At 65.8% G+C, this 51,708-nt stretch carries 65 protein-coding genes, 5 tRNA genes and 1 riboswitch (1 of these 71 only partly in view); of the genes, 28 read left to right on the top strand and 42 right to left on the bottom strand.

The window, feature by feature from the left end; translation table 11 throughout:
- The 3 genes from Q0P60_RS13525 to Q0P60_RS13515 all read right to left on the bottom strand — a co-directional run.
- A protein-coding gene (locus Q0P60_RS13525; protein WP_294994220.1) for a glycoside hydrolase family 104 protein crosses the window boundary here: on the bottom strand, window positions 1–141 show its 5' end (the start). 348 nt of this gene lie to the left of the window's left edge; 141 of the gene's 489 nt are visible here — the first part of the coding sequence; it begins with the start codon at window positions 139–141; the stop codon falls past the left edge of the window.
- Window positions 142–234: 93 nt separating this feature from the next.
- Entirely contained in the window at window positions 235–903 is a 669-nt protein-coding gene (locus Q0P60_RS13520; protein ID WP_294994217.1) for a hypothetical protein, read from the bottom strand.
- Between the two features lie 188 nt (window positions 904–1,091).
- On the bottom strand, window positions 1,092–1,796 hold the full coding sequence (locus tag Q0P60_RS13515; RefSeq protein WP_294994214.1) for a hypothetical protein: 705 nt from the start codon (window positions 1,794–1,796) through the stop codon (window positions 1,092–1,094).
- A 178-nt stretch (window positions 1,797–1,974) separates the two neighbouring features.
- Between Q0P60_RS13515 and Q0P60_RS13510 the strand changes: the two genes are divergently transcribed.
- On the top strand, window positions 1,975–2,262 hold the full coding sequence (locus Q0P60_RS13510; RefSeq protein ID WP_294994211.1) for a hypothetical protein: 288 nt from the start codon (window positions 1,975–1,977) through the stop codon (window positions 2,260–2,262).
- Window positions 2,263–2,738: 476 nt separating this feature from the next.
- Here the strand turns inward: Q0P60_RS13510 and Q0P60_RS13505 are convergent, their stop codons facing one another.
- The 4 genes from Q0P60_RS13505 to Q0P60_RS13490 form a co-directional block, all read right to left on the bottom strand.
- Window positions 2,739–3,284 (bottom strand): hypothetical protein, encoded by a 546-nt coding sequence (locus Q0P60_RS13505; RefSeq protein WP_294994208.1) that lies wholly within the window; start codon window positions 3,282–3,284, stop codon window positions 2,739–2,741.
- Window positions 3,285–3,495: 211 nt separating this feature from the next.
- The gene (locus tag Q0P60_RS13500) at window positions 3,496–4,929 is read right to left on the bottom strand and encodes a replicative DNA helicase (protein WP_294994205.1); all 1,434 of its coding nucleotides are present in this window, start codon (window positions 4,927–4,929) and stop codon (window positions 3,496–3,498) included.
- The gene (locus tag Q0P60_RS13495; RefSeq protein WP_294994202.1) at window positions 4,929–5,672 is read right to left on the bottom strand and encodes a helix-turn-helix domain-containing protein; all 744 of its coding nucleotides are present in this window, start codon (window positions 5,670–5,672) and stop codon (window positions 4,929–4,931) included. Before Q0P60_RS13495 ends, Q0P60_RS13500 begins: the two co-directional genes overlap by 1 nt.
- A complete protein-coding gene (locus Q0P60_RS13490) occupies window positions 5,669–5,944 on the bottom strand; it encodes a hypothetical protein (protein ID WP_294994198.1) in 276 nt (91 codons plus the stop codon). The genes Q0P60_RS13495 and Q0P60_RS13490 overlap by 4 nt, the downstream gene beginning before the upstream one ends.
- Before the next feature lie 658 nt (window positions 5,945–6,602).
- Between Q0P60_RS13490 and Q0P60_RS13485 the strand changes: the two genes are divergently transcribed.
- Window positions 6,603–7,289: a S24 family peptidase gene (locus Q0P60_RS13485; RefSeq protein WP_294994195.1), complete on the top strand. Its 687-nt coding sequence runs from the start codon at window positions 6,603–6,605 to the stop codon at window positions 7,287–7,289.
- Window positions 7,290–7,310: 21 nt separating this feature from the next.
- Entirely contained in the window at window positions 7,311–8,072 is a 762-nt protein-coding gene (locus Q0P60_RS13480; RefSeq protein ID WP_294994192.1) for a DUF3800 domain-containing protein, read from the top strand.
- A gap of 364 nt (window positions 8,073–8,436) precedes the next feature.
- Here the strand turns inward: Q0P60_RS13480 and Q0P60_RS13475 are convergent, their stop codons facing one another.
- Together Q0P60_RS13475 and Q0P60_RS13470 are read right to left on the bottom strand one after the other, a co-directional pair.
- Window positions 8,437–8,742, bottom strand: coding sequence for a hypothetical protein (locus tag Q0P60_RS13475; RefSeq protein WP_294994188.1), 306 nt, complete (start codon window positions 8,740–8,742; stop codon window positions 8,437–8,439).
- A 170-nt stretch (window positions 8,743–8,912) separates the two neighbouring features.
- Window positions 8,913–9,329, bottom strand: coding sequence for an Arc family DNA-binding protein (locus Q0P60_RS13470; RefSeq protein WP_294994185.1), 417 nt, complete (start codon window positions 9,327–9,329; stop codon window positions 8,913–8,915).
- Window positions 9,330–9,636: 307 nt separating this feature from the next.
- On the opposite strand from Q0P60_RS13470, the gene Q0P60_RS13465 reads away from it, so the two are divergent.
- The 7 genes from Q0P60_RS13465 (at window position 9,637) to Q0P60_RS13435 (ending at window position 13,003) form a co-directional block, all read left to right on the top strand.
- Complete coding sequence (locus Q0P60_RS13465) at window positions 9,637–10,374, top strand: phage regulatory protein/antirepressor Ant (RefSeq protein WP_294994182.1); 738 nt, start codon at window positions 9,637–9,639, stop codon at window positions 10,372–10,374.
- A 285-nt stretch (window positions 10,375–10,659) separates the two neighbouring features.
- Window positions 10,660–10,872, top strand: coding sequence for a hypothetical protein (locus Q0P60_RS13460; protein ID WP_294994179.1), 213 nt, complete (start codon window positions 10,660–10,662; stop codon window positions 10,870–10,872).
- Window positions 10,873–10,895: 23 nt separating this feature from the next.
- Window positions 10,896–11,279 carry a hypothetical protein gene (locus Q0P60_RS13455; protein ID WP_294994176.1) on the top strand — a complete coding sequence of 128 codons (384 nt, stop codon included), beginning with the start codon at window positions 10,896–10,898 and terminating at the stop codon, window positions 11,277–11,279.
- Entirely contained in the window at window positions 11,272–11,523 is a 252-nt protein-coding gene (locus tag Q0P60_RS13450) for a hypothetical protein (protein ID WP_294994173.1), read from the top strand. Before Q0P60_RS13455 ends, Q0P60_RS13450 begins: the two co-directional genes overlap by 8 nt.
- Window positions 11,520–11,780, top strand: a complete 261-nt coding sequence (locus Q0P60_RS13445; RefSeq protein ID WP_294994170.1) for a hypothetical protein — start codon at window positions 11,520–11,522, stop codon at window positions 11,778–11,780. Before Q0P60_RS13450 ends, Q0P60_RS13445 begins: the two co-directional genes overlap by 4 nt.
- On the top strand, window positions 11,777–12,109 hold the full coding sequence (locus Q0P60_RS13440; RefSeq protein ID WP_294994167.1) for a hypothetical protein: 333 nt from the start codon (window positions 11,777–11,779) through the stop codon (window positions 12,107–12,109). The genes Q0P60_RS13445 and Q0P60_RS13440 overlap by 4 nt, the downstream gene beginning before the upstream one ends.
- Before the next feature lie 426 nt (window positions 12,110–12,535).
- The gene (locus tag Q0P60_RS13435) at window positions 12,536–13,003 is read left to right on the top strand and encodes a hypothetical protein (protein ID WP_294994164.1); all 468 of its coding nucleotides are present in this window, start codon (window positions 12,536–12,538) and stop codon (window positions 13,001–13,003) included.
- Between the two features lie 46 nt (window positions 13,004–13,049).
- Here Q0P60_RS13435 and hemN read toward each other — a convergent pair whose 3' ends face one another.
- Together hemN and Q0P60_RS13425 are read right to left on the bottom strand one after the other, a co-directional pair.
- A complete protein-coding gene (gene hemN / locus Q0P60_RS13430; protein WP_294994161.1) occupies window positions 13,050–14,459 on the bottom strand; it encodes an oxygen-independent coproporphyrinogen III oxidase in 1,410 nt (469 codons plus the stop codon).
- 44 nt (window positions 14,460–14,503) lie between these two features.
- A complete protein-coding gene (locus Q0P60_RS13425; RefSeq protein ID WP_294994158.1) occupies window positions 14,504–14,944 on the bottom strand; it encodes a group III truncated hemoglobin in 441 nt (146 codons plus the stop codon).
- Window positions 14,945–15,123: 179 nt separating this feature from the next.
- Here Q0P60_RS13425 and Q0P60_RS13420 point away from each other — a divergent pair, with 179 nt between their 5' ends.
- Window positions 15,124–15,411 (top strand): hypothetical protein, encoded by a 288-nt coding sequence (locus tag Q0P60_RS13420; RefSeq protein ID WP_294994155.1) that lies wholly within the window; start codon window positions 15,124–15,126, stop codon window positions 15,409–15,411.
- Window positions 15,408–16,457: a 4Fe-4S dicluster domain-containing protein gene (locus Q0P60_RS13415; RefSeq protein ID WP_294994152.1), complete on the top strand. Its 1,050-nt coding sequence runs from the start codon at window positions 15,408–15,410 to the stop codon at window positions 16,455–16,457. The genes Q0P60_RS13420 and Q0P60_RS13415 overlap by 4 nt, the downstream gene beginning before the upstream one ends.
- Window position 16,458: 1 nt before the next feature.
- Here the strand turns inward: Q0P60_RS13415 and Q0P60_RS13410 are convergent, their stop codons facing one another.
- A complete protein-coding gene (locus tag Q0P60_RS13410) occupies window positions 16,459–16,695 on the bottom strand; it encodes a hypothetical protein (RefSeq protein WP_294994150.1) in 237 nt (78 codons plus the stop codon).
- A 353-nt stretch (window positions 16,696–17,048) separates the two neighbouring features.
- Window positions 17,049–17,258: a hypothetical protein gene (locus tag Q0P60_RS13405; protein ID WP_294994146.1), complete on the bottom strand. Its 210-nt coding sequence runs from the start codon at window positions 17,256–17,258 to the stop codon at window positions 17,049–17,051.
- Between the two features lie 111 nt (window positions 17,259–17,369).
- On the opposite strand from Q0P60_RS13405, the gene Q0P60_RS13400 reads away from it, so the two are divergent.
- Window positions 17,370–17,771, top strand: a complete 402-nt coding sequence (locus Q0P60_RS13400) for a transcriptional regulator (RefSeq protein WP_345780333.1) — start codon at window positions 17,370–17,372, stop codon at window positions 17,769–17,771.
- Window positions 17,772–17,793: 22 nt separating this feature from the next.
- A riboswitch (Fluoride riboswitch) is annotated at window positions 17,794–17,857 on the top strand.
- 81 nt (window positions 17,858–17,938) lie between these two features.
- Entirely contained in the window at window positions 17,939–18,331 is a 393-nt protein-coding gene (crcB, locus tag Q0P60_RS13395) for a fluoride efflux transporter CrcB (protein ID WP_294994140.1), read from the top strand.
- Between the two features lie 3 nt (window positions 18,332–18,334).
- Here the strand turns inward: crcB and Q0P60_RS13390 are convergent, their stop codons facing one another.
- Together Q0P60_RS13390 and Q0P60_RS13385 are read right to left on the bottom strand one after the other, a co-directional pair.
- Window positions 18,335–19,168 (bottom strand): AraC family transcriptional regulator, encoded by an 834-nt coding sequence (locus Q0P60_RS13390; protein WP_294994137.1) that lies wholly within the window; start codon window positions 19,166–19,168, stop codon window positions 18,335–18,337.
- Between the two features lie 89 nt (window positions 19,169–19,257).
- On the bottom strand, window positions 19,258–19,770 hold the full coding sequence (locus Q0P60_RS13385; protein ID WP_294994134.1) for an ATP-binding protein: 513 nt from the start codon (window positions 19,768–19,770) through the stop codon (window positions 19,258–19,260).
- Between the two features lie 261 nt (window positions 19,771–20,031).
- Here Q0P60_RS13385 and Q0P60_RS13380 point away from each other — a divergent pair, with 261 nt between their 5' ends.
- The 3 genes from Q0P60_RS13380 to Q0P60_RS13370 all read left to right on the top strand — a co-directional run bounded on the left by Q0P60_RS13380 (window position 20,032) and on the right by Q0P60_RS13370 (window position 22,289).
- On the top strand, window positions 20,032–21,108 hold the full coding sequence (locus Q0P60_RS13380) for a hypothetical protein (RefSeq protein ID WP_294994131.1): 1,077 nt from the start codon (window positions 20,032–20,034) through the stop codon (window positions 21,106–21,108).
- Between the two features lie 90 nt (window positions 21,109–21,198).
- The gene (locus Q0P60_RS13375; RefSeq protein WP_294994128.1) at window positions 21,199–21,399 is read left to right on the top strand and encodes a hypothetical protein; all 201 of its coding nucleotides are present in this window, start codon (window positions 21,199–21,201) and stop codon (window positions 21,397–21,399) included.
- Between the two features lie 125 nt (window positions 21,400–21,524).
- Entirely contained in the window at window positions 21,525–22,289 is a 765-nt protein-coding gene (locus Q0P60_RS13370; RefSeq protein WP_294994125.1) for a thioesterase family protein, read from the top strand.
- Window positions 22,290–22,304: 15 nt separating this feature from the next.
- On the opposite strand, the gene Q0P60_RS13365 is transcribed toward Q0P60_RS13370, so the two are convergent.
- Together Q0P60_RS13365 and Q0P60_RS13360 are read right to left on the bottom strand one after the other, a co-directional pair.
- On the bottom strand, window positions 22,305–22,574 hold the full coding sequence (locus Q0P60_RS13365; protein ID WP_294994122.1) for a hypothetical protein: 270 nt from the start codon (window positions 22,572–22,574) through the stop codon (window positions 22,305–22,307).
- Window positions 22,575–22,699: 125 nt separating this feature from the next.
- Window positions 22,700–23,404 carry a winged helix-turn-helix domain-containing protein gene (locus tag Q0P60_RS13360; protein ID WP_294994119.1) on the bottom strand — a complete coding sequence of 235 codons (705 nt, stop codon included), beginning with the start codon at window positions 23,402–23,404 and terminating at the stop codon, window positions 22,700–22,702.
- A gap of 105 nt (window positions 23,405–23,509) precedes the next feature.
- Between Q0P60_RS13360 and Q0P60_RS13355 the strand changes: the two genes are divergently transcribed.
- Window positions 23,510–24,151 carry a flavin reductase gene (locus Q0P60_RS13355; protein ID WP_294994116.1) on the top strand — a complete coding sequence of 214 codons (642 nt, stop codon included), beginning with the start codon at window positions 23,510–23,512 and terminating at the stop codon, window positions 24,149–24,151.
- 25 nt (window positions 24,152–24,176) lie between these two features.
- Here the strand turns inward: Q0P60_RS13355 and Q0P60_RS13350 are convergent, their stop codons facing one another.
- The 3 genes from Q0P60_RS13350 to Q0P60_RS13340 all read right to left on the bottom strand — a co-directional run bounded on the left by Q0P60_RS13350 (window position 24,177) and on the right by Q0P60_RS13340 (window position 25,917).
- On the bottom strand, window positions 24,177–24,722 hold the full coding sequence (locus Q0P60_RS13350; RefSeq protein ID WP_294994113.1) for a DUF4124 domain-containing protein: 546 nt from the start codon (window positions 24,720–24,722) through the stop codon (window positions 24,177–24,179).
- A 79-nt stretch (window positions 24,723–24,801) separates the two neighbouring features.
- Window positions 24,802–25,299, bottom strand: a complete 498-nt coding sequence (locus Q0P60_RS13345; protein ID WP_294994110.1) for a GNAT family N-acetyltransferase — start codon at window positions 25,297–25,299, stop codon at window positions 24,802–24,804.
- A 51-nt stretch (window positions 25,300–25,350) separates the two neighbouring features.
- Window positions 25,351–25,917 (bottom strand): DUF998 domain-containing protein, encoded by a 567-nt coding sequence (locus Q0P60_RS13340; RefSeq protein ID WP_294994107.1) that lies wholly within the window; start codon window positions 25,915–25,917, stop codon window positions 25,351–25,353.
- A 291-nt stretch (window positions 25,918–26,208) separates the two neighbouring features.
- On the opposite strand from Q0P60_RS13340, the gene Q0P60_RS13335 reads away from it, so the two are divergent.
- Window positions 26,209–27,015: a hypothetical protein gene (locus tag Q0P60_RS13335; RefSeq protein WP_294994104.1), complete on the top strand. Its 807-nt coding sequence runs from the start codon at window positions 26,209–26,211 to the stop codon at window positions 27,013–27,015.
- The gene (locus Q0P60_RS13330) at window positions 26,972–27,757 is read left to right on the top strand and encodes an N-acetylmuramoyl-L-alanine amidase (RefSeq protein WP_294994101.1); all 786 of its coding nucleotides are present in this window, start codon (window positions 26,972–26,974) and stop codon (window positions 27,755–27,757) included. The genes Q0P60_RS13335 and Q0P60_RS13330 overlap by 44 nt, the downstream gene beginning before the upstream one ends.
- A 164-nt stretch (window positions 27,758–27,921) precedes the next feature.
- Here Q0P60_RS13330 and Q0P60_RS13325 read toward each other — a convergent pair.
- From Q0P60_RS13325 to Q0P60_RS13315, 3 genes are all read right to left on the bottom strand, one after another.
- Window positions 27,922–27,995 (bottom strand) — tRNA-Cys (locus Q0P60_RS13325).
- Window positions 27,996–28,063: 68 nt separating this feature from the next.
- Window positions 28,064–28,139: transfer RNA gene (locus Q0P60_RS13320), tRNA-Gly, on the bottom strand.
- Between the two features lie 154 nt (window positions 28,140–28,293).
- Window positions 28,294–28,369, bottom strand: a tRNA-Gly gene (locus Q0P60_RS13315).
- 128 nt (window positions 28,370–28,497) lie between these two features.
- Here Q0P60_RS13315 and Q0P60_RS13310 point away from each other — a divergent pair.
- Together Q0P60_RS13310 and Q0P60_RS13305 are read left to right on the top strand one after the other, a co-directional pair.
- Window positions 28,498–28,899, top strand: coding sequence for a hypothetical protein (locus tag Q0P60_RS13310; RefSeq protein WP_294994098.1), 402 nt, complete (start codon window positions 28,498–28,500; stop codon window positions 28,897–28,899).
- The gene (locus Q0P60_RS13305) at window positions 28,892–29,341 is read left to right on the top strand and encodes a hypothetical protein (protein WP_294994095.1); all 450 of its coding nucleotides are present in this window, start codon (window positions 28,892–28,894) and stop codon (window positions 29,339–29,341) included. Before Q0P60_RS13310 ends, Q0P60_RS13305 begins: the two co-directional genes overlap by 8 nt.
- Window positions 29,342–29,343: 2 nt before the next feature.
- Here Q0P60_RS13305 and Q0P60_RS13300 read toward each other — a convergent pair whose 3' ends face one another.
- The 18 genes from Q0P60_RS13300 to Q0P60_RS13215 all read right to left on the bottom strand — a co-directional run bounded on the left by Q0P60_RS13300 (window position 29,344) and on the right by Q0P60_RS13215 (window position 48,255).
- Window positions 29,344–30,261, bottom strand: a complete 918-nt coding sequence (locus Q0P60_RS13300; protein WP_294994091.1) for an HlyD family efflux transporter periplasmic adaptor subunit — start codon at window positions 30,259–30,261, stop codon at window positions 29,344–29,346.
- The gene (locus Q0P60_RS13295; RefSeq protein WP_197580086.1) at window positions 30,258–30,986 is read right to left on the bottom strand and encodes an ABC transporter ATP-binding protein; all 729 of its coding nucleotides are present in this window, start codon (window positions 30,984–30,986) and stop codon (window positions 30,258–30,260) included. Before Q0P60_RS13295 ends, Q0P60_RS13300 begins: the two co-directional genes overlap by 4 nt.
- Window positions 30,987–30,996: 10 nt before the next feature.
- Complete coding sequence (locus Q0P60_RS13290; protein ID WP_294994085.1) at window positions 30,997–32,136, bottom strand: ABC transporter permease; 1,140 nt, start codon at window positions 32,134–32,136, stop codon at window positions 30,997–30,999.
- Entirely contained in the window at window positions 32,133–33,596 is a 1,464-nt protein-coding gene (locus Q0P60_RS13285) for a TolC family protein (RefSeq protein WP_294994082.1), read from the bottom strand. Before Q0P60_RS13285 ends, Q0P60_RS13290 begins: the two co-directional genes overlap by 4 nt.
- 371 nt (window positions 33,597–33,967) lie before the next feature.
- A tRNA-Gly gene (locus Q0P60_RS13280) sits at window positions 33,968–34,043 on the bottom strand.
- 191 nt (window positions 34,044–34,234) lie between these two features.
- Window positions 34,235–34,310, bottom strand: a tRNA-Gly gene (locus tag Q0P60_RS13275).
- A 381-nt stretch (window positions 34,311–34,691) separates the two neighbouring features.
- Window positions 34,692–35,321, bottom strand: coding sequence for a CDP-diacylglycerol--glycerol-3-phosphate 3-phosphatidyltransferase (pgsA, locus tag Q0P60_RS13270; RefSeq protein ID WP_294994079.1), 630 nt, complete (start codon window positions 35,319–35,321; stop codon window positions 34,692–34,694).
- An 18-nt stretch (window positions 35,322–35,339) separates the two neighbouring features.
- Window positions 35,340–37,184, bottom strand: coding sequence for an excinuclease ABC subunit UvrC (uvrC, locus tag Q0P60_RS13265; RefSeq protein ID WP_294994076.1), 1,845 nt, complete (start codon window positions 37,182–37,184; stop codon window positions 35,340–35,342).
- Complete coding sequence (locus Q0P60_RS13260) at window positions 37,181–38,593, bottom strand: hypothetical protein (RefSeq protein WP_294994072.1); 1,413 nt, start codon at window positions 38,591–38,593, stop codon at window positions 37,181–37,183. Before Q0P60_RS13260 ends, uvrC begins: the two co-directional genes overlap by 4 nt.
- Window positions 38,590–39,078 carry a low molecular weight protein-tyrosine-phosphatase gene (locus tag Q0P60_RS13255; protein WP_294994068.1) on the bottom strand — a complete coding sequence of 163 codons (489 nt, stop codon included), beginning with the start codon at window positions 39,076–39,078 and terminating at the stop codon, window positions 38,590–38,592. Before Q0P60_RS13255 ends, Q0P60_RS13260 begins: the two co-directional genes overlap by 4 nt.
- On the bottom strand, window positions 39,075–39,848 hold the full coding sequence (gene kdsB, locus Q0P60_RS13250) for a 3-deoxy-manno-octulosonate cytidylyltransferase (RefSeq protein ID WP_294994065.1): 774 nt from the start codon (window positions 39,846–39,848) through the stop codon (window positions 39,075–39,077). Before kdsB ends, Q0P60_RS13255 begins: the two co-directional genes overlap by 4 nt.
- A 75-nt stretch (window positions 39,849–39,923) precedes the next feature.
- Window positions 39,924–40,943: a tetraacyldisaccharide 4'-kinase gene (lpxK, locus tag Q0P60_RS13245; protein ID WP_294994062.1), complete on the bottom strand. Its 1,020-nt coding sequence runs from the start codon at window positions 40,941–40,943 to the stop codon at window positions 39,924–39,926.
- Window positions 40,943–42,691, bottom strand: a complete 1,749-nt coding sequence (gene msbA / locus Q0P60_RS13240; protein ID WP_294994059.1) for a lipid A export permease/ATP-binding protein MsbA — start codon at window positions 42,689–42,691, stop codon at window positions 40,943–40,945. Before msbA ends, lpxK begins: the two co-directional genes overlap by 1 nt.
- Window positions 42,688–43,110: a biopolymer transporter ExbD gene (locus Q0P60_RS13235; RefSeq protein ID WP_004152323.1), complete on the bottom strand. Its 423-nt coding sequence runs from the start codon at window positions 43,108–43,110 to the stop codon at window positions 42,688–42,690. The genes msbA and Q0P60_RS13235 overlap by 4 nt, the downstream gene beginning before the upstream one ends.
- 3 nt (window positions 43,111–43,113) lie before the next feature.
- Window positions 43,114–43,776, bottom strand: coding sequence for a MotA/TolQ/ExbB proton channel family protein (locus Q0P60_RS13230; RefSeq protein WP_294994055.1), 663 nt, complete (start codon window positions 43,774–43,776; stop codon window positions 43,114–43,116).
- Window positions 43,777–43,779: 3 nt separating this feature from the next.
- Window positions 43,780–46,179 carry a DNA internalization-related competence protein ComEC/Rec2 gene (locus Q0P60_RS13225; protein WP_294994052.1) on the bottom strand — a complete coding sequence of 800 codons (2,400 nt, stop codon included), beginning with the start codon at window positions 46,177–46,179 and terminating at the stop codon, window positions 43,780–43,782.
- 59 nt (window positions 46,180–46,238) lie between these two features.
- A complete protein-coding gene (locus tag Q0P60_RS13220) occupies window positions 46,239–47,582 on the bottom strand; it encodes a HAMP domain-containing sensor histidine kinase (RefSeq protein WP_294994049.1) in 1,344 nt (447 codons plus the stop codon).
- Between the two features lies 1 nt (window position 47,583).
- Window positions 47,584–48,255, bottom strand: coding sequence for a response regulator transcription factor (locus Q0P60_RS13215; protein ID WP_294994046.1), 672 nt, complete (start codon window positions 48,253–48,255; stop codon window positions 47,584–47,586).
- 145 nt (window positions 48,256–48,400) lie between these two features.
- On the opposite strand from Q0P60_RS13215, the gene Q0P60_RS13210 reads away from it, so the two are divergent.
- Window positions 48,401–49,168 (top strand): MipA/OmpV family protein, encoded by a 768-nt coding sequence (locus tag Q0P60_RS13210; RefSeq protein ID WP_294994043.1) that lies wholly within the window; start codon window positions 48,401–48,403, stop codon window positions 49,166–49,168.
- 32 nt (window positions 49,169–49,200) lie between these two features.
- On the top strand, window positions 49,201–49,485 hold the full coding sequence (locus Q0P60_RS13205) for a hypothetical protein (RefSeq protein WP_294994040.1): 285 nt from the start codon (window positions 49,201–49,203) through the stop codon (window positions 49,483–49,485).
- Between the two features lie 50 nt (window positions 49,486–49,535).
- Here the strand turns inward: Q0P60_RS13205 and Q0P60_RS13200 are convergent, their stop codons facing one another.
- Window positions 49,536–49,676: a hypothetical protein gene (locus Q0P60_RS13200; protein WP_294994037.1), complete on the bottom strand. Its 141-nt coding sequence runs from the start codon at window positions 49,674–49,676 to the stop codon at window positions 49,536–49,538.
- Between the two features lie 161 nt (window positions 49,677–49,837).
- Here Q0P60_RS13200 and Q0P60_RS13195 point away from each other — a divergent pair, with 161 nt between their 5' ends.
- The 4 genes from Q0P60_RS13195 to Q0P60_RS13180 all read left to right on the top strand — a co-directional run bounded on the left by Q0P60_RS13195 (window position 49,838) and on the right by Q0P60_RS13180 (window position 51,558).
- The gene (locus Q0P60_RS13195) at window positions 49,838–50,407 is read left to right on the top strand and encodes a TlpA disulfide reductase family protein (protein WP_294994034.1); all 570 of its coding nucleotides are present in this window, start codon (window positions 49,838–49,840) and stop codon (window positions 50,405–50,407) included.
- A 113-nt stretch (window positions 50,408–50,520) separates the two neighbouring features.
- The gene (locus tag Q0P60_RS13190; RefSeq protein WP_294994032.1) at window positions 50,521–50,712 is read left to right on the top strand and encodes a hypothetical protein; all 192 of its coding nucleotides are present in this window, start codon (window positions 50,521–50,523) and stop codon (window positions 50,710–50,712) included.
- 63 nt (window positions 50,713–50,775) lie between these two features.
- Window positions 50,776–50,970 carry a hypothetical protein gene (locus Q0P60_RS13185; RefSeq protein WP_294994029.1) on the top strand — a complete coding sequence of 65 codons (195 nt, stop codon included), beginning with the start codon at window positions 50,776–50,778 and terminating at the stop codon, window positions 50,968–50,970.
- A 255-nt stretch (window positions 50,971–51,225) separates the two neighbouring features.
- Window positions 51,226–51,558, top strand: coding sequence for a hypothetical protein (locus tag Q0P60_RS13180; protein ID WP_294994026.1), 333 nt, complete (start codon window positions 51,226–51,228; stop codon window positions 51,556–51,558).
- Window positions 51,559–51,708 lie beyond the last annotated feature (150 nt).

The raw sequence follows: 51,708 nt of genomic DNA, 5'->3' as shown, positions 1-51,708 counted from the left end.
CAACTCCCCGCCAACGATCACGTCATAGCCGCGGTCTTTGGTGGGTCGCTTACCGTTGTCCGTGCCTTCAGACAAGGCCAGCATGTCGAGGAAGGCCACGACGTTCACGCCGCCAGCCAGTTGGGGAGTGATCTGCGCCATGACGTCTCCATAAAAGAGAAAGCCCCCGGCATACGCCGGAGGCCTTTAGGTGGATGCTTGATCGGTCAAAGCTTGGCCGATCTGACCCTGACTTTAGAAGCAGTGCCTCAGGATAGTTCTGCCATCATCTGTAATTGCCCAAGCGAATTCAAACGGCCTGTTGTATAGCGCCTCGCCCATGTCCTTCATACTCATTACAGAACCCGCTGGATTAATTGGGTTCTTGATGGAGTACTGCAGGAAGCCATTGGCCTGAAGGGCAAATCGCCGATTCATAGTTAGACTGTCGAGCTCTTTGGACTCGGCAAGAGCACGGAGATCACCGGCATACACGCCATTGATCATGGTAGCCATACGGAGGTAGTCATCACTCCTGATCTCACCCCGACCCATGGCGACAAAGAGCTTGCCAAGCAAGCGCGGCTTTTCATCCATGTCCGCTTTGTCAAGCATATCCAGAAGAAGTGCTCCAACTTTTTCTTGCTTGCCATCGTTCCCGGCTAGCTCGTCCACTGCTCTCGCTCGGTCACTCCACGAAAGGGTGGCTACCTCATTCAGGAATTTCACTATCTTCTGCGAAAGAAGTCGATCACGAACAGAAAAACCAAATTTGCCCACCGCAAAAATCGTGGACAAGAAGGGTAGGTCCTTCAGTAGTCCTTCATCGAGCGAACTATCAACGAGAGCTTCAATTACATCTTCAGCAACTGGGACTAGCTCTTGCGCCCCCACAGTCACAACCAGGTCTTTTCCCAGATTCACAGGACTTCCTTGCTAGGCTAGGTCACGGCGATTCTATGCTACAGAGCAGCGTCGCCGGCAAGATCACTACCTAAGTCAGCGACAATGAGGTTATGCATTGTGACGTGCACACTGCTGGCAGGAGCTCAGCCAGAGGTGGATGACGTGACCAATTGGCCGATACTGGCGCCCATCTTACGTGACGAATATCACGATTCCGGCTTGAAGTCAGGTGGAAGGAGTTCAGCAGAGTACATCCCGTTGCTCGGGGTCAAGCGGATCGAGCGCAAGTGCCGCCGCTTAACCTGGTCTCTTAGGGTCAAATGGATGTAGCTGGCAGTGGTATACGATGGCAGCGGACCATCGAAGTAAAAGGTAACCGATTGCATCGATCCCAGCTCACCGCGAGCAATAACATTCTCGACACCTTGTTCTCTGTACTCCAACAGCTCAAGGTCTGCCCCAACGTTCTTCAATGGCAACTGCACGTAGTACTTATGCTTCTGCCCACCCACTTCGGTGTGATCAATAGCGAGCAGTTGGAGATCGGGCTCAGCATCTGCTGCAGCTTTCAAATCCCGCGCCATGTTAGCCTCTAACACTTCCTTCTCAAGTTCAAGCTGACGGATCGCCGTTTGTGACATCTGCTCCTGATGCTGCACAGAGTTACGCAACTCGGTAGCCTGATTCTGTAGAGCCTGAGTGTTCTGTCGAAGCTCGATTCCCTGCTGGAAGTACCCGCAGACTAGCCAGAACAGTGCCAGCGGACCGAAAGCACCCGCGACGAAGTCTCCCAGCGAATTCGGTTCCATAGCCAAGAATTCCGACCATCTGGCCCAAACGTAGGTTGCGGTGAGCGCCAACCATACGGCAGTCGCAATCACGCCGACCATAGTAATAGCTTTACTTTTCACGATGATCCGTCCAGTCCATTAGGCAGATGGCAAAACGGCCCACTTCGAAAGGGGCCGTTTAAAGTGGAGAATCCCCCACTCTGCCAAGAACTATACCGAAACGTTGGCAACGTTCAAGCGTTATTTGCATTGTTCTGGCAGTACGATAGCCGCTCATCCAAAAGGAGGAGGACCGCGCTTGAACACGGACGATCAGAACTACATTGCCCGCCTCATCGGCAGGGACGTTGCCCAGGAGCGGGCGCTACTGACCCTTATCGGAACTCACCAGAGAGGGGATCTGGCCGCCCTCACGGAACGCCTGCGGCAGAACAACGAGATCGGCAAGGCTCAGCTCAGCACACGCCTACAGGAAGCGAAGCTCCCTGCCGACCTTCTGCGCATGGCCGAGCATGGGTTCAGCCTGACCGCCACGGCGATCATCAACGGCGTCGGAGCCCACAAATACCACCCCGCTCCGCGCTGACACGTCTGCAACCGTCCTCCTTATGGGTGACGGTTCCCGGAGGGGTGCTGCATCTGCACCCCATCAGTTCACTCCAATCAGAGCGATTACGTCGTCCCGGCTGCGCCCGGCTCGCGTAGATTTCAACACCATCAGCGATTCCGGCCCCAGCTTCTCCCATTGCGGGGATTCCTTCGCCACGTCTCGAAAGGCTGCGTCCAAGGCATCACGAAACGTGTCGCCTTCCGAGCCGTAGTCAAACTGGTAGCCTTCGCCAAGTACATGGCGCGATGCCCACTGCCTCCGAAGTCGGCGAACCAGCAGCTTCGCACGGGACTCGCTTCCGACCCATGCCCACTGCACGGCGGCCAGGTTAGGACGGCGGCGGATGCTCCCCTCCGGGTTTCGGGTCACACTGATGCGAACAATTCCGTCCTCACAGCAAGCTACGCACAGGTACACAGCGTCGCGCGCGGCCTGGGCGATTGTGAGGTTCCTCATGCACGCCTGGCCTCTAGGAACGCCATGCCCTTGTCGAGTTCCTTCCGGTACTGCCATTTGGTGAACGCGCCGCCCAGCTTTTTGGCCACCACCTCCGCACGACTAGCTTGGCTACCGCGGCCGGTGAACTCTTCAAGCACCACCAGCGCGCGGACCATGTTCTGCCGGTAGAGATCGGACAGCGCGCGATCGACCCATCGGTACTCCTCAGGGGAACCGACCATCACAGCTGCTGCGGGCGACCGCGAGACCATCGCCCGGGTTTCAGAACACGGGATCGGGTCCACTGCCCACTGGGCGACGGGCAGCACTGCGCCATTTCGACTCACACGGCCTGAGGCTGCACCCATGAGCATCCGACGATCATGACCATCGCGCGGGAGCGGCGCCCGCCCCTGCTTCGCTCCTGACGCAAACTGCTGCGCGCGCGCCAGGGGATGGTCCGCCTTGCTCGGCAGGTCCTCGGGATCCAGAGGCGCACAGTACTGGTGCTCCTGATAGTGCCCCCAGTGCTTCAACTGCTCCTTCAGCGACAAGGTCATTTCTGGCCTCCAGTGCATGTAAATGCCTGCCTCTCCAGCAACTCGAGCTTCGAAGCCTGCTGCCGGGCGAGCGAGGCCGATGCGCGGTAGGCCAGAGCTGTGCTCGAGCGTTGGCCGCGATCACGCCACAGCAGGCAGTCGAGCCTCTCCGCCTGCTGGTCGAGGGTGTCGGCGAAATGTCTGAGTGCTTGGGATCCTGTTGGGATGAAGGTCACCGACCGATCCCTCCGAAGGACTTACGGCCAGGGCCATAGCTGGCCCGGCGCGGCGGCGGGTCATCGTTCGCGGCCTCTGGCTTGCGGGGCAGCGGGCCGTCCCAATTGTCGATACGCATCTGATCGAAACGGTTCTGCAGGCTGATCCGTTCGCCGGCGCGGATGTTTCGGCCCTTCGCGAAGTGCATTTCCACTACGCCCTGCAGATGGGTCTGCTGCTCGGGCGTGTCGTAGTAGTCCTCTCGATGCAGCAGCACGACGACGTCGGCCTTTTGCTCGAGCTCTCCAGACTCACGCAGGTCGGAAAGGGTCGGGCGTCGGTCAGTGCGCCCGGTGACGCTCCGGTTCAACTGGGCAAGCGCCACCAGCGGGATCTTCCACTCCTTCGCTAGGTCCTTGCCCTTCTGCAGGATGCGACCGTACTCAAATCGGGCCATGCGCGGGTCCACGTCGAAGTCGTGAATGTGGTCGATGACCAGCAGCTGCAGGGGCGTGCGCTGATGCATCCGGCGGGCGCGGGCCTCGAACTGCCGGACATTCAGAGAGGCGGTGTCATCGATGTACAGTGGCGCCGCCTTGAGGTCCCGAATGGTCGGTGTCAGGCGACTCTGATAGATCTCGCTGTCCTCGGCTCCGTGACCAGGACGGGTAACCCACTCGTGCGGAATCTTGCCGACGCTGGCCACATTGCGGTCGTGGCAGTCGTCCATGCTCATTTCCAGACTGAACAGGCCGACCGTGACGTCCTTCAGCGCGGTGTACACCGCAACATTCAACGCCGCGATGCTCTTGCCCATGCTCGGGCGACCCGCAATCAGGTACGCAGTCGACGGCTGCAACCCGTGCGTGACCCGATTGAACTCTGCCCAAGGGGTTTCCAGGCCGGTCAGGCCACCGCCATTGTGGTAACGGTCCTCCCAGCGCTTGTACCACCCGTGCATGGTCTCTCCGGCAAGCCGAAGCCCGCCGCGCTGAGCCGGCTGCAGCCCGGCGATGTCCTGCGTCAGCTCGGCCAGGAGCTCAGGGAACTCGCGGCCATCCTGCTGCCGGGCAGACTCCATCGCCTTGCGGCCGACCTCGGCCAGTCGTCGCCGGCCGGCGTACTGGACCACGATCTCCGCATACGCAGCCACGTTGGCAGCCGATGGCGTCGTGCTAGCCAGCTCCGTGATGTAGGTGCCGTCGCCGACGAGGCCCAGCTTCCCGCGCGACTCAAACCACTCGCCGATGGTGACCGCATCGAACGGGCGCCGCTTCTCCGCCAGCGTGCGGATCGACTCGAAGATCAGCTGGTGATCGTGTCGGTAGAAGTCCTCAGCAGACAGCGTGTCCGACACCAGCGGCCATGCTTCGGGAGCCAGCATCAGGCCACCTAGGACAGCTTGCTCGGCCTCAACGCTATGCGGGGGCAGATTGGGGTCAAAGCGCATCAGCCCTGTTCCCCTTTGCGGTTGTTGTGGTAAGTGCCTTCAATGACCTTCAGCAGGTTCTCCTCGGACTTGATCAGCCACGGCAGGGAGACCAGGAAGCTACCGGACTTACCCATCAGCCAATCGCTCTCCTTCATCCAAGCGAACAGGCCGCGCCACCATTCCACGGATTGCCGGCACGGTTCTTCCTTCCAGCGCGCACGCAGATGGTCCTGCCGCTTCTTGCTCCACCCTCGCACCTCAGGGCAGTTCGGCAGTTCCTTGTGGTAGGCAGCGATGATTGCTTCGTGTGGGCAGCCGGTAGCCGGCCCCGCTCCGAGCAGACTCGTTTGCTCCTGCCCTCCCTCGTCGGCGTCCGTGTCGCCGTCAGGCGACGCATCTGTTTCTACTTCCTGGTTAGATTCCTGTTTTGTAGTGCTGTCAGCACCCACCCTGGGTGCTGTGTGCACCCACCCGTCGGTGCTGTCAGCACCCACCACCCCCAAATGGAGGGTGTAATGGTTGGGCAAACTTACGCCCTCGCGCGTCCTACGAATGATGGAAAGAAGGCCAGCGGACTCGAGACCCGTGATCGCACGCTTCACAGAATCGGCGCTCATGCCGCAATCCGTGGCGAGCTTCTTATGGGAAGGGTCGCAGCGACCCGTATCCGCATTTGTGCGGTTGGCCAGCATGATCAGGACCAGCTTCTGCTGGGCCGGCAGCTTCCACTTCACCGCCCAGGCCATCGCCTCAAAGCTCATGCCGATACCCCCGAGACTTCCGGGAAAGCAGCCAACATCAACGTGGCGAAGGCACCCAGGTGCTCCGTGGTAATCCAGCGCTTGCTGGACATTTGCTGGATCCACTCCAGCGCCTGCTGCGGGCCGGAACAGTAGAAGTCGTAGGTAGGTTCGTCGCCCGGGCGGGTCCGGTCGTAGATCTCTACCGCGATTCGGCCGTCGGGAAGACGCTCCTGCAGCATGACCAAGGGCCTGGCATGGCGCTCCTTGATGCGGGCAAGAGCTTCCTGCATGACTTCGCCATAGGGCCGTGGCCCCAGCGCGCTCAGGGTTGCAACAGATTCGTGGTGTGGCATAGTGGCCTCGCTCTGAACGAAGCCTCCGCATCTGTCTGCCCGACAGCGGGGGCTTCGTTGCATCTGGACATTGGGTTGTCCCCCGAGCGCGTCACGCTCGTAGCGCCAGACACCTGCATGGCCACTTCCACATGCAGGGTGGTCGCCGTCCTTGCTCCCTCGCGCCCGATCCTTCAGGCGAGTCTTTAGTTCGCTGCCAGCAACCAGCCGCTACTGCCTTGCCCTGCTCTTTCCACGCTCAACTGGCTGCAAGGTCACGCCGTAGGCGACCACCGTGCCCTCGGCATCTCGGTCCCAGCGCAGATCCGGGCGGAGCAGCTCGCAGCTGACGCCTGTCGCAGCCTCCACAAGTGGCGCCATGTACGGCGGGGTCAACCCGCCCTGGAGGTTCATCCAGTTCCAGACGTGCGCCTGCCGAATCGGATGCCCCAACCCGGTAATCAGGTCCGCAAGAGCCTTTTGGCCGCCAGCCGCGGCAACCGCGGCCCTGAGTTGTTCAAGAGGTTCGCTCATAGTCAATGAGGCTACTACTTTTCCTGTAGAACCACAACTATAATTGTTTGACGATTACAACAAGGATGGTCACGCTCCCCGTATGGATACGACCCTTGCTGAGCGATTGGTTGCAGCGCGCGAGCGCTCCGGCCTGTCTCAAACCGCCCTCGCCAAGTCTGTGGGGATTTCCCAGCAGGCCATTGCCCAGCTCGAATCCGGCAAGGCCAAGAAGACCGGCGCACTTGCCGAGATTGCCCGGTCACTGGACGTCGACCCGCTCTGGCTGGCGCTAGGCGTGGGCGACATGCTGGGAGCACCGCCCCAGGGTCACCAGGCAGACGACAATGAGTACATGGACGTCACGGGCTATTCCCAGGCTGTTGGCTTGGGCGCTGCAGGTGCTGAGGCAGAGGAGTACGCCGAGACCCACAGCCTGAAGTTCAAGAAGACCAGCCTGCGGCGGCGGGGCATCTACGGGCGTAACCTGGCCATCTATTACGGCAAGGGCGACTCGATGGAACCGACCATTGAGGACGGCGACGCAATCCTGTTTGACACCTCAGACACCCGGGTCGTAGATGGCGTGCTGTACCTGATCCAGGTCCATGGTGCCGCCAACCCGGAGTACTACGTGAAGCGAGCAATGGTGCTGGATGGCACGGTATTCTTCGCTAGCGACAACCCGAAGGGCGACCACCACTGGCAGAAGCCACGGCGGATGGACTCAAAGCGAGAACCGATCACGGTCGTTGGCCGCGTGCACTGGATCGGTGGCTGGGCGGACTAACTTAGGCTTAGGAGGAGCCTCATGTATTTCATGTATGTCGACGAGAGCGGAGACCCCGGACTCGTAAATTCACCATCCCCGATCTTTACCCTGACCGGGCTAGTTGTGAATGAGCAACACTGGAACGATATGCAGAAGGCCCTCTTGGCTTTCCGTCAAAGGATGAGATCCTCGTTCGGGCTCAAGCTACGCGAGGAAATCCATTCTGCGAAGTTCATTACAAGCCCCGGACCATTGGTTCGAATCAAGCGGCATGATCGACTTGCGATCCTTAGACATTTCACAACCGAGCTGGCAGCGCTGCCGTACCTGAGCGTGATCAACGTGGTGGTCGACAAAGCGAACAAACCGGCAACTTACGACGTTCATGCGAAGGCTTGGCAAGCTCTAGTGCAACGGTTCGAAAACACGTTGGGCTATGCCAACTTCCCTACCCCTCTCGCGCAACGCGAGTCCGGCATGGTTTTCGCTGACGGCCAACCTTCGGCGCAGCTAATCGCAATGTTCAGACGAATGCGGGCGTACAACCCAGTGCCCAACCAGATTGGTGGCGGCTACCGTAATCTAATGGTGAGCAGAGTCCTGGAAGACCCAAGTTTTCGCGACTCAGCGCATTCTATGTTTATACAGTCTGCGGACCTAGTAGCGTATCTGCTGTATCAGAATGAGCAGCCGAACGCGTACATGCGGAAGTCCGGCGGGCGGGCATATTTCAATAAGCTTGCCCCGATCCTGCTTCGACAAGCCTCGCCACGCGATCCGAATGGTGTAGTTCGGCTATAAAAAAGGGGCGCCTAAGGCGCCCCGGAGAGATCCTAATAGGAGGACGGTGCCTCCGCTCAGATCTCATCTCGACCATAGCAGACGCCACGCCAGTTATCAACTTTGTGTTGATTAGTCAACGCTGTCGCCATCCCCCGCTCCGGCGGGGTTTTTCTTTGGCGGCGACCAGCGTTCCACAATTAGGACGGTTATTTCCAACCGGCAACAACAATTATTGTTGATTGACCCACAATTTTGATTGTAGCGTAGCCCCATGTTGGCAACGGCCGAGCAATGGGGTGAATCAATGAAGACTCTCGCGGGATGCTGCCGAAGCAGCTCTCCCCTCGCCCACAGGCAAGCAGATGCTCGCCACAGACCTCCCTCAGCGGTCGTAACTCTTGCCGCCTGTCGAGATGTTGTAGAGCGCCTGGCTGTACGGCAAGCGGAGCAAGACGGTGCTGTTGCTGGCGACCCCGCCCATCATTCCCAAGCGGCAAAGCAGCGAGACGCCGCCCATTTCTCGCTCACACATGGCATCGGCGCTGTCGATGAACTCGGTCTTGTTGAGCCGAAGGATGACCAGCGTTTTGCCCTCGGGAACAGCGCCGATGGGCTGGATGACGAAGATCGTGAGCTGGGTGTAGATCACGATGGCCAATACGACAAACACGATGAGCAGAATGCTCACGGTCTTCCTAGTCATGGGATCCCCCTATCCGTAGTCCCGGACCGGATCATGACATGGCTGGCTCGCATCGGGAGACCTGACGGCCGTCGCCTGCGTAGGTCAGGGCAATCCCGGCATCCGAGGCGAGTTCAGCAAAAGCTGAAGGCCTGCCCAGGGATGCCGACATGAGACTACTTGTCGTCCGCAATCCAAGGTTTTCCGCTCTTGGTGAAGCGCTGATCACCAGTGATGAAGTCCATGTCGTAGAACAATCGATCTTGGAGACCCTTGAGCTTCAGGAGCCGACTCTCCTCGCGAGCCTTGTCCGTCTCCAAGGCCTCACGTTCAGAAGTCGTGAGGCTACCGCTTTCCAGCCTCACAGCGCATGCGGCTATGACTTCTTCGGCCATTTGGATTGCGAAGTCCAGCTTGTTCACTTCCTCCCCACGAGTTCGATAGATCTCCATCTCGACGGTGGGAAAGCTCGCCTCGAGTCTCGAAACGATTTCAGCGTTGAGAGATCGCGCCTCCATTTTTGCGAACTGCTCCAAGCGATCGCGCAGATCTGCAGGAAGACGGAGGGGAAAAGGTGTGATGTCTCTGGCCATGAACGAATCATTAACGACACTTTTATCGATGAGTCACCGTAACTCATCGCCCTATTGACGCCAAGGATCACGGTGACTCATGATTCACCGTGACTCGCAGACCAACCAGAGGAACTCCCGTGTCCGCGACTCGCGCTGCAACTCCCAAGCCACAGCATGACCGGCCGCAGGTAGGCCCCTTCCCCCTCCGCTTGCCGCCCGAGGTCAGGGCGGCAGCTGAGGCAAAGGCGAGGGCAGACGAACGTTCCCTCAACTGGACTCTCTCCAATTTGATCAAGCAGGCCCTAGGCCTCAAGGAACCATCTCCATGAAAGATCTCGTAACTCTTAACGGTGGCATCGCCGTCACCAGCACCCAGACCATCGCCGAGAACACTGGCAATGAGCATAGGGCGGTCATCCAGCTCGTCCGTGTCTATGTCTCGGACTTGGAGGAGTTCGGAAGGGTGCAATTTGAAATGCGCCCCTTTTCAACAGCTGGGGGAACGCAGACGCGAGAGATCGCCGAACTGAACGAACAGCAGGCCACCCTGCTTCTGGCGTACATGCGGAACAGCCCAATCGTGCGCTCTTTCAAGAAGTCCCTGGTGAGGGCCTTCTTTGATATGGCCCAGAAGGTCAAGATGCGGTCCTCCGCCCCGATGGCCGTCTTGAACGATCCTCTTGCGATGCGCTGCCTGCTTCTGACTTACACCGAGAAAGTGATCAGCCTGGAGCAGACGGTCGCGGAACAGGCGCCGCAGCTGGCTACGCTGAACCGGATAGCTGCAGCCGATGGCTCACTGTGCATGCGAGACGCGGCCAAGGTTCTGCAGGTCCGCCCGGTAGATCTGCGGCGCTGGCTGGTGGCTCATGGTTGGGTCTACCAACGTCCGGGCCACAGCGGCTGGCTCGCCTACCAAGAACGGATCCAGCAAGGCGTCATGTGCCACAAAGTCACTACCGTTCAGCGCGAGGATGGAACCGACAAGGTCGTTGAACAAGCCAGGATCACGCCAAAGGGCATCGCTCGCATAGGCGCTGAACTGGCAAAGGCAGCGGCATGAATCCTAACCACCCTTGTCAGAGCGGCGGTTACGGCACAGCGCCGAGTCGATCGTCATCTAGGCTTCTTCGTGCGGCCTGGGTGGCCCTAGGCAGCGCAGCGGTCGTGCTGGTTCCGCTACGAATGATTGAGATCGCAGTCGCCAAAAATCCGAACGTCGTTCTTTGCGTCGCAGCAGCGAGTGACGCACATCCCCCGACTTTTGCATTTTCACACGAGGACCTGAACAAAGGAAACCTGAAACATGAGTAGGGAAACACCTACCCCTCACGGTAGGCCGATCGTCATGACGGTGAAGGCAGGTACGACGGTCTACATCGGCGACGGCATCCAAGTACAACTGCGAGGCGCCCACAAGAACAAGGCAGAACTACACGTCTACGCACCGTCGATCCTTTCTGTGGATCGGGCGGTCACTTTCCAGCCCGACTGGAACCTCAAAAACAGTGACGGCCCGAGCGCGGGAACGCTCGAGCCGTCTGCCAAGCCGCACCCGTAATCGACCAGATCAAGGAAGCCAACATGGCGAAGAACAGTGTACCCCCGGCAGAACCAACCGCAGAAGCACGGCTTGCGGTCAGTGAGCACTACCTGAGCTCGATGTGGAGGGACAACCCTCTTTCCGACTGCCTGACCAACCGCTTGGTCCGGGTCGACCAGAACACCAAGGCAGCCATCGCCATCCTCGACGTGATCCGCCGAGACTTCACGTCCAAGCAGGACCTGCGGGATGCCTGCGAGGAAGAAGAACGCGTGCTGTATGCCCCCCTCCCTGAACATGCCGTGGACTGCCTCATGCTTGGTATGGAGAGCCTCCTCTCCGAGTCGGAGGACCTGCTTACCTACCTGCGTGACAACGAGCGGGACGTGTGCCGCCAGCCCCTGAAGGAGGCCGCCCGTGTCTGACACCCCCCTCACCAAAGAAGAGCCGTTCAGCCTGATCCCTGTGCAGGACAATGCCCCGCTGCTCCAGGTCTGCGCCGGGATCGACACAATGCACAGTGACCTGAAGGCCAACATCTACTTCGACTATGTCCATCGGCAGTTGAGCAACATGGACAGCGACCGGATCACCGATGACGACTTGTTCGTCTTCGCTGACCTTCTCGAAATGTGCAGGGCGCTGCGTTACGCCGGGGGTGCCCAATGAGCAATGCGGCCACGCCGGAAAAGACCAAGGAAATCGCAATCCCCGGGTCGCCACTTATGGTGGTATCCGGGCAGGATCTGGACGTCGCACTGAGCAAGGCCAGGCTTCTCACCGATCACGTGCAAGGCCTGCTGTGGCAAGGCATGCGAGATGCCAATGGCAAGGACGTCTCGTTCGGATATGACGAGGTCGTGACGATGGATTTTCTTCTCGATATCGCGACCGGCCTGTATCGGGCCGCAGGAGCCGAAGCATGAGCATCTTCGATGACCTGGTCGATTTGGCCCACCTTGAGGACGAACCCGACTACCAGATCTCCGCCAAAGCAGTCAGGGACATCCGGCGCGCAATCACGTTTGGGATCTTTGCCGCTGCCGACGGAGCCAAGATCAACCAAGCCCGTGCATCAGCACAATTGATGGGTAAGGAATGGCCGGAGGTCGCCCATTCGGTGGCACCCGGAGACTCCTTCGAACAGACCATCCAGGAAATGGCCGGAGCGCTGCTGTGGCTTGAGTACGCGTCGCACCTGCGCAAACCTGGCGCGGCTTCCTGCGTCTTGAGCTCGGCTGAGGAGGCGCAGTGATCGAACAGCCTGTTCCTGACCCGACAATCACAGTTCTGGCCGCAATGATCGAAGGTGAACGCTGGCTCAGCGCGGATTCCTGTGCCGTCCTCTTGGGCCTGACGACGCCGGACGGGAAGCCCAACCGGCGCGGCTTCCTTGAAAGGCTTGCGTGCCGTCCCAGCTTCCCTGCCCCGCTTCAGATCGGAAACGAGAAGAAGTGGAAACGGTCGGAGGTCCTACGTTGGGCCGATGACGAGAGGAGGAGCGGCGGCTAGACTGCTGTGAGCAGCGCGTTGGCCCCTGAGAGCTGCAGGACTGCCCATATTTTCCCCAGAATCCCCTGAGCCCCTTGCAGCACAAGGGGTTCTGATTCCGGCTCCGGGCACCAACATCGCAGCGCAGGATGGCGTCCGCTCTTCGGGGCATTGCACAAGGAACCCGCACATGAAGCTGTCTGTCCTGATGTTTCCCCTGCTGTGCCTGGCCAGCGTTCCTGCGCTTGCGCAGTCGTACTCCGACAGCCGTCGCAATGGCGATGGCAGCCTCGATATCCGCCACAGCGACGGCTCCTCCAGCCGCATCACCCGCGACCAGTCCAAGCGCGTGATCGCCGAGCACAGCAACGGCAGCCGCTCGGTCACCACCACCGACCTCAGCGGCCGCAAGCGCACCACCTACAGCGACGGCAGCTACTCCGACACGACCAGCGACCTGAGCGGCCGGATCATCACCCAGTACAGCAACGGTGCCCGCTCGACCAGCACGCGCGACTTGAGCGGCAGGTGGCGAACCGAATACAGCGATGGCTCCTACTCGATCAGCACCCGCGACCTGAGCGGCAGGTGGCGTACCACTGCAAGCGGCGGCATGGCCGCCAGCCATCCGGAGCGCGGCTTCGGCAAGAAGCGTTGATCGGCCGGCTCCTGCAGCGCTGACGCCTGCAGGAAGCCACACCCCTTCAGATCGCACGCGAATAGCGCGGCTGCGTGTGCGCCGCGCGCAGGTAGGGATCAAAGCACATCGCCAGCAGCCGCAGCAGAGGCCGCCCCGGCTCGCTGGCACGCACCACGCCTGCGCGGTACTCGGCCAGGCCATCTTCCTGCAACCGCTGCACCGAGCGCAGGTCCTCGGCGAAGTACTGCTCGAAATCGATACCATGGCGCTGGCCCAGCACGCGGCCATCCACCTCGCCCTGGCACATCAGCTGCTGGATCAGTTCCGCGCGCAGCTGGTCGTCGGCACTCAGCGCCACGCCACGCCAGACCGGCAGCTGGCCCTGGTCCACCGCATCCTCCCACGACGGCAGGTCGCGCGGATTCTGGCTGTAGGTCGCGCCGATATGGCTGATCGCACTGACCCCCAGGCCGAGCAGGTCGGTGTCGGCATGGGTCGTATAGCCCATGAAATTGCGATGCAGCTGGCCGGCGCGCTGTGCACGCGACAGGTCCTCTTCCGGCAACGCGAAATGATCCATGCCGATGTACTGGTAGCCGGCCGCGGAGAGCCGCTCCACCGCCAGGCCCAGCAGCGCCAGCTTGTCCTCCGGCGAAGGCAGGCGGCTTTCGTCGATCTGCTTCTGCGCGCGGAACAGGTGTGGCAGGTGCGCATACCCATAGACCGCCAAGCGGTCCGGGCGCAGTGCCAGCACCCGTTCGAGGGTGCGGCCGAAGCCCTCCAGGCTCTGCCCCGGCAGGCCGTAGATCAGGTCGACATTGACCGAGCGCATGCCACTGTCGCGGCAGGCCTGCAGGATGTCCAGCGTCTGCTGCACGCCCTGCACGCGGTTGATCGATGCCTGTACCAGCGGATCGAAGTCCTGCACACCCAGGCTGGCACGATTGAAGCCCAGCCGCGCCAGCAGGGCGACGTCACGGGTATCGATGAAGCGCGGATCGAGTTCGATCGAGAAGTCACGCTGCGGCGAACTGCTGAAATCGAAACGCCGGCGCAGCCCTTCCACCAGCGTGGTCATCGCCTCGGCATCCAGGAAGTTCGGCGTGCCGCCGCCCAGGTGCAGCTGGATCACCTCGCGGCCATCCTCGAACTGCGGCGCCAGCAGATCGGCTTCGGCCAGCACGCGCGATACGTAGCTGTGACCGCGGCCGCGATCACGGGTAATCACCCGGTTGCAGCCACAGTAGAAGCACGGGCTGGAACAGAACGGCACATGCACGTACAGCGACAGCGCCCGGGCCAGCTGGTTGCTGTCGGCGATCGCCTGGCGCAGCGCCGGTGCATCGAAGCCATCGTGGAAATGCGGCGCGGTTGGATACGAGGTGTAGCGCGGCCCCGGCCGGTCATGCCGGCGCAGCAGATCGGGGTCGAAGGTCCAGGCCAGGCCGCCGGCGGCGGGAGAGAACGTGTCCATGGCGCCAGCATCGCGCGTGGCCGCCGCCACCGCCTTGACCCAGATCAATCCTTGGCGGGGATCCCCAGCACCGGCAATCCGACCTGCGGCCAGCGCAGCATCTGGTAGCGCTTCCAGAAGGTCTCGCCGATGCGTGCGGCGACGTCGTTGGCCAGCTCCTGCATCGGCGGATTGCCACACTCGGCGGTCGTGATCCGGAACAGCACCAGCCAACGGTCGAACAGGTCCTTGTCCAGTTCGATGGCCATGTGCTTGGACATCGGTGAGCCCTTGAAGCGGCGGGTGCCGCGCAGCATCGCCGACCAGAAGTCGACCAGCTGTGCCAGGTGCTCCGGCCAGTCATGGACGTGCGCCCCGAACACCGGCCCCAGCCGTTCCTCCTCGCGGACGCGGGCATAGAAGTCGTGGACCAGGCGGGTCACTTCCTGCTCGCTGCACAACTCGGGCGAGGCGACGGGAAGGACAGGCGGCGGTATTGCGTTCATCGGGGCACCCAAAGCTTGCCGGCAGTGTGCCGCAGCCAGGCGGCACCGCCGTTGATCCAGATCAATGTCGGCGCAGTCCGCTGCACCTAGGCTGGCAGGCTTGCAGGAAGCATGCCCTGCGGATGCGGCGCCCGCCCCGGCGAAGTATACGCGCCGCCCTCTTTTCGATCCGGGACAGCATGAACAGACCTTCTCCAAGCCGCCGCCAGCGGTTGATCCAGCACTGGGGCGCCATCCTCTGGCCCAGTTTCATCGCCGCCGGCCTGGCCAGCGTGGTGTTCTTCGCCTTCGTCGATCCGCTGCGCCTGCAGGCAATCAGCTTCCCGGGTTCCGCGATCAGCCGCGAGCTGGGCTATACCGCCGGCTTCTTCATGTTCTGGGCGGTCACCGCGCTGTCCAGCGCGGTGACCTGGTACCTGCTGCGTCCGCTGCCGAGCGACGACGACGACGAGCTGCCGCTGGGATGAGCATGACCCGCACCGCACCGCCCCGCCCCTGGCACTGGCGGGGCACGCTCAGCGCCGCCCTGCTGGTCCTGTTCTACGCGCTGCCGTGGCTGCGCTGGAACGGGCGCCAGGCGCTGCTGCTGGACATCAACGCACGCCGCTTCGATCTGTTCGGATGGACGCTGTGGCCCGACGATGTCGGGATCCTGATCGGCCTGCTGGCAGTGCTGGCGATGGCGCTCGCGCTGCTGACCCATCTGGCCGGGCGCGTCTGGTGCGGCCACGCCTGCCCACAGACGCTGTGGCGGCGCGCGTTCGACTGGATCGCCGCAGGTATCGCGCGGGTACTGCCGGCAGCGGCGGCGCGCCCGGCCACGCAGCTGGCATGGGGGCTGCTGTCGCTGTGGACCGGCGTCACCTTCGTCGGCCTGTTCAGCCCGATCGCCGAGTTGCTGACCGCGGCACCGCACGCCGGCTGGAGCGGCTGGGAAACGTTCTGGGTGCTGTTCTACGCCGCGGCCACCTGGGGCAACGCCGGCTTCCTGCGCGAGCAGGTCTGCCGTTCGCTGTGCCCGTTCGCACGCATGCAGCCGCTGCTGACCGATCCACACACGCCGCGCATGCTGTACGACGCCCGCCGAGGCGAGCCACGCGGGCCGCGCGCATCCGGCCTGGGCGGCGTCCTCGGCCGCGGTCGCGGGCGGCTCGACCCGACCACCGCGCAGGACTACGTGTTCCGCGCCGCGCACCCGCTGCTGGCGGGACCGATGCCGACCTTCAGCGCCGACCGGCTCGGTGACTGCACCGATTGCGCGGCCTGCGTGCGTGCCTGCCCGATGCAGCTGGACATCCGCCAGGGGCCGCAGGCCGATTGCCTGGCCTGCGGCGCCTGCCTGGAAGCCTGCGCACAGCAACAGCACCGGGCCGGGTTCGGTCCGGGGCTGGTGCGTTACTGCAGTCCGCAGGCGATGGCCGGGCAACCGCGGCGATGGTGGCGCCCACGGACCCTGGCCCTGCTGTCGATGCTACTGGCGCTGCTTGCCTGCGGCGCCTGGCGGCTGCTCTAGGTCAGCGCGGCCCACCGGCGTGCGGCGGAACCAGCTGCGCACGCCGGACAATGCCCAGCTGTTCGATGATCAGCGCCATTTCGTTGGTGACTTCGGTACGCTCGGTCCCCTGCGGGACCAGGCGGTCCAGCACCTGCTGGTAGGTATCCCAGAACGCCGGACCGCATCCGTGTTTGTGATAGCTGGCTTCCAGTTCGCGGCGTACCCGTTCAGCCAAGCCATGCATGCCGTATTCCATACGACCTCCGTTGGACTTGTTCTGCATCGTTGACGGTCTACCGACTCACTTGCGTGCTACTGAAAGACTCCCGGGCTTCACGACCGGTTGACCCCAATTAGTCATAGATTTCACGACAGGTCAATTACATGCGTCGACTTTCGTGATCAAAATTATTAATCGTTCACGAAACCACCTGCGGGGGCGCTGAGCGGCCCGGGCGGGCTGATCCCGACATGTGACCGAGGTCTCACACAATTTCGCCGGTAGGCGGCCCTGATCAGAATCGCCGAATTCATGGCATTCACCTATCGTGCTAAGCATACTTAGCAAAAGTGACTTGATGTGTCAGATGCGACAAAAATCGACGAAATTTAGTCAGATTCGCTTTCCGCTGCTTCTGTCGAGGGGAACAGGCCCGGGAAGCGTTGATGCAGGATGTACTGACGCAGCGCGGGGATAGGCCGGTTTTTGGGCCATTGCGACACCGCGGATCGGCTTATGCCAAAGAAGCGCGCCAGCTCGGCGTCGGTGCGGAATCCCATGCGGGTACGCACTGCCCACTTGCTCCAGAATTCGATCATGGCCTGTCCTTCTGTTAACCAGTCTTATTCTTGCGGCAAGGATTCTTCGCAATCCACGCGTTAAGCTGGCTTGCATAGATGAATACTCTCGGACAACGACTCGCCGCTGCCATGAAGAAAGCCGGGCACCCTCGCCCGGCCGACCTGGCGCGCGCTGCCAAATCCACCACGGCCACCATCAGCAACTGGCTCAATGACCACGTGAGCGTCTCCCACGTGAAGGCCGAACAGCTGTTCCGCATCGCCGATGCGGCCAAGCTGGATGCACGCGAGCTGCTGTATGGGGTGACCGGGCTCGGTGTCGGCGAGCCGGGCAATGCCTACATGCCCAGCCAGGCCCATCTGGATGTCTGGCAGGACGCCTACGAACTGGTCAGCCACCTGGTCGCCGAACTCGGGCTGGAGATCGACCATCGCCGCCATGCCGCGCTGGACCTGCTGGCCTTCGAGTTGCTGATGGATGGCTTCAGCCGCAGCAAGGTCGCCCGCGTGCTGACCACCTCGATGACGTGAACGCACCGGCGCTGGTAGCATGGACCGCGATGGGGATGGGGCTCCCCCGATAACCGCCTGCAAGGGCTGATGGCTCCTGCCAAGACGAACCGGTGTTCGTCGGCGGCAGGCCGTGCCTGCCCTCGGCGTTCGCCATCGAACCTGCGAACCCGCACTCGAGGCACGCGATGCAAGCATTGAACAACTACTTCCTGGTCTTCATCGGTGGCGGCCTCGGCGCCTGCCTTCGCCACGCCTGCAACCTGATTGGCGCCCGCGTGGCGGTCGGCAGTCCCTGGCCGTGGTCGACCTTCCTGATCAACATCAGCGGCGCGCTGCTGATGGGCGTGGTGGTCGAGGCCTTCGCCCTGCGCAATGGCGCGTCGCCGCAGCTGCGCCTGCTGCTCGCCACCGGCATCCTGGGGGGCTACACCACGTTCTCCACCTATGCGCTGGAGATCGGCCTGCTGCTGCAGCGCGGCCAGCATGGGCTGGCCGCGCTGTATGCCGGTGGCTCGGTGGCGCTGGGCCTGGCCGGCCTGTTCGCCGGCATGAAGCTGGCCCGGTTGGCGCTCGGCTGAAACTTACGCCGTGGTGGCACGCGCCTGCCCGCGCCATTGCCGCGGTGACTGCCCGGTGTGCGCCTTGAACGCGCGCGACAGTGCAGCCTCGCTGCCATAGCCCACCTCGTCGGCAATCCACTTCAGTGGCCGCCCCTGGCGTAGCGCCTGCTGCGCCAGGCCGACCCGCCAGCCCTGCAGGTACTGGCCCGGCGTGGTTCCCATCGCTTCGCGGAAGCTGGCAGCGAACACGCTGCGCGACATGCCAGCGACCTCGGCCAGGTCTTCCAGTGTCCATGCCTGTGCCGGCGCTTCATGCATCGCCACCAGCGCCAGCCGCAGCCGCGGATGGCCGAGCCCGGCAAACAGGCCTCCACGCATTTCACCTCCCTCCATCAGCTGCCGCAGCACCTGGATCATCACCACCTCGAACAGGCGGTTGACCATTGCCGCGCGCCCACAGCGCTGTTCGAAGGCTTCTTCGAACAGCAGCTCCAGCGCCGCATGGCCGCCATACAGATCGGCCAGCGGCAGGCAGATGAAGTCGGGCAGCGCGGCACTGATCGGATTGAGCCGGCCCCCTTCGAAATGCAGGTTGGCGCACGCCATGTCCGCGCCGTGCCGGGGGTCGGTACTGAACCGGTGCGGCATGGGCCGCGGGTACAGCAGCAGGCTGGGCACCTCGACCTGCACGGTCTGCCGGGCATGGCTGACCTGCACCGGGCCGCGCCGGACCAGGTGCAGCTGGCCGGCCTCCTCCTCGCCCTCCAGGGTGTTGATGCCGCACAACGCACCGGCATGGAACACCGAGGCGGTCACCGCGAAGCGATCGAGCAGGAGGGCGAGACGGTCAACCACGACGGGACTCCAGATCAAGCCGGAATGGCTCAATGCGACAAATCGTATCGGAATAGCCACCCCAGTGGACGACGCCCGCCGCGCAGCCTTCATTCCTCCTGCATATGGTGGATCACCACGAACCCCTCCTCCGCCGTGGGTGCCACGAAGTGGCGGGTGATCAACTCGAACGCTTCGTCACTGGCCTGGAACGGGTGCTCGCCGCGCGCATTGCGCGCGCGCAGGCGCGCCTTGCAGGTGGCGTCGGCAACATCGAGGAAGTGCAGTTGATGCGCGACCGCGGCCGACTCGAACACCGCACGCCCCCACGCACGGGTGGCCGGCGTGTTGAACGGCACGTCGAGCACCACCGAGAGGCCGGCCTGCAGCAGGGCGCGCACATGATCGGCCAGCAGGCCGCGCAAGGTCGCCGCCCGCCGCTGGTAATCGGCAATGGAATGGATCTCGCCGGGATACAGCGTGGCCAGCCAGGTGTCTTCACTGATCAGCACGCTGCGCGGCTGCGCTGCCAACTGCCGCGACAGCGTGGATTTTCCTGCGCCGATCTTGCCGCACAGCAGGTGCAGGACCGGGGCGCCGGCCGTTGATGAAAGGGGTTGCATCTGCGATCTCCTCGGTGGATTCCAGTTCCCGGGAGAGCGCTGCGTGCAACCCGCCTTCCCGGGCGGGTTGCATGGCCAGGACGACCGCGCGCTACCCCGCCTTCCCGTGGGGAATGCGGATAATCAGCGCGACGAACGATGGGACCATGCGCCCAGCGTAGACCGCTGCAAGGCTGGCCCACAATGCCCTGCGGCAGTGCAGCGCGCGCAATCGGCGGCCTGCACCTATGCTCGGTGCGATTTCCGAACGGAGCGACTCCCATGCGCCTGCTGCTGCGCTCTGCGCTGGGCCTGGCCCTGCTGCTGCCTTCCACATCGCCGTTGGCTGCGCCTCCGGCGGCGCCGCGCACGATCAGTGGTGAACTGCAGGGCGCAGCGTGGCGCCTGGATGTGCCGGCCCGCTGGAACGGCGAGCTGGTGATGCTGGCGCACGGCTACGAGCCGGTGGGCGTCCCCCGCCCCACGCCGATGGCCGCCAATGACAGCACCGCCCCACTGCTGGCCGCAGGCTACGCCGTCGCGCAGAGCGCCTACGCCAGCCAGGGCTGGGCCGTCGCCGATGCAATCACCGACATGGAGCGCCTGCGCCAGCACGCCGTGGCCGAACTCAAGCACGTGCGCCACACCTGGATGCTCGGATTCTCGATGGGCGGCGCAGTGACCATTGCCAGCCTCGAACGCTACCCGCAGCACTACGCAGGCGGCGTCTCGCTGTGCGGCGCCAATCTCAGTGGCGAGCAGATCGCAGGCGAACTGCTGACCACGCTGGTTGCCTTCGATTACCTGTTCCCCGCTGCCAAGGGCCTGCCAGCTGCCGGCCTGGCCTCGCACGAAGCGGCCGCGCTGCCACAGGGCGAGCTGTACCAGGGCATCGTCGACGCGTTGCAGCGCGACCCATCACATGCCGCGCTGCTGGCCCGGCGGCTGCAGGTCTCCACCGACGAACTGGCCGGCACGATCAGCCTGCACGCCCTGGTCCTGCATGAGCTGGCCACGCGCAGCGGCGGCATGCCGGTCGGCAACATCGGCGTGGCCTACCGAGGGTTCGGCGATGACGCTGCATTCAATGCCGGCGTGCAACGGATCGCACCGGTACCGGCCGCGCAGGCCCGTGTGCGCAGCACGCTGGCCTTGAGCGGCGCATTGAAGCGCCCGCTGCTGATCCAGTTCAACCTGCATGACCCGACCATCGTGCCGCATATGCAGGCGGTGTATCCGCAGCTGGCCGCACACGCCGGTGCGCGGCCGTTGCCGAAGGTGCTGCCGGCGGTGGGCGAAGGACATTGCGGGTTTTCGGAGGCAGAGGTGGTCGCCGCCCTGAAGGCGGTCCAGCACTGAGGGCCCCGCCTGCCGCAGTGCATCAGGGCCACCGCGACCGGGCTGCTATGGTGGCCCGGCCCATTGACGGGCAGACAAAGGACTGACGTGATGATCAAGACGACCTTGAAGACCGTGATGCTCCTTGGCGTGGCCGTGAGCGGCCTGGCCTTCGCCGCAGGCCCCTGCGAGTTCTGCACACTGCGTTACGAGCAGTGCCTGCGCGTTTCGCACGGACCGCTGGTGAAGACGCCGGAGCAGTGCTGGGCCGAGTACCAGATGTGCCGCGAGATGGACTGCCCGTCACCCTGACCGGCTTCCGGCCGGCTCCTGCGGGGGCCGGCTCAGCCTCAACCCACAGCCCACAGCCGGGCCGAAGGTTTAGGATGCAGAGGCCGGCAGATGCCCCGCCGTCCCCCGCCTATACAACGCAGCCGATGGCCTTCTTCGAACGACTGAGCGACACCCGTTACCAACCGACCGCGCACACCGGTGGCGCCTGGAACATCCACGAACAGCACATCGCCCCGGCGATCGGGCTGCTCGCCCACCACCTTGAACGCGACGCGGCTGCGCGTGGCCACGGCTTCCTGATCGCGCGCCTGTCCTACGACATCCTCGGCACCATTCCGATCGAAGCGATGGACGCCGAGGTGCAGGTCCTGCGCACCGGCCGCACCATCGAACTGGTCGAAGCCACGCTGCGCCATGAGGATCGCCCGGCGCTGCGCGTGCGCGCCTGGCTGATGCGCCCGAACGACACCGCTGCCATCGCCGGCACGCCGCTGCCGCGCATTGCCGCAGCGGAATCGATGCCGGCGTGGGACCCGGGTACGGTCTGGCCCGGAGGCTTCATCCAGAGCGTGGAGATCCGCCGCCACGACCAGGGCCCGGGACGCGCCACCTACTGGGCGCGCGCGAAGGAAGCACTGCTGGAGGGCGAGGCGGTCAGCCCGCTGGCACGCGCCGCCACGCTGTTCGACCTGTCCAATGGCATGGCGGTGCGCGCCGATCCGAAGGATGTCGCCTTCCCCAACCTGGATCTGACCGCACACCTGTTCGGCATGCCCGAAGGTGAGTGGCTGGGGTTCGACACCTCGGTGTCGTTCGGCCGCCAGGGCCTGGGCCTGACCAGCACCGTGCTGCACGATGCACGCGGCCCGATCGGGACGCTCGGCCAGGCGTTGACGGTACGTCCCTGACCCCGACGGGCGGCATCAGCCGCCCAGCGTGCCCATGGTGAAGGTGTAGCCGGAACTCATCAGGAATTCGCGCATGCGCAGTTCCGCACGCCGCGGAGAGGCCAGGTTGGCCGGTGCATACAGCGCGTAGACCATGCCCGCGCCTTCGATCGACTCGCGGCGCACGCCGCAATGGCGGGTCTCCGAGGCAACCACCCATCCATCCTTCAATCGATCCGGGCCGATCGACTGGCCGTTCATCAGCCGGAACGTCAACCAGCGTACTTCCGCAACGGACTTGTTCATCGCCGGCATTCCGGCTGCGCGCTGCGGTCGATCATGTCCTTGCTCGCCATTGCAGCTCCCTGAGACGTGGAACCCGACCATAACGCCTCCCCATGTCGCGGGCGAATGAGACTGGGCAGGGTCGCTCAGGTGGCCAGCCCGAACCGCGTCCACAAAGCCTCGCGGCCCGGCGGTGTCAGCCGCAGTTCGCGGCGGCCTTCGACGCGCCGCAGCCAGTCGTTTTTCACGAAGCTGTCCAGCATTGCCTCACCGACCAGCCCGGCCAGGTGGGGTCGCCGCTCGGTGCAGTCCAGGCAGCCGCGGCAGTAGCGCGCCGGCCTGGCGGTCAGCGGCTGCCGCAGCAGCTCGGCCAACGGCTGGCCCAGCGCCTGCAGGAATGCGGCGCCCTCTACGCTCACCTGCCAATGCTCCGCATGCGGCAGCAGGTGCCCGGCCTGCAGCAGGCGATCGGCAATGGCCACCGCATGCACACCCGCCAGGTGCCGGTAACACGAGCGCGCCTCGCGCAACGCCGGCATCGCGCGCGATGCTTCGGCGCTGCAGGAGGGTATGCGGCTGGACACGCGCAGGATGCCTTCCAGCATCTCGGCAACCTCCGCCGACGCCAGCCGATGATAGCGATGCCGCCCCTGCGCAACGGCAACCAGCAGATCGCCTTCGATCAGGCGCCGCAGATGCGTGCTCGCCGTCTGCGGCGTCACCCCGGCCACCCGCGCCAGTTCTGTCGCGGTGTACGCACGGCCGTCCATCAACTGCAGCAGCATCGCGGCACGCGCCTGGTCTCCGACCAGGGCGCCGACGCTGACAAGGGAACCGGCGCTGTGGACCATGCCGGCATTGTGGCACGCCCTGGCCGGCGGACAGTTCGATGCAGGCCGAAGCATCAACGCCCCGCGCCACTCCAGAGTGGGCGCCCCACGTTGCAGGGCACCGTAGTGAAGATTCCATCGTTCCAACGCCGGCGCATCACCCCGTCGGTCCTGTATCCCGGCACGCCGGTGCTGTTGATGACCACGCTCAACCCGGACGGCAGCAGCAACATCAGCCCGCTGTCGTCATTCTGGGCGCTGGGCAACCGGGTGGTGCTGGGCCTGGGAACCCAGGGCCAGGGCTATCGCAACCTGCAGCTGCGCAACGAGTGCGTGCTCAACTTCCCCTGCTCCGCGCAGGCCACGCAGGTGGAGGCCATCGCACGCGCAACCGGGCGCGACCCGGTGCCCGAGGCCAAGCAGGAAATGGGCTACATGCATGTACACGACAAGTTCGCGCTGGGCGGCTTCAGTGCCGAGCCGTCGGCACAGGTGGCACCCGCATCGATTGCCGAATGCCCGCTGCAGGTGGAAGTCACGGTGATGGCGATGCATCCGCCCAGCGATGATGACGGCCAGGGCTTCGTCATCGTTGAAGGCCGCGTCCGCTGCGTACATGCGCACGAGGCCATCACCGTGGCCGGCACCCAGCACATCGACGCCTCGCGCTGGAAGCCGCTGATCTACCTGTTCCGCCACTACCTGGGCGTGGGCGAACCGGTGGGGCGCAACTTCCGTGCGCAGGCCGCGGCACGCGATCGCGCCTGAACGACGCGCTTCAGTGGGTAGCTGCTCAGCGCGAAGTTGCCGGTGCGTTGCTGAAGGTGTCGTGCACCGCACGTTCGCGCTCCCGCCGCGTCGCGGCGCACTGCTCGCGCGCATTCGACATCTGCGTATCCGCCGCGACCCGCTCCGCGCTCAGCGACTGCTGCAGGCTGGCGATCTGCGCACGGATGCCCGAATCGCGGGTGGCCGCCGCCAGAGTGCCGGTCGGCGCGGCCAACTGGCGGTTCAGGTCGGCCACCTGGCGCCCCACCTGCTGGCTGCGCGATTCCAGCGGGCCATAGATCCGCGAGCGCTCGCCCTGCACGCAGTTGCGTTCTTCGATACCGGCGTCGGCCAGCCCGGTGTTGCGGTACACCGCCGCGCGGTTGGCCGCTTCGCCGGCCGACTCGGCGGAACCGCGACTGGAGCGCAGCTTCATCGGCTCGGCACCGGCCGCGCAGGGATTCTGGCTGTAGACCGTCTCTCCCGAGGCCCCCTTGCACTTGTAGACCTGGGCAGACGCCAGCGGCATGACGCCGATCAGCAGCATGGCCCCAAGCAGAAATCCTTTCATCCCGTACCGCTCCCTGGTTCGCAATGGATCACCCTGCAACCATACGGTGGATCGGCGATGCCTGCACGCGCCGCTGCCGTCAGCCCAGGGCGATCCAGTACGCCACCATGTCCACGTACCCGCCGTTGCGCTTCACTGCCCGCGGTTCCAGGCCGGTTTCGACGAATCCCAGTGCTTCGTACAGTCCGCGCGCGGGCGCATTGTCGGCCAGTACCGTGAGGGTGAGTGATTCGATGCCCTCGGCGCGCGCCGCCGCAAACGCCGCAGCAAACAGTTGGCGGGCGATGCCCCGGCCGCGATGGCCGGCACCGACATGGACGCTGTGGATCTCGGCCGTATGCCACCGCACCGATCGCGCCGGCCGCACGTAGCGCAGGAAGCCCGCCAGCTGCCCCTGCTCGAAGGCACCCAAGTAACGCATGCGGGCATCCTCCAGCTGCGCCCGCATCACCTGCGCGGTATCACCGGCCGCCTCGGCAAGCGTGGACAGGAATGCATCGGGTGACTCGCGCAGTGCCTGCAGGCGGGCCGCCCAGAGCACGTCTGCGTCGTCAGGGGAAAGGGGCCGGATAAGCATGGGGTACGCCTGCGGATCCTGGTGCAGGCGCAAAGCGTAGCAGCCGCCCTGTCAGCCGGGTGCACGGCTCCGGCGCAGCTCCAGCGCAGCGAAGGTGTACCAGCCGAACGCCGGCAGCGCCGCGATGCGTTGGGTCAGGCCGTGGTACGGCTGTGGATCGAACCCGGACAGCATCAGCCACAGGTAGCCCACCCCCAGCAACGAGGTCGCCGGCGCCAGCCACGTCATGCGCGGCGAGGCATCGGCACCAAGCTCCACGCGGAACAGCAGCGGGGTCAGGATCGAGAAGATGCCAATCGAGTACAGGCCGTGCAGCGGGCTGCCGGTGGTGAACGCACCATTGCTGAACATGGCCGCGCCAAACAGCGCGGAGGTCAACGCGCTCGACGCGAAGCGGCGCCCCGATGCCAGCAGCGCCAGGCTGAACACGATGATCGCGGCGCCACCGACCATCATGACGATCTGCAGGACCCGCGCAGGCAGACCCGGCAACAGGCCCAGTTCGCTCAGGTGCTGTGACGCCGAGTGATAGCCCGGCACGGTGAACGCGAACCCGATCGCGGCCAGCAAGGCCCCGAGCGGCAGGTACTGCGCTTGCCGGATCGCTACATCACGCATGCCACCCACCGCCATTGACCAGGGAGCATGCACGGTAATCGCTGCAGCGGCATGGACACAGTGCGGTTTGGCAGGGGGACATCTTTGCGAAGCCCCGCCCCAAGGGGCCAAATCTTCTTTGGTGCCGTGACCACATTGGGGTTTTCCTACGGGTCAAAGGCGTAGATTCCCATGGCAGGCTTGAACACGATCGCGCAGTCTTGGAAAGCCCCGAATCAAAAGGGAGGCATCAACGAGCATTCGAATACCGAATGACCTTGAATTGGCTTTTCCAATATGGAGTCGCAGGCTATGAAGATGGATGGGAAATGGGGCGCCCTGGCGCTCTCGATAGGATTGACCTTGGGAAGCCCACACACTGCATGTGCACAGCAGACTGAGGACACTGTTCCGATGCTCTCCGAGCAGAACAAGCGCCTTGTCACGTTGGAGATTCAGACCGAGGTACAGCGCTTCGTCAATGCCCAGAAGCGCATCGATGGGCAAGGCCGCACCATCATGGCTCGAGTTGTTCCGGACCCGTCACGCCAGTGGATCTACGTGGATCTCGATGGTGCATTTTTGCCCAAAGGTCGAACTGAAATGGGAGAAGACCTGGGGCAGCTCGTCAGGGATATCCAGAACCATGTCGTGGATCTCCTTGCAGGAATCGTAGAGTTCAAGGCCGTCGTCATTCGGGTTGATGGCAAGCGACTGGATGAAATCTATCCACCTCGCTACAAATCCAGGACTACCACGCGCACCAAAGCGCAACTGGTCGCGCCGGTGGATGGACTGGTCGTACTCAGTCCGTCGCACGGAAAGTACTTTCACTACGGTAGCGACACATGGGTCTATCAGCGTCCGCTCTACGCCAATTCCACGGTCGTTCACGAGGACACCCTTACTCCGGGCTACACGTCGATGCTGCAAAGCCTTCTGGCCCTGAGAGGCCCGACGCATGCGACTTCGATCCGTCAGACCCGAGACGTTGGCAACAGTGCGATCGATCCCAACAGTGGGCTGAAGTGGGCGGAACTTGCTGCACGCTACTATCTTGCCCGCCTCTATCCGAATGAAACGGGGATGTGGAATCAGTACCCCCAATGGCAAGCCTAACCGTGTAGACCTCCGTGAATACGACGACGACATTGCGGCTCGACCGAATTTCGCCAACTTCGTGAACGCCGAAACAATGCTCTCCATTCACACGGATGGTAGTGATACCAATCCGTCGGCGCGAGGGTTGTCGGTGTTCACCAACCTCAATGATCCGAAATCCGTGGCGCTTGCCGAAAGCGTGAAGTGTTACGTGCAGGAGCAAATCAAACAGCGCCCTGACTATCCGACATTCCCGATCCGTTCTGGCCCAAATGACGGAGTGGGCTACGGCGAGGTCCGGGAGGCCGATATGGAGACCGTCCTGGTCGAGGTAGGTTTCCATAGCAACACTGAAGACTCCGCATTACTCCAGACTTCTGAGTTTCGGACCATTTCAATGAGGGGCATCGAAAAGGGCTATCGCATGTACAGGGAAGGGAAGCCCTGCGCACCTTTCGCCATCACATCTACAGGACCAGCAGCCGGCAAGGCACCTGGAACAGTTCCTGTACCCTTCACCTATGTGGGCTATCCGCAAGGCGCAATGAAGGCGGATGTTGAGATCGTGAAGTGCGCGCCGGGCAACACCTGTGGCGGCGCAAAAGGACTTCCAGTCACACTTTCAGATGGAAAGCTGTCATGGAACTTCACCTGCGGCGTCGTCGTTTCGAACGCAACGCATACCGTACGCACAAATCTCTACGACGCCGACGGGGTCTTCGCGAAGGCCGTTGAGTCAGTCGTGACTTGCCAAGTGTAGGGCGATCGATTGGGAAGACGGGTCAGCGCATGCGCTCAAACTGACGCCGGACTGAGGCCTCCCAGGCAGGATTGCTTCAAGATGGCAGTCCGGCAGAGGAAAGTGCTGGCGTCGCCCAGCACAGGGCAAACAAAAAGCCCCGACCGAGGTCAGGGCTTTTCATTTGGAGGCCTCAAGCGGAATCGAACCGCTGTAAACGGATTTGCAATCCGGTGCATAGCCACTCTGCCATGAGGCCAACGTACTGCGCGCCAGGAACGAAACCCCTGACATGACAAAACCCCGTAAGGGGGCCATGTCGGAACATGGAGCGGGAAACGAGACTCGAACTCGCGACCTCAACCTTGGCAAGGTTGCGCTCTACCAACTGAGCTATTCCCGCGTAAGCCGCCATGGTACCGGAAGCCCGGGACACACACCAGCGATTTCACAACAAATTTCACTTTTCTGACTGCGCGCAAAGCCTTGTGGCCCAACGTGCCCCGCCTTGCCGTGGCGGGAGAAAAACAAGGCCCCTGTCGGGGCCCTGTAGAATCTGGAGCGGGAAACGAGACTCGAACTCGCGACCTCAACCTTGGCAAGGTTGCGCTCTACCAACTGAGCTATTCCCGCAGATTCTTCGACCTGCGTCGAAGGAGCGCTATTGTGTCCAAATTCCTTCACGCCGTCAACAGTCTTCACACGATGCGGTCAACGGCGTCCGCGCTGGGGTACGCTGCCCCGCCCAGTCCCGTGCGCCCATGTTCCTTCGCGGCAAGCCCCTGTTGATCGCCCTGCTGCTGCACCTGCTGGTGGCGCTGCTGTACTGGACACTGATGCCACTGGGAATGACCTGGTACCAGGACCGCTTCGGCTTCACCTCGCACGGCAACGTCGGCCTGGGCATCGCCCAGTACGCGCTGTTCGTGATGTTCCTTGGCGCCCAGCCGTTGATCGCGGTGCTGCGCCCGCTCAGCGCCAAGCTGCTGGTGCTGGCGATTCCACTGGCCTTCGCCTTCTGGATGCTGATGCACAACCACCCGCTGCGGCTGCTGTACTTCACCGTCGGACCGGCACTGCTTGCGCTGGCCGCTATCGTCGCGTCACGGCACTACGCTTCACCCCGGCACGCGCCCCGCAGCACCGGGGCCGCCGATGCCTAGACGCTATGTGCGCCTGTTCTGGCTGCTGGTGGCACTCACCTGGCTGGCGCTGATCGCCGCGCTGGTCAATGCCGGCTTCACCCCGGACTACTGGCTGCTGCACCATCTGGAAGGTGCCGAGCTGCCCTACCCGACCAGCAGCGTGATCGTGTTCGCGCTGCTGGGTACGGTCGAGCTGGTGGTGGCCGCACTCATCGTGCGTCCCTGGCGGCTGAAGCGCCTGTGGTTGCGCCTGCTGATCGCCTTCGTCCTGCTGCTCGCGTGGTCGCTGCCGTGGATGCTGTCGGCCCTGCACCAGGCACCGGTGCACGGCATGCACCTGGCATGGTTGCTGCTGCTGGACATGGGGCTGCTGCTGGCCCTGTGCACGGTGTCGGCGGCAAGCGCATGGCGCGCGCTGAGGCGGCGCGGCGCCGCTGGCACCGCCCCGTTGCAGCGCTAGGCCTACCTGCGGAATTCCACCCGCACATGCTGGCCGAAGCGCGCCTTGGCCTCGCCATCGAACTCCAGCACGCACTCCACCACCTTGGCCACGCCGCGGCCCGCATCTTCGGGCAGGCGCGCCTGCGCGAACACCGGGCTGATGCGTACCACGCGCGCCGACGGCAGCGTGCCGGTGTTCTCGGCGCCATCGCTGTCCGGCACCACGCTGGCGCGCATGCCCACCTGCACGGCATCGGCATAGGCCGCGCTGAGCTCGGCACGCACCTGCAGCGGACGCGCCGGCAGCAATGAGATGGCCGGCTTGCCGGCCTGCACGAACGCCCCGAGGCCCGGCACCTGGCCGACCACGGTCCCGGCTTCCGGTGCGGTCAACGACATCTGCTGCAGCTTCAGCCGGGCGTGTTCCAGCTTGTGCTGGGCCATGTCGACCTGCGCGCCGGCGACGTCGACGTCGGCCTGCACCGCGGCCAGCTGCTGCTTGGCCGCGTCGGCCTGCTGGTTGGACGACACCCCTTCGCTGGCGCCAGCAGACAGGCGGGTGGCATTGCGCTCCAGTTCGCGCAACTGCACCTGGCTGCCCTTCAGGCGGTCGTTGGCCAACGCCAGGTCGGCGCTGGCCATGGCCACTTCCTGCTGCAGCAGCGCGCCATCCAGCGACAGCAGCAACTGCCCCTTCTTCACCGTGGCGCCCTCCTTCACCGGCGCCGCCGTGATCGAGCCGTCCAGCGGCGGTGCCAGCGCGATCAGCCCGCCCTCGACGTCGATGATGCCGCGCGCCACCGCAACCTTGCCGGCGGCAGCAGCGGCCTTGCCCGAAGGTGCCGGCGCCGGCGTGGGCGCGTCGCTGGAACAGGCGCCGAGCAGCAGTGCCGCGGACAGGGCCAGGCTGAGGGGAAGCAGGTGCGACGTCTTGGTCATGGGGCGGACTCTACAGTTTCGTTCTGGCGGCGGTCATCACGGACCATGCCGTCTTCCATGGCGATCACCCGGTCGGCATGCCGGATCAGGCGAGGATCGTGGCTCACGCACAGCACGGTGGCGCCATGCGCGCGTGCGTAGCGATGCAGGATGTCGATCACGCGCTGGCCGTTCTCGGCATCCAGCGCGCTGGTCGGTTCGTCGGCGAAGATCAGTGTCGGCGATTTGGCGAAGGCGCGGGCCACTGCCACGCGCTGCTTCTCACCGCCGGACAGCTGCGCCGGCCGCATGTGGCTGCGATGGCTGAGGCCGACCTCCTCCAGCGCGCGGCGGGCCAGCGGTTCGCTTTCACGATTGCTCATGCCGCGATAGCCCAAGGGCAGCTGCACCTGTTCCAGCGCGGTCAGCGCCGGGAACAGGTTGAAGCCCTGGAACACGAAGCCGACATGGTGCAGGCGGAAGCGCTCCACCTCGCTGCGGGTCATGTGGCCGACATCCTGGCCGAGCGCATGCACGCGGCCGCCGTCGGGCGAGGACAGGCCGGACAACAGCGACAGCAGCGTGCTCTTGCCGCAGCCGGACGGACCCGACACCAGGGTCAGCTCGCCGGGATAGATATCCAGCGACAGGCCGCGCAGCACCGGCACCTGCACATCGCCGGACATGAAGCCTTTTTCCAGTGCGTCGGCCTGCAGGGTCGGGGCGACAGCGCGTGTAGACGTCATCGGTCGGTCCTCAACGCAGCAGCAACGATGGATCGGAGCGGACGACACTGCGCACCGCCATGATGCTCGACAGCATGGCCATCACTGCGACCAGGGCCACGCAGCCGAGGATCACCATCGGCGTCAGCTGCACCGGCACGCGCTGGGTCTGCGCGACCAGCAGCACCACCGTACTGAAGGCTGCGGCCAGCAGCATGCCGACCCCACCGATCAGCAGGGCCTGCTCGAACACCACCCGCGCCAGCGCATAGCGGCCGGCACCGAGGGCATTGAGCGTGGCGTACTCGCGCACCGATCCTGCCACCACCGAGGCGAACGACTGGTTGGTGATGACCGCGCCGACGAAGCAGACGATGACGGCCATGAACAGCACCGCGATGCCGGCGCCGGTATCGAACAGCCAGTACTGCTGCGAGCGACTGGCGAACTCCGGTGCGGTCCAGAACTCGACCGGCGTCGCCTGGCCCATCGACGCGGCAAGACGGTCGCGCACGCGGTCGGCCAGGTCCGGCGAGCGTAGGCCTGCCACGAAATAGGTACTGCCTTCGTGCGGATCGGTGCCGGCGATGGCACGTGCGGTATCCAGCGAAGCCAGCACATTGACGCCACCGAGGCCACGCAGGCCCGGCTGCGCGGCGACCACGCGCACCGCCTTGCCATTGATCCAGGCCCGGTTGTTCTGCAGGTCCACGCCCAGCGTATCCAGATCGGCACTGTCGACGATCACCGCACCCGGCTCACGCAGTTGCGCGCGCAGATCGGCAGGCAGGATGTGCGCGAACATCATCGCGTCGTCGCGGGTGGAGATGCCGGACAGGTAGACCGATACGTTGCCGGTACCCTGTGCGCTCGAACGCCACTCGCCATCGACCCATTCGTAGGGTTCGACGCGGCTCACATCCGGATCCATGCGCAGGTGGCTTTCCACATCGGCGCTGATCGCATGGCCGTAGTTGACGCTCTGGGTGCCGGGGAAACCGGCCCAGATGTCGGCCGAGGACGCCTTCACGTAGATCGCCGCCGTGCCGAAGATGCCCAGCACCAGCGCGGCCTGCACGATCAGCAGCACGCCAGCGAAGCACATCGCCAGCACCACCGGCAGGAACCGGCGCCACTCATAGGCCAGGGTCTTGCGGGCCAGCGCGATCATTGCGCCCCGTCCCCGCGCTCGAGCGGCAGCGGTGCACCGCCCAGCGCGCGGTACAGCGAGGCGAACGCCAGCACGCGCGCGCCCTGTGCCGCCACCAGATCGGCCTGCGAGGCCAGCGCGGCACGCTGCGTATCCAGACCGTCGAATTCACTGGACAGGCCCAGCTGCACCTGCCGTGCCTGGCGCTTGACCTGCTGCCCGGCCGCGTCATTGGCCACGCCCAGCGACTGGATGCTGCTGTCCTGGCGCGCCAGGCTGCCCAGCGCGCCTTCCACTTCACTCACGCCTTCCAGCACCGCCTTGCGGTAGCCGAGCAGCGCAGCATCCAGCTGTTTCTCATCCGCATGGAAGCGCGCGCGGCGCTGGCCCCAGTCCCACAGCGGAATGTCGATGTAGGGACCGATCGACGGGCTGGAATCGGAGTTGGAACGCGCGTTCTGGGTGAGGTTGTAGGCATACAGGATCGAGCCGCCGAGACTGACCCGCGGGTACATCGCCGCACGTGCGGAACCCTTGCTGGCCGCGGCCTGCATTACGTCCGATTCGGCCAGCAGGATCTGCGGGCGGTGGCGGAGAAGATCCGCCGGGACCTGCTGCAGCGAGAACGTGCCCAGCTTCGGCGGCATGCGGTACGCGCGCCAGGCCGGGTCCGGACCGTCGCGGCCGAGCAGCACGCCCAGCGCGCGGGCGGCATTGCCGGCATTCTCCTGCGCCTGCGCAGTCGCCGCACGGGTGGCCGCCTGGCGCGCGCGCAAGCGCTCCAGTTCACCCGGTTCATCCAGGCGCAGGCGCTGGCGCACCTGCGCCAGCTGCACGCCGCGGTCATCCACGGCCTGTTGCCGTGCCAGCAGGTCCTGCTGTGCCTGTGCCACGGTCAGGTCCAGGTAGCTGCGCACCACGTCGGCAATCAGCGCCACCTGCGCGGCGTTGCGCAGCGCCTCGGCGTTGCCGGCCGAAGCCTGCGCGCTGAGCTGCGCGCTCTCGGCAGCACCGAACAGGCCCAGATCCCAGATCGCTTCGATGCCGGCATGGAAGTAGGTGTCGACTGCGGCAGCGTCCTGCACCTGCTTGGCGCTGGCCGAAATCTCGGGCAGGAAACGCGAATCGGAGGTACCGGCAACGATGCGCACTGCCTGCAGCCGCAACGTGGCCTGCTGCAGGTCGAGATTGCCTGCGATGGCCTGGTCGACCAGGCCGTCCAGCGCGGGGTCGGCCAGCACCTTCCACCACTGCCGGGCATCAACGGCCACGCCCTGGCCCTGCGGCACCTGGGTCCAGGCGCTGGGGGTACGGTCAGGCAGGTCTGGAACCGGCACCGACATGCACCCCGCCAGAGTCAGGCTCGCCAGCAGTGCGCCGGGGCGCAGCACTGCCTGCAGGGAGAATCCGCGCCCGATCCTGGGCACTGCCACTGGAGTGATACGCCTGACCACCAGCCCGCCAACGTCTAGAAGGAGCATGAAGGCTACCGTGCGATTGTGGAGCGAACATGGAGAAATGGTCGAAAAACAGTCACAACACGCATGCGGTTCAGGCAACGATGGTGTTGGCCTTTCGCCAGCCTTTCACTGCGTGCGACACACGGAACGCTGATCCGACGCGCAGGCCATTGCCCACGGTTGCCGCCCTCCCCCACACACCGCGCCTGCGGTCGTCCCCACGACCGACGGCACCCACCATTCCGATTGCGACACGGGGTTCACCCGTCGAACCCGAGGGCCACTGATATCACGCCGGCCATGAAGATACCGTGGCACGACCGCGGCGTGCCCCGGCCGTCCCTTCGGGATAAACGAAAAACGCCCCCTTGCGGGAGCGTTTTTCTTGAATCTGGAGCGGGAAACGAGACTCGAACTCGCGACCTCAACCTTGGCAAGGTTGCGCTCTACCAACTGAGCTATTCCCGCAGATTTCGTTCGACCTGCGTCGAAGGAGCGCTATTGTGTCGATATTGCTTCACCGCGTCAACAGGAATTTTCACCTTGCCTGCGCGGCCGCCTCCCGGCGGGGGCGCCCTGTTGATGCAGCATCGAACCGTCGCGCGGAGCACTGCGTGCAAACGAAAAACGCCCCCTTGCGGGAGCGTTCTTCTTGAATCTGGAGCGGGAAACGAGACTCGAACTCGCGACCTCAACCTTGGCAAGGTTGCGCTCTACCAACTGAGCTATTCCCGCTTGGGAGGCGAAATTCTACCTATTCTGGAAATCGCGTCAAGCGCTTTTTTCCTTGATGGGGTCAGAGCCCTTTCCTGCGGAAAGGGATCTGACCCTGGTCATGCTTTCCTGCGGAAAGGGACCCGACCCCGGTCATGCTTTCCTGCGGAAAGGGATCTGACCCTGGTCATGCTTTCCTGCGGAAAGGGATCTGACCCTGGTCATGCTTTCCTGCGGAAAGGATCCGACCCCGGTCATGCTTTCCTGCGGAAAGGGATCCGACCCTGGTCATGCTTTCCTGCGGAAAGGGATCCGACCCCGGTCATGCTTTCCTGCGGAAAGGGATCTGACCCCGGCCATGCAGTAGATCCACGCCATGCGTGGATGGGCACATCGATCGGCTCAGCCGTTGCCCAGCTTCTTCTGCCGCGCACGCTCGCGCGCGGCGCGCTCGTCATCGCGCAGGCTCGGCCAGGCCGCATGCAGGTACTGCAGGCCCGACCACAGGGTCAGCACCGCGGCGATCGCCAGCGTCCAGTCGCCGATGTGGAACACCGGCCAGCCCATCCAGATATCTTCGACCGGCACGTTCGGTGCCACCGAATACAGCAGGCAGAGCAGCGCGACCATCTGTGCCGTGGTCTTGACCTTGCCGATCATCGCCACCCGCACCTTGGCACGCTGGCCCAGTTCGGCCATCCACTCGCGCAGCGCCGACACCGCGATCTCACGTCCAACGATGACCGCCGCCCAGAACGCCATCCACGGTGTGGGGTGGCCCTGCACGATCAGGAACAGCGCCACCGCCACCATCAGCTTGTCCGCGACCGGGTCGAGGAAGGCGCCGAAGGCCGACTCCAGCTGGTAACGGCGTGCGATCCAGCCATCGAGCCAGTCGGTGATTGCGGCCAGGCCGAAGATCGCCGCCGATGCGAAGTTGGTCCAGGTGTAGGGCAGGTAGAACACCAGCACCAGCACCGGGATCATCACGATCCGCAACAACGTCAGCCAGGTGGGCAGGGTCAACTTCATGCTTGCGTGCTTCTCTCTCTACTCGGCCGCATCAGGCGTGGCCAACCCGTGCAGGTTAGCGTAGATACGTGCCGCAAGGGCGTCATTGATGCCTTCCACCTTGGCGATTTCCGCTTCACCGGCGGCCTTCAGGCCGACCAGCCCGCCGAAATGCTTGAGCAAGCTGGCGCGCCGGCGCGGGCCGATGCCGGGGATATCCTCCAGCTTGCTGGTCATCCGCGCCTTCTGGCGACGGCCGCGATGGCCGGTGATGGCGAAGCGGTGCGCCTCGTCACGCACCTGCTGGATGAACTGCAGCGCGGGATTGGCCGCGCCCGGGCGCAGTTCGCGGCCATCCGGCATCACCAGCGCTTCGTGCCCGGCGCGGCGCTCCACGCCCTTGGCCACGCCCACCAGCAGCACGCCCTCCACGCCGAGGTCGGCCAGCGCGGCCTGGGCCTGCGCCAGCTGGCCGGCGCCACCATCGATCAGCAGCACGTCCGGCAGCACGCCCTGCTCTTCCACCGCACGGCGGAAGCGGCGGTCGATCGCCTGGCGCATGGCGGCATAGTCATCGCCCGGCTCGATGCCGCTGATGTTGAAGCGGCGGTACTGCGCACGCACCGGGCCGGCGGCGTCGAACACCACGCACGAGGCCACGGTGGCCTCGCCCAGGGTATGGCTGATGTCGAAGCATTCGACCCGCTTGACCGGCTCGGCCAGGCCGAGCATCTCGCGCAGGGCGTCACTGCGCGCGTGCTGCGCGTTGCGGCTGTTGAGTTCGGTGGCCAGGGTCAGCTGCGCGTTGCGGCTGGCCAGTTCCACGTAACCGGCACGCTCCCCGCGCACATTCCACTTCAGCTGCACCTTGCGCTCGGCCGAGGCCGACAGCGCGGCAACCAGCAGGTCGGCATCGGGAATCTCGCGGTCGAGCAGGATCTCGCGGGGGGGTTCGAACTCGATGTAGTACTGCGAGACGAATGCGGCCAGCACCTCCTCCGCGCTGTCTTCGCCATTGGTGCGCGGGAAGAACGGGCGGGTGCCGAGGTTGCGGCCATCACGGAACGCCAGCAGCAGCACGCAGGCCTGCGAGCCCTGCATGGCCACCGCCAGCACGTCCAGGTCGGCGGCGCGGCCATCCACGTACTGCCGGGTCTGCATGCTGCGCAGCGAGGAGATCAGGTCGCGCAGGCGGGCGGCCTGCTCGAATTCCAGCGCTTCACTGGCGGCCTGCATCTGCTCGCCCAGCTCGCGGGTCAGCTCGTCGCTCTTGCCCTCCAGGAACAGCGCGGCACGGCGCACCGATTCGGCATACTCCGGTGCCGGCACCAGCTCCACGCAGGGCGCGCTGCAGCGACCGATCTGGTACTGCAGGCAGGGCCGCGAGCGATTGCGGAACACGCTGTCCTCGCAGCTGCGCAGCTTGAACAGCTTGTGCATCAGGTTCAGCGTTTCGCGTACCGCGGTGACCCCGGGATACGGCCCGAAATAGCGCCCTGGAATGGCTCGCGGACCGCGATGCAGTGCGATGCGCGGCCAGTCCTCGCGGGTCAGCAGCACATGCGGATAGGTCTTGTCGTCGCGCAGTGACACGTTGTATCGCGGCGACAGCGACTTGATCAGCTGGTTTTCCAGCAGCAACGCTTCCGCTTCCGAGCGCGTGACCGTCACGTCCATGCGCGCGATCTGCGAGATCATCGACATGATCCGGGCGTTCTTCGGGCTGCCGTTGAAGTAGCTGCCGACACGGTTGCGCAGCGCGCGCGCCTTGCCTACGTACAACAGGGTGTCGTCGGCGGCATACATGCGGTACACGCCGGGTGCGGTGCTGAGCTGGGCCGCGAAGGCCTTGCCATCGAAGGCCGGGGCGGGAACGTCGGTCATTCGCTGATCGGCACTTCGCTGAGCACGCCACTGTCGGGGTCGAGGCGCAGCACGGCATGGGCGTCGGTCTCGGCGATCCACACCGCACCGGCTCCCACCGCCAGCCCGGCCGGGCCATGCAGGCGGCGCGGCAGCGACTGCGTCGTCAGTTCACCGCCGCCCAGGCGCAGCGTGCGCAGGCGGCCGTTGCCGCTATCGGCGATCCACAGCAGCGGGGCATCCGGGCTCAGCGCGATCGCCTGCGGAAACTGCAGGCTGGCCTGCGCACGCGGGCCGTCTTCGCTGCCGAAACGCCACGGCCCCTGCCCGACCAGGGTCTGCACCAGGTCTCCGCGCAACTGCAGCGCCCGGATCGAGGAGCCCAGCGCATCGGCCACGTACAGCACCTGCTGCACCACGGCCAACGCCGAGGGTTGCGCGAACGCGGCCAGATGGCCGCTGCCGTCGCGCTCGTCGATGGCACCGCTGCCGGCGCGCCACTGCAGGCTGCGCTGGCCGAGGTGATAGCTCCAGATGCGGTTGTCGCCGGCCATGGCGATGTGCAGCTGGTTGTCGGCAATGGCCAGGCCGACCGGATGGTCCAGCGATACCTGCCGTGCCTGCGCGACCGGGCCTTCCACCGGCGCACCCGGGCGGCCGTTGCCGCACAGGGTATCGACCATGCCGGTCAGCAGGTTGATGCGACGCACGGCATGGTTGCCGGTGTCGGCCACGTACAGCGACTCCCGCTCCAGCACCAGCGCCTGCGGGCGGTGGAAGGCGGCCTCGGCGAGGTTGCCGTCCATGAAATCGGCGGTGCCCAGCCCGAACTGGCGCAGGATGCGGCCGCCATGGCTGCATTCGAGGATGCGGTGGTGGCCGCTGTCGGCGATATACAGGCGTTCGGTGCTGACCGCCAGGCCGAGCGGGAAGCGCAGCGGCTGGCGCGGCTCCGGATGCAGCTCGGTGCCGCCGCGCGATGGCGCCGACGGCGCGCCCTCGCACAGGGCGTTCAGGGCACGCTCCAGCTCACCGGGCGCGCCCAGCCCGACCAGGCGCTGCTGCTCACGGCCCTGTGCATCGAGCAGCACCAGGGTCGGCCAGGCGGTGATGCCGAAGCGACGCCAGCCGTCCCAGTCCGCATCGAGCAGCACCGGCATCGACAGGCCCTGGCGCCGCAGCAGTTTCAGTGCGGCACCGGCATCACGCTCGAAATCGAAACGCGGCACCTGCAGCACCAGCGGCTGCAGCTTGCCGGGATGGCGCGACAGCCATTGGCCGAACTCGGCCAGGCGCTGCGCACTCCACGCGGAGGCGGCGTTGACGAACAACAGCGCCACCGGCCGACCGCGCAGTTCGGTCAGCGTGCAGGGGGCGGCATTGAGCCAGGTGGCGAACTCGGGCAGGTCCGGGACGGGCTGGACGTTCATGACCCGATTATGCCGGAGTCGGCGTCATGCAACAGTCGTGCCACTGCACGTTCTGCAGCAGCGTCGACCAGCGACCAGACCTGTTCGAAGTGATCGCTGCCGCCGGTATAGGGATCCGGGATCGCCACCGGCCCTTCCCCGCCCGACCACGGCAGGTACAGCGCCAACCGCTCGCGGCGGCCCGGCGTCGCCAGGCGCGCGGCATCCCGCAGGTTGGCTTCGTCAGCGCACAGGATCCAGTCGAACCGGTCGAAATCCGCGGCCTGCAGCTGGCGCGCGCGCAGGCCTGCGATGTCCACGCCATGCCCTGCGGCGCAGGCGATCGCGCGCCGGTCCGGGGCTTCACCCACATGCCAGTCGCCGGTGCCGGCCGAATCGACCTGCACCCGACCCGCCAGCGGCGATGCCTCCAGGCGTGCGCGCAGCGCGCCTTCGGCCATCGGCGAACGGCAGATGTTGCCGAGGCAGACGACCAGCAGCTTCATCGCGTGGCCATCGCCTGCAGCAGTGCTTCGGCGCGCTCGAGATCCTCGGGGGTGTCGATGCCCGGCGGGAACGGTTGCGGCGAGATCGCCACGCTGATCGGGTAGCCGGCCTCCAGCACGCGCAGCTGTTCCAGCGACTCGACCTGCTCCAGCTGGCCCGGCGGCATCGCCGCGAACTGCTGCAGGAAACCGGCGCGATAGCCGTAGATGCCGATATGGCGCAGCCAGGCGTGGCCGTCCGGCAGCGTATCGCGGCTGCGCGCGAAGCCATCGCGGTGCCAGGCGATCGGCGCTCGGCTGAAATACATCGCCTCGTTGCGTACGTTGCGCACCAGCTTGACCACGTTCGGGTCGAACAGCGTGTGCGCATCCTCGACCAGGGTGGCCAGGGTCGACATCGGTGCGCTGCCGCCGACCAGTGCCTCGGCCACCGCGCGGATGCCGGCGGCCGGTGCGAACGGCTCATCGCCCTGCAGATTGACCACCACGGTATCGTCAGCCCAGCCGGCAATGCGTGCGCATTCGGCCAGGCGGTCGGTGCCGGACGCGTGCGAGGCGGCGGTCATCGCCACCTTCACTTCGGCCAGCCCGGACAGCGCATCGGCGATGCGCTGATCATCGGTGGCAACCCAGACCTCGCCGGCGCCCGCCTGCAGCGCGCGGCGCGCCACGTGCAGGACCAGGGGTTCACCGCCCAGCAGGCGCAGCGGCTTGCCCGGCAGCCGCGAGGCGGCGTAGCGGGCCGGAATGGCGACGACGAATTCAGTCATGCAGGCGGTACTCGGCAGGCTCATTGCAACGGGAATGCGGTCGGCGCCCGCTGAATGCAAGCGCCGCCGCGCCACTCAGTTCGGTCTCAGCTTGTCCAGCCGATCGGTCAACGCCACCCAGAACGCCGCCGGCAGTTCGGCGCGCAGCGGCACCGCGTAATGCCAGTCGTTGCCGAAGGCGCGGCATTTCACCGCGTCCTTCTCGGTCATCAGCACCGGCAGCTGGCTGCCGAAGGACAGGTCCTGCGGCTGGTAGGCCTGATGGTCGGCAAAGGCATGCGGCACCACGCCGATGCCGCGCGCGCGCAGCATGTCGAAGAAGCGCTGCGGGTGGGCGATGCCGGCCACCGCGTGCACGCGCTGGCCCTTGAAGTACGCAAGCGGGCGCGCACGGCCGCCGGCCAGCGGCTGCGCGTTGTCGATGTGCAGGGCCATCGGCCACTGGCCGAATCCGCAGGCCTGCGCGGCGGCGGCCTCGTCGGCCTGGCCAAGGTTGACCACGCGGAAATCGCAGTCACTGGCACGGCTGACCGGCTCGCGCAGCGGCCCGGCCGGAATCATCCGGCCGTTGCCGTAGCGACGCTGGGCATCGACCACCTCGATCTCGATGTCGCGCGCCAGCCGGTAGTGCTGCAGGCCGTCATCGCAGACGATCACATCGCAGCCGGCCTCGATCAGCGCCCTGCCGGCAGCGACGCGGTCGCGGTCGACGCGCACCGGCACACCGGTCTTCCATGCGATCAGGACCGGTTCGTCGCCGCCCTTGGCGGTCGGCGTATCGGCCTGCACCCACAACGGCGTGTCGGCATCCTCGCGGCCATAGCCACGGCTGGCGACGCCCGGCTTCCAGCCGGCCGCACGCAGGCGCTCGACCAGGGCAATGGTCAACGGCGTCTTGCCGGTACCACCGGCGGTGATGTTGCCGACCACGATGACCGGCACCGGCAACGTGTAGTGCTTGCGCCAGCCACGCCGGTAGGCACGCCGGCGCAGCGCGGTGACGCCGGCGTACAGCGGCGCCAGCAGGCGCATCGCCCACGGAACCGGGCTGCCGTCGTACCAGTATGGCGGGGTCTGGGTACCCTTGCCGGCCATCAGTCCTGCCTTTCGCGGAACTGCATGCTGTGCAGATGCTGGTACAGGCCGCCCATGGCGAGCAGCTCCTTGTGGGTACCGCGTTCGACGATGCGGCCGTGGTCCATCACCAGCACCAGGTCGGCGTGCTCGATGGTCGACAGGCGGTGCGCGATGACCAGCGTGGTGCGCTCGGGCATCAGGCGCTGCAGCGCATCCTGCACCAGCCGCTCGGACTCGTTGTCCAGTGCGGCGGTGGCCTCGTCGAGGATCAGGATCGGCGCGTCACGCAGGATCGCGCGGGCGATCGCCAGGCGCTGGCGCTGGCCGCCGGACAGCAGCGCACCGTTCTCGCCGACCGGGGTCTGCAGCTGCTGCGGCATGCGTGCGATGAACTCCCATGCATTGGCCGCTTCAGCGGCCGCGCGGATCTGCTCGTCGCTGGCGTCCATGCCGTAGGCGATGTTGGCGGCGATGGTGTCATCGAACAGCATGACCTTCTGCCCGACCATTGCCACCTGGCGGCGCAGGTCGGCCAGCGGATAGTCGTCCAGCGCGACGCCATCGAGGGTGATGCGCCCGCCACTGGGCTCGTAGAAGCGCGGCACCAGCCGGATCAGGCTGGTCTTGCCGCTGCCGGAACGGCCGACAATCGCGGTGACGGTACCGGGCCGGGCCACGAAGCTGATGTCGTCCAGGGCGATGCCGCTGTCCTCGCGGTAACGCAGCATCACGTGGTCGAAGGCCAGTTCGCCCCGCACGCGCTGCACCGTGGTACGGCCTTGGTCACGCTCGACCGGCATGTCGAGGATGCCGAACAGGCGCTCGGCGGCGGCCACGCCGCGCGAGATCGAGGTCTGCACGCTGGTCAGGCGCCGCAGCGAAGGAATGATCGCCATCATCGAGGTCATCAGGCCCATGAACTGGCCGGCATTGAGGCGGCCGGCCAGCGCTTCACGGGTCGACACCCAGACGATGACCGCCAGCGCCAGCGCTGCCAGGAACTGGACCACGCTGGACGCGGCGGCACGGGTGACTTCCACCTTCATGTTCAGCGACAGCATGCGGTTGGCCAGGCGCGAGTAGCGCGAGATCTCATGCTGCTGGGTGCCATGCACCTTCACTTCCTGCTGCGCGGCCAGCGACTGCTCGGCGGTCTGCGCCATCGAGCCCATGCCGTCCTGGATGCCGCGGCTGATGCGCCGGTAGCGCTTGCCCACATAGGACACGATCACGCCGATCAGCGGCACCACCACCAGCATCGCAACGGTGACCTTGACGCTCATCTGCAGCATCACCGCCAGCATCGCGATGATGGTCAGGGTGTCGGCCACCACGGTCTTGAGGGCATCGGCACTGGCCTGGGTGACCTGCTCGGTGTCGAAGTTCAGGCGGCTGACCATCACCGGCGTCGCTTCGGTATCGAAATGCGAGGACGGCAGGTGCAGGTACTTGGCCAGCACCTGCTCGCGCAGGTCGCGCACCACGCTGCGGCCGGTCTTGGCCAGCGCATAGTCGCTGACCCAGGTGGCGAGGCTGCGCATCAGGAACAGGCCGAGGATGGTCAGCGGCAGGATCACCGCCATGCGCGGTTCCGGATTGACGAAACCGCGGTTGACCAGCGGTTCCATCAGCTTGGTGAAGTGGTAGCCGGCCAGGGCTTCGACCACCATCGCGATCACCGCAGCCACCATGAACACCCAGTAGGCGCGGGTGTACCCCAGCAGTCGTTTGTAGATCGGCCACACCGGCGCGTGATTGGAACTCATGGACGCACCTCGGGTGCAGTTGCAATGGCAATACGGCGGAAGCCGAGCTGACCCAGCGCGTCCTGCGCGGTCACCACGGCCTGGTAGGGGGTGCGCGCGTCGGCACGCAGCAGCACGGTCTGCTCGCGATCACTGCCAGCGACCGCGGCGATGGTCTGCTTGACCGACTCCACGTCGCTGCGCAGCACTTCCTGGTCATTGATGAAATAGCGGCCTTCGGCGTTGATCAACACGCTCAGCGAGCGCGGCGGCTCGTTGGTCTGCTGCTGGCTGGCGGTGGGCAGCTGCACCTGCAGCGTCGAGCGCGCGTCGAAGGTGGTGGTGACCACGAAGAAGATGATCAGCACCAGGATGACGTCGATCAGCGGCACCAGATCGATATGCGGCTCATCCTGGGATCGGTCATTGCCGATACGCATCGATCAGGCCTTCGCCGTGGCGGCGCCGGCAGCACGCGCGGCCGGCGCCGGGTTCATCACCCCGGGGCGACCGTCGAGCGTATCCAGCAAGGCGCTGGCCTCCTGCTCCATCTCGACCACGTAGCCGTGGATACGCCCCTTGAAGTAGCGATGGAACATCAGTGCCGGGATCGCCACGATCATGCCGGTGGCGGTACACACCAGCGCCTTGCCGATGCCGCCGGCCAGCTGGTTCACGTCGCCCACGCCGTGGTCGAGGATGCCCAGGAACATCTGGATCATGCCGATCACCGTGCCGAGCAGGCCCAGCAGCGGACCCGCCGAGGCGATCGTGCCCAGTGCGTTGAGGAAACGCTCCATGCGGTGCACCAGGTGGCGGCCGGTGTCTTCGATGCGCTCGCGCATCTGGTCACGCGGGCGGTTGCGCGCTTCCAGCGCGGCTGCCAGCAGCGCGCCCAGCGGCGAATTGGAACGCAGGGTCTGCAGGTGGGCCGGGTCAAGCTTGCCGCGTGCGGCCCAGTTGCGCACTTCCTGGCCGAGGCCGGGCGGCAGCACTTCCGTACGCCGCAGGGACCAGAAACGCTCCAGGATGATCGCCAAAGCCAGTACGCCCAACAGCAGCAGCGGCACCATCGGCCAGCCACCGGCCTTGACCAGTTCCCACACGTTTCAACCCTCCGGCCCAACGGCCGCTTGTTCGATCGGCGATAGGATAGCAGCCGACCGTGCCCGCCCAGCGGCATCCCACCACCGGGATGCGTGGATACGCTGTTCACGCAGCTGCAGCCCTTGTGCGCCAAGCCATACGCGGATTGCCCCGGAATCCGCCGTGGCCAGCACCTCGGCCCCTTGCGCCCGCCAGCGCTGGACCACGTCCTGGCGTGGATGGCCAAAACGGTTGCCGTGCCCGGCCGAGACCACCGCCAGCCGCGGCGCCACCGCCGCCACCCATGGCGCGCTGGAGCTGCCGCCGCTGCCGTGGTGCGGCACCAGCACCACATCGGCCTTCAGCGTGGCCACCGCGGCCTGCAGCAACACCTGCTCGGTCGCTCGACCGATGTCACCGGGCAGCAGCACCACCCCGTGGCGGCTGGCGACGCGCAGCACGCAGCTGTCCTCGTTGTCGGCCGGGCCGCGGTCCGGCGCCGGATGCAGCACCTGGAAGTCGACACCGTCCCAGCGCCAGCGCATCCCCTGCTGGCACGCGGCCGCGCCAGCAATGGCACTGCCGGGTGGCGCCAGCAGCCGCAGCCCGGGCAGCTGCCGGCGCAGACCGGGCAGGCTGCCGGTGTGGTCAAGGTGGTCATGGCTGAACATCACCTGCTGCGGTGGCGACTGACCCAGCGCGCGCAGGGCCGGGAGCAGGATCCGTTCGTTGCCGTCGCCCCCGGTCGGCGGCCCGACGTCGTACCAGAGCGCGTGCCGCGCGGTGCGCAGTAATACCGCCGTGCCCTGGCCGACATCGTGCACCAGCAGCTCCAGCTCGCCTTCGGCGGGCCCCTGCCGGGCCGGCCACAGCAGCGGCAGGCATAACAGCAGGCCGGCCAGGCCGCCTCCGGCGCCGCGTGGCAGCAGCCACCAGGCCACCCCCAGCAGCGCCGCCGGCAGCGCCCAGCCCGGCGCCTCGGCCAGCCACCACATCGCCTGCGGGTGCTGCGCCAGCGGCTGCAGGACCTGCCAGCTGGACTCGAACAGCGCGGCCGCAGCGCGCCACGCCCAGCCGCCAGCGCCCTCATGCAGGGCGTGCAGCGCAGTACCGAGCAGCGACAGCGGCACCACCAGCAGCGTCCAGTACGGGATGACCGGCAGATTGACCAGCGGCCCCAGCCGCGCGGTGCCGCCGAACAGGACCACGCACAGCGGCAGCAGGCCGAGACTGGCCACCCCCTGCGCGGCCAGCAGGCCCCGCAGGCCGCCGCCAATGCCTTCCGGCCCGCTGCGCGGCAGGCACCACAGCAACCACAGCACGCCGGCAAAGCTGAGCCAGAAGCCGGCCGACAGCACCGACAGCGGCGCCGGCAACAGCATCGCCATCGCGGCCAGTGCCAGCCCCTGCCCCGCACCGACCGCGCGGCGTCCGCTACGCGCCACGGCCACCAGCGCGATCATCAGCGCTGCACGTACCGTCGGCAGCGCACTGCCGGCCACCATCGCATAGGTCGCGCCAACCAGCGCCGCGGCCCAGGCCGCCGCCTGCGGGCGTGGCCAGTACCGGCCCAGTACCGGGCACAACGCCCACGCCAGGCGGCACAGCAGCACGCCGAATCCGGCAACGACGCCCACGTGGAAACCCGAAATCGCCACCAGGTGGGTCAGGCCCAGCGCGCGCAGGTGTTCCCAGTCGGTGTCGGACAGGCCGCGGGTATCCCCCAGCGCCAGCGCCTGCACGAAGCGCGCCGCCGGATGCGCCACCTGCGTGGCAATCGCTTCGCTGCTGCGTTCGCGCCAGGCCAGCAGGCCCCGCGCCGGCTGCCACTCGCGCGCATGCTGCGGTTCATGCACCGTGCCCGTGCCGGAGAGGCCCCGCACCAGGGCGTGGCGCTCGCCATCGAAGCCGCCGGGATTGATCCGCGAGCGTGGCGCCCGCACACGCAATGACAGCTGCCAGTGCGCGCCGGCACGCAGCGCACGGCGTGCACGCTCGGTGCCGCGCATCGGCGGGCCACGCCAGGAGTCATTCCAGGTCACCTGCAGGCGCTTGCCGCGCAATGAGGGCAGCGCCTCGGCCTGGTCAACCTGCAGTTCGAACCGGGTATGGCGCGGGCCGTGGCGCGGAAGATCGATCACCTTGCCGCGCACCTGCACCACCTGCGCCGGCGTACCCGCCGGCAGCTGCCGGTGCAGCGCCCACTGCCCATGCAGCGCCGCCCACGCCACGCCGAACAGCGCCGCTGCCGCGACCCGGCCCCGCCAGCGCCGCAGCCAGCCGGCGGCGGCGGCAACCGCCAACGGCGCGCACAGCCACAGCGGCAGCAGCACCGGCATCTGCACGCAGGCCAGCGCGCCCAGCACCAGCCCAGCGGCGCAGCCCGCACCGAGCAGCGGCGGAAAGGTTCGTTCGGCGACCATTGCTGCAGCCTGCCGCCAGCCGCGGCAGGCTGCCTATCGGCGGTTTCCGCACGTGGCTGTCAGCGCCTGACGGTACCGCGGTGGAAATTGACCCGGAAGCTGGCGCCGCCCCCGGCAGCCTCGCCGACGCTGACCGAGCCGCCGTGGTGCTGCACGATCTCCTTCACCAGATGCAGCCCCAGGCCACTGCCGCTGCCGGCCGCGCGCAGGCGGTGGAAGGGCTCGAAGATCGCCTCGCGGTCACCCACCGGAATACCGGCGCCCTGGTCACTGACTTCCAGCAGGCCACGTGCATCCAGGCGTACGCAGATGGTGCCGCGCCCGCCGCCGTGGACGATGGCGTTGTGCACCAGGTTGGCGATCACCCGCCCCAGCGCCAGGCTGTCGCCGTGGATCCACACCGGCGCCTCCGGTGCGTCGACTTCGAAACCATATCCGGCGCCGACCACCAGCGGGGCCAGCTCGGCGGCGGCCTCGCGCACCAGCAGTGCCAGGTCCAACCGCTGCAGGGCACCGACATTGCGGTCAAGCCGCTGCAGGTCGAGCAGGTGCTCGGCAACATTGCCCAGCCGCGCAACGTCGGTCAGCAGCTGCGACTTGAGCTCGCCCTGCGGCAGCTGCGACAGGCGCGCCTGCACCACCGCGATCGGCACGCGCAGTTCGTGCGCGGCGTCGGCGAGGAACTTGTCACGCGCCGCATAGCCCTGCTGCACCTTGTCGATCGCATCGTTGAACGCTTCCACCAGCGGCGCGACCTCGGTCGACACCAGCTGCGCATCCAGGCGCGCCCCGGGCTGGCCGATGTCCAGCTCCTTGGCCTGCTGCGCGGAACGACGCACGCCGCGCATCGCGCGATGGATCACGGTCGGCATCACCAGCAGCGTGACCACCATCAATGGCAGGAAGAACCACAACCCGATCAGGCGCAGCACCATCAGCGCGCCGTCCAGCAGTCCGCCCTTCGGTGCGCCACCCACCATCACCGTGATGCGCCGTCCATCCTCGTTGCGGATCATCACCCGCGCCACGTCCAGGTACGGCGGCACCAGCGAACCGAGTTCGGTCGCTCCCAGGGTCGGCAACCGCGCCAGCAGCGGTGCATGGATCGCCGGAATCGTGCCGCGCTCCAGCCACACACCCTTGTCGTCGACCGCGGCGAACCAGAGGTTGCCACCGGCGCCGGCGTCGAGCCTGTCCCAGCGCGCCTGGTCCAGCACCAGCCGGCCGCCCTCGCTGTGGACCGCCTTGGCCACCGCTTCGGCAACGAACATGTCCATGCCCCAGGAGTCCTTGTCGCCCCAGGTCAGGATCAGCGCGACCACCGCGAACAGCACGGTGAACGCCTGCGCCAGGAACAGGCGCCAGGCCAGCCCCAGCGTGATGGATCGGATCGGGCGCGCCATCTCAGGCCTCCGCCAGCAGGTAGCCGACGCCGCGGATCACATGGATCTCCACGCCGGCACCGGCCTGCTGCAGCGCCTTGCGCAGCTTGGAGATATGCGCGTCGAGCGCATTGGACTGGATCTCATCGTCGAAGCCATACACCGCCGCCTCCAGCGCACTGCGGGTGACCGTGCGCCCCTGCCGCATCGCCAGCGCCTGCAGCACCAGCACCTGCCGGCGCGGCAGCGCCAACGGCTGGCCATCCACCTGCGCCTGCAGCGATTCGAAATCGAACGCCAGCCGGCCCAGCTGCAGGCGCGGTGTCACCATCGCCGATGGCCGCCGCGATACGGCACGGATGCGCGCCATCAGCTCCTCGATCGCCACCGGCTTGACCAGGTAGTCGTCGGCGCCGACATCGAGTCCCTCGACCTTGTCCGACAGCGTGCCTTTGGCGGTGAGCATGATCACCGCCAGATTCGGGCGCAGTGCGCGCGCGGTGGCGACGAATGCCGCGCCATCGCCATCGGGCAACTGGCGGTCGAGCAGCATCAGCTGGTGCACCGGTTCGCGCAGCGCGATCGCCGCTTCCGACAGGCTGCCGACCACGTCGGCGACCACGCCCTGGCGCTCCAGGCCCGATTGCAGGGCACGGGAAAGATCGGGATCGTCTTCGACCAGGAGGATGCGCATCGGGGGCTCGGCTACCGGAAACGGTGCCGATCATAGTGCCTGGCGCCTGATCATGGCGCCTTTGCGTGCCGATCGCCGCGGCGCAATGTTCTGACAATGTTGGACCCGCACCATGCCCAGCCAACCCCCGCAAAGTGGCTGATCGATGCCGTCGTTGTCCCCGACCCTGCTGCGCCCGTTGCTGTTCTCCGCTGCCATCGGCCTGCCGTTGATCGCCCAGGCCGCCGAGCGCAGCCCGGGCGTGCAGGCTGGCATCAGCGCAGGCGCAACGTCCGGCGCGTACGCACATTACGACGTCAAGCCGTTGGTGGTGCCGGCCATTTCCTGGCAGGGCCAGCGCTTCTTCGCCAGCCCCGGCTCGCTGGGCATGTACCTGTACAAGGGCGAAGGCCTGCGGCTGTCCGCCGCCGTCACGCCCTACACCCTGCGCTTCAAGACCGATGACGTGAATGATCCGCAGCTGCGTCGCCTGCACAGCCGCCAGCTGTCGGCCATGGCCGGCATCAACGCCGAGTACAGCGCGGACTGGGGCATCGTCGAGGCCAGCGTGATGCGTGAGGTCACCGGCCACGGCGGCGGCATCGAGTCGCGCCTGCACTACAGCTATCCGATCCAGGCCGGCCGCTTCACCTGGCTGCCGCGGGTGGGGGTGGTGCATTCCAGCGCACGCCTGCTCGATTACTACTACGGCATCAGCGATGAAGAAGCGCAGCGCTCCGGGCTGGCGGCCTACCGCCCGGGCAGCACCACGTCACCGAGCCTGCAGATCGCGGTCAGCACGCCGCTGGGTCCCCGATGGCGTGCAACCGGCGTGGTCGCCAACCAGTGGTTCGGCGACGCAGTGAAGGACAGCCCGATGGCACGACGTGGCACGCAGTCGTCGGCCTTCGTTTCCCTGATGCGCTCGTTCTGAGCGAGCGCCCGTTACGGACAAGGACACCCCACATGGCCTCCGTCTCCCCCACTTCCGAAGCCCACGCGATCCTGCGCGCACCCGACCTGGACAGCGCCGAACGCGCCTATCTGGGCCTGATGCCTGATCTGGAGCACGTCAATGCCCTGGCGCGCCGCGCCCTGGGCCTTTCGCGCGTCGCCGACGCGGCGCGCGGCTACGCGCTGTCGATGACCCTGGTGGGGCTGCGCCTGCAGGAACTGGAAATGGGCGAAGCAAATGCGAGGGAAACCCGCCAGGCAACGCTGCGCAGCCTGCGCCAGGCCTTCAGCGCCTGATCGCAGGTCATTCCAGCGCATGCTGAGGTGCTGTAGCCCGGCGTCGCGGCTCAGCCCAGCGTGGTCCAGGCCAGCACCACGGCCAGGATGGCCACCCAGATCACGGCCTTGAACGTGCCCTCCAGCATGTTGCCGCCGAACAGCAGTTCGAAGAAGGGATTGGGCCGGGAAACCGGAACATGGTCGCTCATCGGGAGTGATCCTGGTGGTGGCTGGAAAGTGCGCACGCCTGCCTGCGCAGTTGCCACTCTAGTACAGGCGCGCCATCAGTGGCGGCGTGGCGAACATTTGCTTAACAACCCGCGCGCCAGTTCGGGTATGTTCAGGTCAACGCTGCGTTCAAGGATGATCGATGCTCAAGCGCGTGCTGTTCCCTGTTGTCGCCCTGCTGCTGTCCGCGCTGATCATCGCGCTGGGATGGCAGAACCGCCAGCTCCGGCAGATCAACGAACAGATGGCCAGCCGGCTGCAGGACATGCAGCATGAGGCGCATGGCCTTGCACTCGGCACGCTGCCCGAAACCCTGGCGCTGAAAACCACGCAGCAGGCCAACGTGATGATCGGCGGCGTGCGCAGCGCTCCCCAGGTCCTGTACTTCTTCTCCACCGCCTGCCGCTACTGCCTGGCCTCGATGCCGCAGCTGCAGGAAATCGCCGCAGCGCGCGGGGCCAGCGAACTGGTCGGGGTCGGGCTTCCTCCCTATGAGGAACTGGCCGGCTACGCCGGCAAGCATGACCTGCGTTTCCCGATCGCCATCGACAGCGAAGGCGATGCATCCAGGCGTTACCGCGCCACGGTCACGCCCATGCTGATGGTGCTGGCCACCGATGGCAGCGTGGCCTACAAGCACGTCGGCCAGCTCGATGAGCAGGTCGTGCAGGCCGCCATGAAGTCACTGGCGCCGGGCATCGCATTGCCCTGACGCAGCGCGTGGCCCTGCAGGCCCGCATCCACCAATACCGCATTCGCGCCACAACCGGCACTCCGGTGCCTTCGGCAACTGCAACACCACAACGCCAACCCAAGGAGATACACATGATCGGAAAGAAGGTGCTTTCGTCCGTCGCCGGTATCGTCGTTGTTGCCGCGCTGTCGTTCGGCGCGTCCCAGGCCTTTGCCACCCCGGCCAAGGCCGGCTTCGCACCCGGTTGCAGCTATACCCCGGGCTGCGTGTTCGGCGGCAACGGCAGGGTCGGTGGCACGCGCATCTGCTGCCAGCCGAACTGATCCCGACCGCGCCGTCCCGCAAACGGCCATTGCAGTGCATTCCCACATCTGAAGGAGCCACGCATGATCGGTAAGAAGAAGCTGTTCTCGTCCATCGCCGGTGCCGTCGTCGTCGCCGCGCTGTCGTTCGGTGCTGCACAGGCCTTCGCCAAGCCGGTACAGACCGGTTTCGCGCCGGGCTGCGAATACACCCCCGGCTGCCCGTACGGCGGATCCGGCCACTGGAGCGGCCCGCGGATCTGCTGCGATCCGCTGTGATCGAAGCCGTAGCGGAGACAGCCTCCGCTGACCGGCTCACCCCGCCGCGGCATTGATCCAGCGCTGCGGCAATGCACGGCCACCCCGCAGTGGCCTGCACGCCGGACCGCCCGCAGCGGCGGTCCGGCACCTGCGCCCCCGGATTCATCCTTCCCGGACCGCCTTGGCGCACGCATTAGCGGCTTTCGTCGCATACCGGTTTCACCCCGCAGGAGGCAGTGCCACGCTGGACTCCCTTCTCCGGAGCACCGTGCCATGCCGATGCTTGCCCTGCTGCTGTTGTGCGCTGGCTGGTTCGGCGCTGATGCCGACGGCGCGGATGCTGCCCTGCGCAGCCAGATCCTGCAGGCGGATGCCGGGCACGCCGGCGCGCAGCCGGCACTGGACCGCGCAGCGGAGCCGACAGGCCTGCAGCTGTACCGGCTGCGCCAGGACCGCGTGCTGCGCCTGGGCCAGCAACGCCTGCCACACGACGGCCAGGCGCAACCGGCAGGCCCGGTACGTTTCGTCCAGGTCTGGGAACGGGTGGATGGTCACTGGCGGCTGCAGCGCATGGTCAGCATCGACGCGTGGGTCGCGCAGCGCTGACCCGCGGATGGCATCCGCCACCGCAAACGAAAAAAGCCGGCCCAGGGCCGGCTTTCATCGTGATCCACCGCTGCACCGGCAATGCCGGGAGCCAGGTGGTGGGCGGTACAGGGTTCGAACCTGTGACCCCTACCATGTCAAGGTAGTGCT

Origin of the sequence: uncultured Stenotrophomonas sp. (assembly GCF_945952405.1) — a bacterium.
GTDB lineage: Bacteria > Pseudomonadota > Gammaproteobacteria > Xanthomonadales > Xanthomonadaceae > Stenotrophomonas.
The sequence above is the reverse complement of the archived record's forward strand: the minus strand, read 5'-3'. Positions and strand labels throughout refer to the sequence as shown.

Coding starts and splice junctions, on each gene's coding strand:
- Q0P60_RS13505 (WP_294994208.1), bottom strand. CDS start 3,284: ATGACCTTGTCGCTGAAGGAGCAGTTGAAGCACTGGGGGCACTATCAG.
- Q0P60_RS13500 (WP_294994205.1), bottom strand. CDS start 4,929: ATGCGCTTTGACCCCAATCTGCCCCCGCATAGCGTTGAGGCCGAGCAA.
- Q0P60_RS13495 (WP_294994202.1), bottom strand. CDS start 5,672: ATGAGCTTTGAGGCGATGGCCTGGGCGGTGAAGTGGAAGCTGCCGGCC.
- Q0P60_RS13490 (WP_294994198.1), bottom strand. CDS start 5,944: ATGCAGGAAGCTCTTGCCCGCATCAAGGAGCGCCATGCCAGGCCCTTG.
- Q0P60_RS13485 (WP_294994195.1), top strand. CDS start 6,603: ATGGATACGACCCTTGCTGAGCGATTGGTTGCAGCGCGCGAGCGCTCC.
- Q0P60_RS13480 (WP_294994192.1), top strand. CDS start 7,311: ATGTATTTCATGTATGTCGACGAGAGCGGAGACCCCGGACTCGTAAAT.
- Q0P60_RS13470 (WP_294994185.1), bottom strand. CDS start 9,329: ATGGCCAGAGACATCACACCTTTTCCCCTCCGTCTTCCTGCAGATCTG.
- Q0P60_RS13465 (WP_294994182.1), top strand. CDS start 9,637: ATGAAAGATCTCGTAACTCTTAACGGTGGCATCGCCGTCACCAGCACC.
- Q0P60_RS13460 (WP_294994179.1), top strand. CDS start 10,660: ATGACGGTGAAGGCAGGTACGACGGTCTACATCGGCGACGGCATCCAA.
- Q0P60_RS13455 (WP_294994176.1), top strand. CDS start 10,896: ATGGCGAAGAACAGTGTACCCCCGGCAGAACCAACCGCAGAAGCACGG.
- Q0P60_RS13445 (WP_294994170.1), top strand. CDS start 11,520: ATGAGCAATGCGGCCACGCCGGAAAAGACCAAGGAAATCGCAATCCCC.
- Q0P60_RS13440 (WP_294994167.1), top strand. CDS start 11,777: ATGAGCATCTTCGATGACCTGGTCGATTTGGCCCACCTTGAGGACGAA.
- Q0P60_RS13435 (WP_294994164.1), top strand. CDS start 12,536: ATGAAGCTGTCTGTCCTGATGTTTCCCCTGCTGTGCCTGGCCAGCGTT.
- hemN (WP_294994161.1), bottom strand. CDS start 14,459: ATGGACACGTTCTCTCCCGCCGCCGGCGGCCTGGCCTGGACCTTCGAC.
- Q0P60_RS13425 (WP_294994158.1), bottom strand. CDS start 14,944: ATGAACGCAATACCGCCGCCTGTCCTTCCCGTCGCCTCGCCCGAGTTG.
- Q0P60_RS13420 (WP_294994155.1), top strand. CDS start 15,124: ATGAACAGACCTTCTCCAAGCCGCCGCCAGCGGTTGATCCAGCACTGG.
- Q0P60_RS13415 (WP_294994152.1), top strand. CDS start 15,408: ATGAGCATGACCCGCACCGCACCGCCCCGCCCCTGGCACTGGCGGGGC.
- Q0P60_RS13410 (WP_294994150.1), bottom strand. CDS start 16,695: ATGGAATACGGCATGCATGGCTTGGCTGAACGGGTACGCCGCGAACTG.
- Q0P60_RS13405 (WP_294994146.1), bottom strand. CDS start 17,258: ATGATCGAATTCTGGAGCAAGTGGGCAGTGCGTACCCGCATGGGATTC.
- Q0P60_RS13400 (WP_345780333.1), top strand. CDS start 17,370: ATGAAGAAAGCCGGGCACCCTCGCCCGGCCGACCTGGCGCGCGCTGCC.
- crcB (WP_294994140.1), top strand. CDS start 17,939: ATGCAAGCATTGAACAACTACTTCCTGGTCTTCATCGGTGGCGGCCTC.
- Q0P60_RS13385 (WP_294994134.1), bottom strand. CDS start 19,770: ATGCAACCCCTTTCATCAACGGCCGGCGCCCCGGTCCTGCACCTGCTG.
- Q0P60_RS13380 (WP_294994131.1), top strand. CDS start 20,032: ATGCGCCTGCTGCTGCGCTCTGCGCTGGGCCTGGCCCTGCTGCTGCCT.
- Q0P60_RS13375 (WP_294994128.1), top strand. CDS start 21,199: ATGATCAAGACGACCTTGAAGACCGTGATGCTCCTTGGCGTGGCCGTG.
- Q0P60_RS13370 (WP_294994125.1), top strand. CDS start 21,525: ATGGCCTTCTTCGAACGACTGAGCGACACCCGTTACCAACCGACCGCG.
- Q0P60_RS13365 (WP_294994122.1), bottom strand. CDS start 22,574: ATGAACAAGTCCGTTGCGGAAGTACGCTGGTTGACGTTCCGGCTGATG.
- Q0P60_RS13360 (WP_294994119.1), bottom strand. CDS start 23,404: ATGGTCCACAGCGCCGGTTCCCTTGTCAGCGTCGGCGCCCTGGTCGGA.
- Q0P60_RS13350 (WP_294994113.1), bottom strand. CDS start 24,722: ATGAAAGGATTTCTGCTTGGGGCCATGCTGCTGATCGGCGTCATGCCG.
- Q0P60_RS13345 (WP_294994110.1), bottom strand. CDS start 25,299: ATGCTTATCCGGCCCCTTTCCCCTGACGACGCAGACGTGCTCTGGGCG.
- Q0P60_RS13340 (WP_294994107.1), bottom strand. CDS start 25,917: ATGCGTGATGTAGCGATCCGGCAAGCGCAGTACCTGCCGCTCGGGGCC.
- Q0P60_RS13335 (WP_294994104.1), top strand. CDS start 26,209: ATGAAGATGGATGGGAAATGGGGCGCCCTGGCGCTCTCGATAGGATTG.
- Q0P60_RS13330 (WP_294994101.1), top strand. CDS start 26,972: ATGAAACGGGGATGTGGAATCAGTACCCCCAATGGCAAGCCTAACCGT.
- Q0P60_RS13310 (WP_294994098.1), top strand. CDS start 28,498: ATGTTCCTTCGCGGCAAGCCCCTGTTGATCGCCCTGCTGCTGCACCTG.
- Q0P60_RS13305 (WP_294994095.1), top strand. CDS start 28,892: ATGCCTAGACGCTATGTGCGCCTGTTCTGGCTGCTGGTGGCACTCACC.
- Q0P60_RS13300 (WP_294994091.1), bottom strand. CDS start 30,261: ATGACCAAGACGTCGCACCTGCTTCCCCTCAGCCTGGCCCTGTCCGCG.
- Q0P60_RS13295 (WP_197580086.1), bottom strand. CDS start 30,986: ATGACGTCTACACGCGCTGTCGCCCCGACCCTGCAGGCCGACGCACTG.
- Q0P60_RS13290 (WP_294994085.1), bottom strand. CDS start 32,136: ATGATCGCGCTGGCCCGCAAGACCCTGGCCTATGAGTGGCGCCGGTTC.
- Q0P60_RS13285 (WP_294994082.1), bottom strand. CDS start 33,596: ATGCTCCTTCTAGACGTTGGCGGGCTGGTGGTCAGGCGTATCACTCCA.
- pgsA (WP_294994079.1), bottom strand. CDS start 35,321: ATGAAGTTGACCCTGCCCACCTGGCTGACGTTGTTGCGGATCGTGATG.
- uvrC (WP_294994076.1), bottom strand. CDS start 37,184: ATGACCGACGTTCCCGCCCCGGCCTTCGATGGCAAGGCCTTCGCGGCC.
- Q0P60_RS13260 (WP_294994072.1), bottom strand. CDS start 38,593: ATGAACGTCCAGCCCGTCCCGGACCTGCCCGAGTTCGCCACCTGGCTC.
- Q0P60_RS13255 (WP_294994068.1), bottom strand. CDS start 39,078: ATGAAGCTGCTGGTCGTCTGCCTCGGCAACATCTGCCGTTCGCCGATG.
- kdsB (WP_294994065.1), bottom strand. CDS start 39,848: ATGACTGAATTCGTCGTCGCCATTCCGGCCCGCTACGCCGCCTCGCGG.
- lpxK (WP_294994062.1), bottom strand. CDS start 40,943: ATGGCCGGCAAGGGTACCCAGACCCCGCCATACTGGTACGACGGCAGC.
- msbA (WP_294994059.1), bottom strand. CDS start 42,691: ATGAGTTCCAATCACGCGCCGGTGTGGCCGATCTACAAACGACTGCTG.
- Q0P60_RS13235 (WP_004152323.1), bottom strand. CDS start 43,110: ATGCGTATCGGCAATGACCGATCCCAGGATGAGCCGCATATCGATCTG.
- Q0P60_RS13225 (WP_294994052.1), bottom strand. CDS start 46,179: ATGGTCGCCGAACGAACCTTTCCGCCGCTGCTCGGTGCGGGCTGCGCC.
- Q0P60_RS13220 (WP_294994049.1), bottom strand. CDS start 47,582: ATGGCGCGCCCGATCCGATCCATCACGCTGGGGCTGGCCTGGCGCCTG.
- Q0P60_RS13215 (WP_294994046.1), bottom strand. CDS start 48,255: ATGCGCATCCTCCTGGTCGAAGACGATCCCGATCTTTCCCGTGCCCTG.
- Q0P60_RS13210 (WP_294994043.1), top strand. CDS start 48,401: ATGCCGTCGTTGTCCCCGACCCTGCTGCGCCCGTTGCTGTTCTCCGCT.
- Q0P60_RS13205 (WP_294994040.1), top strand. CDS start 49,201: ATGGCCTCCGTCTCCCCCACTTCCGAAGCCCACGCGATCCTGCGCGCA.
- Q0P60_RS13200 (WP_294994037.1), bottom strand. CDS start 49,676: ATGAGCGACCATGTTCCGGTTTCCCGGCCCAATCCCTTCTTCGAACTG.
- Q0P60_RS13195 (WP_294994034.1), top strand. CDS start 49,838: ATGCTCAAGCGCGTGCTGTTCCCTGTTGTCGCCCTGCTGCTGTCCGCG.
- Q0P60_RS13190 (WP_294994032.1), top strand. CDS start 50,521: ATGATCGGAAAGAAGGTGCTTTCGTCCGTCGCCGGTATCGTCGTTGTT.
- Q0P60_RS13185 (WP_294994029.1), top strand. CDS start 50,776: ATGATCGGTAAGAAGAAGCTGTTCTCGTCCATCGCCGGTGCCGTCGTC.
- Q0P60_RS13180 (WP_294994026.1), top strand. CDS start 51,226: ATGCCGATGCTTGCCCTGCTGCTGTTGTGCGCTGGCTGGTTCGGCGCT.